62 protein-coding genes (2 of these 62 cut by a window edge) are annotated in these 57,671 nt (G+C 33.2%); 36 read left to right on the top strand and 26 right to left on the bottom strand.

Annotated elements, in window-relative coordinates; genetic code table 11:
• Positions 1-647: the final stretch of a primosomal protein N' gene (locus ABZA65_RS08085; protein WP_373072483.1), read on the top strand. Its footprint begins 1,204 nt before the window's first position; the window shows 647 of its 1,851 coding nt (coding positions 1,205-1,851); the start codon falls outside the window, past its left edge; it ends in the stop codon at positions 645-647.
• A 6-nt stretch (positions 648-653) separates the two neighbouring features.
• The gene (locus ABZA65_RS08080; RefSeq protein WP_373072481.1) at positions 654-1,496 is read left to right on the top strand and encodes an esterase-like activity of phytase family protein; all 843 of its coding nucleotides are present in this window, start codon (positions 654-656) and stop codon (positions 1,494-1,496) included.
• Here ABZA65_RS08080 and trpA read toward each other — a convergent pair.
• Positions 1,493-2,233: a tryptophan synthase subunit alpha gene (gene trpA / locus ABZA65_RS08075; RefSeq protein ID WP_373072479.1), complete on the bottom strand. Its 741-nt coding sequence runs from the start codon at positions 2,231-2,233 to the stop codon at positions 1,493-1,495. The two genes, ABZA65_RS08080 and trpA, sit on opposite strands and share 4 nt — an antisense overlap.
• On the bottom strand, positions 2,230-2,634 hold the full coding sequence (locus ABZA65_RS08070; RefSeq protein ID WP_373072477.1) for an Hpt domain-containing protein: 405 nt from the start codon (positions 2,632-2,634) through the stop codon (positions 2,230-2,232). Before ABZA65_RS08070 ends, trpA begins: the two co-directional genes overlap by 4 nt.
• 54 nt (positions 2,635-2,688) lie before the next feature.
• Here ABZA65_RS08070 and panB point away from each other — a divergent pair, with 54 nt between their 5' ends.
• The 3 genes from panB to ABZA65_RS08055 are packed head-to-tail and all read left to right on the top strand — an operon-like array spanning position 2,689 to position 5,527.
• Entirely contained in the window at positions 2,689-3,480 is a 792-nt protein-coding gene (panB, locus tag ABZA65_RS08065; RefSeq protein WP_373072475.1) for a 3-methyl-2-oxobutanoate hydroxymethyltransferase, read from the top strand.
• Complete coding sequence (gene ruvB / locus ABZA65_RS08060; RefSeq protein WP_373072473.1) at positions 3,480-4,490, top strand: Holliday junction branch migration DNA helicase RuvB; 1,011 nt, start codon at positions 3,480-3,482, stop codon at positions 4,488-4,490. The genes panB and ruvB overlap by 1 nt, the downstream gene beginning before the upstream one ends.
• The gene (locus ABZA65_RS08055; protein WP_373072471.1) at positions 4,487-5,527 is read left to right on the top strand and encodes an AI-2E family transporter; all 1,041 of its coding nucleotides are present in this window, start codon (positions 4,487-4,489) and stop codon (positions 5,525-5,527) included. Before ruvB ends, ABZA65_RS08055 begins: the two co-directional genes overlap by 4 nt.
• A 99-nt stretch (positions 5,528-5,626) precedes the next feature.
• On the opposite strand, the gene ABZA65_RS08050 is transcribed toward ABZA65_RS08055, so the two are convergent.
• A complete protein-coding gene (locus ABZA65_RS08050) occupies positions 5,627-6,517 on the bottom strand; it encodes a lipid A biosynthesis lauroyl acyltransferase (RefSeq protein ID WP_373072469.1) in 891 nt (296 codons plus the stop codon).
• A 125-nt stretch (positions 6,518-6,642) separates the two neighbouring features.
• Between ABZA65_RS08050 and ABZA65_RS08045 the strand changes: the two genes are divergently transcribed.
• From ABZA65_RS08045 to ABZA65_RS08015, 7 genes are all read left to right on the top strand, one after another.
• Positions 6,643-7,551 carry a PDC sensor domain-containing protein gene (locus ABZA65_RS08045; protein ID WP_373072467.1) on the top strand — a complete coding sequence of 303 codons (909 nt, stop codon included), beginning with the start codon at positions 6,643-6,645 and terminating at the stop codon, positions 7,549-7,551.
• A complete protein-coding gene (hisH, locus tag ABZA65_RS08040) occupies positions 7,548-8,168 on the top strand; it encodes an imidazole glycerol phosphate synthase subunit HisH (RefSeq protein WP_373072465.1) in 621 nt (206 codons plus the stop codon). The genes ABZA65_RS08045 and hisH overlap by 4 nt, the downstream gene beginning before the upstream one ends.
• An 11-nt stretch (positions 8,169-8,179) precedes the next feature.
• Positions 8,180-8,890: a 1-(5-phosphoribosyl)-5-[(5-phosphoribosylamino)methylideneamino]imidazole-4-carboxamide isomerase gene (gene hisA / locus ABZA65_RS08035; RefSeq protein ID WP_373072463.1), complete on the top strand. Its 711-nt coding sequence runs from the start codon at positions 8,180-8,182 to the stop codon at positions 8,888-8,890.
• A 74-nt stretch (positions 8,891-8,964) separates the two neighbouring features.
• Positions 8,965-9,339 carry a response regulator gene (locus ABZA65_RS08030; RefSeq protein ID WP_373072461.1) on the top strand — a complete coding sequence of 125 codons (375 nt, stop codon included), beginning with the start codon at positions 8,965-8,967 and terminating at the stop codon, positions 9,337-9,339.
• Positions 9,339-10,169, top strand: a complete 831-nt coding sequence (locus ABZA65_RS08025) for a 50S ribosomal protein L11 methyltransferase (RefSeq protein WP_373072459.1) — start codon at positions 9,339-9,341, stop codon at positions 10,167-10,169. Before ABZA65_RS08030 ends, ABZA65_RS08025 begins: the two co-directional genes overlap by 1 nt.
• Before the next feature lie 6 nt (positions 10,170-10,175).
• On the top strand, positions 10,176-12,149 hold the full coding sequence (gene ftsH / locus ABZA65_RS08020) for an ATP-dependent zinc metalloprotease FtsH (protein WP_373072457.1): 1,974 nt from the start codon (positions 10,176-10,178) through the stop codon (positions 12,147-12,149).
• On the top strand, positions 12,139-12,762 hold the full coding sequence (locus tag ABZA65_RS08015) for a phosphatidylserine decarboxylase (protein ID WP_373072455.1): 624 nt from the start codon (positions 12,139-12,141) through the stop codon (positions 12,760-12,762). Before ftsH ends, ABZA65_RS08015 begins: the two co-directional genes overlap by 11 nt.
• On the opposite strand, the gene ABZA65_RS08010 is transcribed toward ABZA65_RS08015, so the two are convergent.
• From ABZA65_RS08010 to ABZA65_RS08000, 3 genes are all read right to left on the bottom strand, one after another.
• Complete coding sequence (locus ABZA65_RS08010) at positions 12,743-15,082, bottom strand: tetratricopeptide repeat protein (RefSeq protein WP_373072453.1); 2,340 nt, start codon at positions 15,080-15,082, stop codon at positions 12,743-12,745. The genes ABZA65_RS08015 and ABZA65_RS08010 overlap by 20 nt on opposite strands.
• A gap of 69 nt (positions 15,083-15,151) precedes the next feature.
• Positions 15,152-15,661, bottom strand: a complete 510-nt coding sequence (gene tpx / locus ABZA65_RS08005) for a thiol peroxidase (RefSeq protein WP_373072451.1) — start codon at positions 15,659-15,661, stop codon at positions 15,152-15,154.
• Positions 15,662-15,772: 111 nt separating this feature from the next.
• Positions 15,773-16,213 carry a heme-binding domain-containing protein gene (locus tag ABZA65_RS08000; protein WP_373072449.1) on the bottom strand — a complete coding sequence of 147 codons (441 nt, stop codon included), beginning with the start codon at positions 16,211-16,213 and terminating at the stop codon, positions 15,773-15,775.
• A 94-nt stretch (positions 16,214-16,307) separates the two neighbouring features.
• Here ABZA65_RS08000 and nhaA point away from each other — a divergent pair, with 94 nt between their 5' ends.
• The 4 genes from nhaA (at position 16,308) to ABZA65_RS07980 (ending at position 20,645) form a co-directional block, all read left to right on the top strand.
• Positions 16,308-17,597, top strand: coding sequence for a Na+/H+ antiporter NhaA (nhaA, locus tag ABZA65_RS07995; RefSeq protein WP_373072447.1), 1,290 nt, complete (start codon positions 16,308-16,310; stop codon positions 17,595-17,597).
• 75 nt (positions 17,598-17,672) lie between these two features.
• Positions 17,673-19,310 carry a methyl-accepting chemotaxis protein gene (locus ABZA65_RS07990; protein ID WP_373072445.1) on the top strand — a complete coding sequence of 546 codons (1,638 nt, stop codon included), beginning with the start codon at positions 17,673-17,675 and terminating at the stop codon, positions 19,308-19,310.
• Entirely contained in the window at positions 19,294-19,869 is a 576-nt protein-coding gene (locus tag ABZA65_RS07985) for a CheB methylesterase domain-containing protein (RefSeq protein WP_373072530.1), read from the top strand. Before ABZA65_RS07990 ends, ABZA65_RS07985 begins: the two co-directional genes overlap by 17 nt.
• Positions 19,869-20,645 carry a protein-glutamate O-methyltransferase CheR gene (locus ABZA65_RS07980; RefSeq protein ID WP_373072443.1) on the top strand — a complete coding sequence of 259 codons (777 nt, stop codon included), beginning with the start codon at positions 19,869-19,871 and terminating at the stop codon, positions 20,643-20,645. The genes ABZA65_RS07985 and ABZA65_RS07980 overlap by 1 nt, the downstream gene beginning before the upstream one ends.
• A gap of 10 nt (positions 20,646-20,655) precedes the next feature.
• Here ABZA65_RS07980 and ABZA65_RS07975 read toward each other — a convergent pair whose 3' ends face one another.
• Positions 20,656-21,762 carry a GGDEF domain-containing protein gene (locus ABZA65_RS07975; RefSeq protein WP_373072441.1) on the bottom strand — a complete coding sequence of 369 codons (1,107 nt, stop codon included), beginning with the start codon at positions 21,760-21,762 and terminating at the stop codon, positions 20,656-20,658.
• A gap of 211 nt (positions 21,763-21,973) precedes the next feature.
• Here ABZA65_RS07975 and ABZA65_RS07970 point away from each other — a divergent pair, with 211 nt between their 5' ends.
• From ABZA65_RS07970 to ABZA65_RS07955, 4 genes are all read left to right on the top strand, one after another.
• The gene (locus ABZA65_RS07970) at positions 21,974-22,435 is read left to right on the top strand and encodes a rhodanese-like domain-containing protein (protein WP_373072439.1); all 462 of its coding nucleotides are present in this window, start codon (positions 21,974-21,976) and stop codon (positions 22,433-22,435) included.
• A 27-nt stretch (positions 22,436-22,462) separates the two neighbouring features.
• Entirely contained in the window at positions 22,463-22,897 is a 435-nt protein-coding gene (locus tag ABZA65_RS07965) for a rhodanese-like domain-containing protein (protein WP_373072437.1), read from the top strand.
• A 75-nt stretch (positions 22,898-22,972) separates the two neighbouring features.
• Positions 22,973-24,094 carry a hypothetical protein gene (locus tag ABZA65_RS07960; protein WP_373072435.1) on the top strand — a complete coding sequence of 374 codons (1,122 nt, stop codon included), beginning with the start codon at positions 22,973-22,975 and terminating at the stop codon, positions 24,092-24,094.
• Between the two features lie 12 nt (positions 24,095-24,106).
• Entirely contained in the window at positions 24,107-25,051 is a 945-nt protein-coding gene (locus tag ABZA65_RS07955; RefSeq protein WP_373072433.1) for a YbgA family protein, read from the top strand.
• Between the two features lie 55 nt (positions 25,052-25,106).
• On the opposite strand, the gene serS is transcribed toward ABZA65_RS07955, so the two are convergent.
• A complete protein-coding gene (gene serS / locus ABZA65_RS07950; RefSeq protein WP_373072431.1) occupies positions 25,107-26,357 on the bottom strand; it encodes a serine--tRNA ligase in 1,251 nt (416 codons plus the stop codon).
• Positions 26,358-26,366: 9 nt separating this feature from the next.
• Positions 26,367-27,278, bottom strand: coding sequence for a methylenetetrahydrofolate reductase (locus tag ABZA65_RS07945; RefSeq protein WP_373072429.1), 912 nt, complete (start codon positions 27,276-27,278; stop codon positions 26,367-26,369).
• 54 nt (positions 27,279-27,332) lie between these two features.
• Here ABZA65_RS07945 and serB point away from each other — a divergent pair, with 54 nt between their 5' ends.
• Together serB and ABZA65_RS07935 are read left to right on the top strand one after the other, a co-directional pair.
• On the top strand, positions 27,333-27,956 hold the full coding sequence (gene serB, locus ABZA65_RS07940) for a phosphoserine phosphatase SerB (protein ID WP_373072427.1): 624 nt from the start codon (positions 27,333-27,335) through the stop codon (positions 27,954-27,956).
• On the top strand, positions 27,956-28,285 hold the full coding sequence (locus ABZA65_RS07935; RefSeq protein WP_373072425.1) for a hypothetical protein: 330 nt from the start codon (positions 27,956-27,958) through the stop codon (positions 28,283-28,285). The genes serB and ABZA65_RS07935 overlap by 1 nt, the downstream gene beginning before the upstream one ends.
• On the opposite strand, the gene ABZA65_RS07930 is transcribed toward ABZA65_RS07935, so the two are convergent.
• The gene (locus ABZA65_RS07930; RefSeq protein ID WP_373072423.1) at positions 28,286-30,010 is read right to left on the bottom strand and encodes a hypothetical protein; all 1,725 of its coding nucleotides are present in this window, start codon (positions 30,008-30,010) and stop codon (positions 28,286-28,288) included.
• A gap of 408 nt (positions 30,011-30,418) precedes the next feature.
• On the opposite strand from ABZA65_RS07930, the gene ABZA65_RS07925 reads away from it, so the two are divergent.
• On the top strand, positions 30,419-31,693 hold the full coding sequence (locus ABZA65_RS07925; RefSeq protein WP_373072421.1) for an HD-GYP domain-containing protein: 1,275 nt from the start codon (positions 30,419-30,421) through the stop codon (positions 31,691-31,693).
• A 31-nt stretch (positions 31,694-31,724) separates the two neighbouring features.
• Here ABZA65_RS07925 and rpsR read toward each other — a convergent pair whose 3' ends face one another.
• The 3 genes from rpsR to rpsF are packed head-to-tail and all read right to left on the bottom strand — an operon-like array spanning position 31,725 to position 33,029.
• On the bottom strand, positions 31,725-31,988 hold the full coding sequence (gene rpsR, locus ABZA65_RS07920) for a 30S ribosomal protein S18 (RefSeq protein ID WP_373072419.1): 264 nt from the start codon (positions 31,986-31,988) through the stop codon (positions 31,725-31,727).
• 24 nt (positions 31,989-32,012) lie between these two features.
• Complete coding sequence (locus ABZA65_RS07915) at positions 32,013-32,588, bottom strand: single-stranded DNA-binding protein (protein WP_373072417.1); 576 nt, start codon at positions 32,586-32,588, stop codon at positions 32,013-32,015.
• A gap of 42 nt (positions 32,589-32,630) precedes the next feature.
• Complete coding sequence (rpsF, locus tag ABZA65_RS07910; protein WP_373072415.1) at positions 32,631-33,029, bottom strand: 30S ribosomal protein S6; 399 nt, start codon at positions 33,027-33,029, stop codon at positions 32,631-32,633.
• A 244-nt stretch (positions 33,030-33,273) separates the two neighbouring features.
• Between rpsF and ABZA65_RS07905 the strand changes: the two genes are divergently transcribed.
• Both ABZA65_RS07905 and ABZA65_RS07900 read left to right on the top strand, forming a co-directional pair.
• Entirely contained in the window at positions 33,274-34,284 is a 1,011-nt protein-coding gene (locus tag ABZA65_RS07905) for a divergent polysaccharide deacetylase family protein (protein WP_373072413.1), read from the top strand.
• Complete coding sequence (locus ABZA65_RS07900; RefSeq protein ID WP_373072411.1) at positions 34,284-35,066, top strand: DNA-processing protein DprA; 783 nt, start codon at positions 34,284-34,286, stop codon at positions 35,064-35,066. The genes ABZA65_RS07905 and ABZA65_RS07900 overlap by 1 nt, the downstream gene beginning before the upstream one ends.
• Here the strand turns inward: ABZA65_RS07900 and queA are convergent.
• The 4 genes from queA to hemW form a co-directional block, all read right to left on the bottom strand.
• Positions 35,050-36,072 carry a tRNA preQ1(34) S-adenosylmethionine ribosyltransferase-isomerase QueA gene (gene queA / locus ABZA65_RS07895; protein ID WP_373072528.1) on the bottom strand — a complete coding sequence of 341 codons (1,023 nt, stop codon included), beginning with the start codon at positions 36,070-36,072 and terminating at the stop codon, positions 35,050-35,052. The genes ABZA65_RS07900 and queA overlap by 17 nt on opposite strands.
• A complete protein-coding gene (tatC, locus tag ABZA65_RS07890; RefSeq protein WP_373072409.1) occupies positions 36,069-36,878 on the bottom strand; it encodes a twin-arginine translocase subunit TatC in 810 nt (269 codons plus the stop codon). The genes queA and tatC overlap by 4 nt, the downstream gene beginning before the upstream one ends.
• The gene (gene tatB / locus ABZA65_RS07885; protein ID WP_373072407.1) at positions 36,871-37,272 is read right to left on the bottom strand and encodes a Sec-independent protein translocase protein TatB; all 402 of its coding nucleotides are present in this window, start codon (positions 37,270-37,272) and stop codon (positions 36,871-36,873) included. The genes tatC and tatB overlap by 8 nt, the downstream gene beginning before the upstream one ends.
• A 67-nt stretch (positions 37,273-37,339) precedes the next feature.
• The gene (gene hemW / locus ABZA65_RS07880) at positions 37,340-38,392 is read right to left on the bottom strand and encodes a radical SAM family heme chaperone HemW (RefSeq protein ID WP_373072405.1); all 1,053 of its coding nucleotides are present in this window, start codon (positions 38,390-38,392) and stop codon (positions 37,340-37,342) included.
• A gap of 57 nt (positions 38,393-38,449) precedes the next feature.
• On the opposite strand from hemW, the gene ABZA65_RS07875 reads away from it, so the two are divergent.
• From ABZA65_RS07875 to folP, 6 genes are all read left to right on the top strand, one after another.
• Positions 38,450-40,609 carry an EAL domain-containing protein gene (locus ABZA65_RS07875; protein ID WP_373072403.1) on the top strand — a complete coding sequence of 720 codons (2,160 nt, stop codon included), beginning with the start codon at positions 38,450-38,452 and terminating at the stop codon, positions 40,607-40,609.
• Between the two features lie 70 nt (positions 40,610-40,679).
• Complete coding sequence (locus ABZA65_RS07870) at positions 40,680-41,150, top strand: RNA pyrophosphohydrolase (protein WP_373072401.1); 471 nt, start codon at positions 40,680-40,682, stop codon at positions 41,148-41,150.
• Positions 41,151-42,362 carry an aspartate kinase gene (locus tag ABZA65_RS07865; protein ID WP_373072399.1) on the top strand — a complete coding sequence of 404 codons (1,212 nt, stop codon included), beginning with the start codon at positions 41,151-41,153 and terminating at the stop codon, positions 42,360-42,362. It abuts the gene before it with no gap.
• A gap of 4 nt (positions 42,363-42,366) precedes the next feature.
• Positions 42,367-42,924 (top strand): HobA family DNA replication regulator, encoded by a 558-nt coding sequence (locus ABZA65_RS07860; RefSeq protein WP_373072397.1) that lies wholly within the window; start codon positions 42,367-42,369, stop codon positions 42,922-42,924.
• The gene (locus tag ABZA65_RS07855) at positions 42,911-43,519 is read left to right on the top strand and encodes a DNA polymerase III subunit delta' (RefSeq protein WP_373072395.1); all 609 of its coding nucleotides are present in this window, start codon (positions 42,911-42,913) and stop codon (positions 43,517-43,519) included. The genes ABZA65_RS07860 and ABZA65_RS07855 overlap by 14 nt, the downstream gene beginning before the upstream one ends.
• Positions 43,509-44,648 carry a dihydropteroate synthase gene (gene folP, locus ABZA65_RS07850; protein ID WP_373072393.1) on the top strand — a complete coding sequence of 380 codons (1,140 nt, stop codon included), beginning with the start codon at positions 43,509-43,511 and terminating at the stop codon, positions 44,646-44,648. The genes ABZA65_RS07855 and folP overlap by 11 nt, the downstream gene beginning before the upstream one ends.
• Here folP and ABZA65_RS07845 read toward each other — a convergent pair.
• Positions 44,645-45,658: a cytochrome-c peroxidase gene (locus ABZA65_RS07845; RefSeq protein ID WP_373072391.1), complete on the bottom strand. Its 1,014-nt coding sequence runs from the start codon at positions 45,656-45,658 to the stop codon at positions 44,645-44,647. The two genes, folP and ABZA65_RS07845, sit on opposite strands and share 4 nt — an antisense overlap.
• A 212-nt stretch (positions 45,659-45,870) precedes the next feature.
• Between ABZA65_RS07845 and ABZA65_RS07840 the strand changes: the two genes are divergently transcribed.
• Entirely contained in the window at positions 45,871-46,935 is a 1,065-nt protein-coding gene (locus tag ABZA65_RS07840; RefSeq protein WP_373072389.1) for an HD-GYP domain-containing protein, read from the top strand.
• A 25-nt stretch (positions 46,936-46,960) separates the two neighbouring features.
• On the opposite strand, the gene dnaK is transcribed toward ABZA65_RS07840, so the two are convergent.
• From dnaK to ABZA65_RS07800, 8 genes are all read right to left on the bottom strand, one after another.
• Complete coding sequence (gene dnaK, locus ABZA65_RS07835) at positions 46,961-48,853, bottom strand: molecular chaperone DnaK (RefSeq protein WP_373072387.1); 1,893 nt, start codon at positions 48,851-48,853, stop codon at positions 46,961-46,963.
• A gap of 97 nt (positions 48,854-48,950) precedes the next feature.
• Positions 48,951-49,505, bottom strand: coding sequence for a nucleotide exchange factor GrpE (gene grpE / locus ABZA65_RS07830; protein ID WP_373072385.1), 555 nt, complete (start codon positions 49,503-49,505; stop codon positions 48,951-48,953).
• A gap of 134 nt (positions 49,506-49,639) precedes the next feature.
• On the bottom strand, positions 49,640-51,733 hold the full coding sequence (locus ABZA65_RS07825; protein ID WP_373072383.1) for a hypothetical protein: 2,094 nt from the start codon (positions 51,731-51,733) through the stop codon (positions 49,640-49,642).
• A gap of 10 nt (positions 51,734-51,743) precedes the next feature.
• On the bottom strand, positions 51,744-52,196 hold the full coding sequence (locus tag ABZA65_RS07820; protein WP_373072381.1) for a hypothetical protein: 453 nt from the start codon (positions 52,194-52,196) through the stop codon (positions 51,744-51,746).
• Positions 52,197-52,269: 73 nt separating this feature from the next.
• Positions 52,270-52,836: a ComF family protein gene (locus tag ABZA65_RS07815; protein ID WP_373072379.1), complete on the bottom strand. Its 567-nt coding sequence runs from the start codon at positions 52,834-52,836 to the stop codon at positions 52,270-52,272.
• A gap of 1 nt (position 52,837) precedes the next feature.
• A complete protein-coding gene (gene lepA, locus ABZA65_RS07810) occupies positions 52,838-54,628 on the bottom strand; it encodes a translation elongation factor 4 (RefSeq protein ID WP_373072377.1) in 1,791 nt (596 codons plus the stop codon).
• 10 nt (positions 54,629-54,638) lie between these two features.
• The gene (locus ABZA65_RS07805) at positions 54,639-55,565 is read right to left on the bottom strand and encodes a ribose-phosphate pyrophosphokinase (protein ID WP_373072375.1); all 927 of its coding nucleotides are present in this window, start codon (positions 55,563-55,565) and stop codon (positions 54,639-54,641) included.
• A 63-nt stretch (positions 55,566-55,628) separates the two neighbouring features.
• Positions 55,629-56,489: a hypothetical protein gene (locus ABZA65_RS07800; protein WP_373072373.1), complete on the bottom strand. Its 861-nt coding sequence runs from the start codon at positions 56,487-56,489 to the stop codon at positions 55,629-55,631.
• A gap of 142 nt (positions 56,490-56,631) precedes the next feature.
• On the opposite strand from ABZA65_RS07800, the gene rpmH reads away from it, so the two are divergent.
• The 4 genes in view from rpmH to yidC are tightly spaced (at most 8 nt apart) and all read left to right on the top strand, a layout consistent with a single transcriptional unit that may run on beyond the window.
• On the top strand, positions 56,632-56,766 hold the full coding sequence (rpmH, locus tag ABZA65_RS07795; protein ID WP_152306527.1) for a 50S ribosomal protein L34: 135 nt from the start codon (positions 56,632-56,634) through the stop codon (positions 56,764-56,766).
• The gene (gene rnpA, locus ABZA65_RS07790; RefSeq protein ID WP_373072526.1) at positions 56,754-57,092 is read left to right on the top strand and encodes a ribonuclease P protein component; all 339 of its coding nucleotides are present in this window, start codon (positions 56,754-56,756) and stop codon (positions 57,090-57,092) included. The genes rpmH and rnpA overlap by 13 nt, the downstream gene beginning before the upstream one ends.
• A complete protein-coding gene (yidD, locus tag ABZA65_RS07785; protein WP_373072370.1) occupies positions 57,073-57,399 on the top strand; it encodes a membrane protein insertion efficiency factor YidD in 327 nt (108 codons plus the stop codon). The genes rnpA and yidD overlap by 20 nt, the downstream gene beginning before the upstream one ends.
• Positions 57,400-57,407: 8 nt before the next feature.
• Positions 57,408-57,671 carry the beginning of a membrane protein insertase YidC gene (yidC, locus tag ABZA65_RS07780; protein ID WP_373072368.1) on the top strand. It continues 1,365 nt past the right edge of the window, so the window shows 264 of its 1,629 coding nt (coding positions 1-264); its start codon is at positions 57,408-57,410; its stop codon lies off the right edge, out of view.

Here is a 57,671-nt window from a genome sequence, read left to right as displayed (position 1 = left end):
AAGAGTTTAAAGATGCATACATTGAGCAGTTTGATCGTGACGTTATAACGAGTAACACAAAGTTAAAAAAAGCACTAAAAAGATTTAACGATCATGAGAGCGATATATTGGTTGGAACTCAGATGCTAAGTAAAGGGCATGATTATCACGGTGTAACTTTAGCTATTGTTTTGGGACTTGACAATATTTTAAATATGCCAGATTACCGTTCGCGTGAGCGTGCCCTTTCATCACTGCTTCAAATAGCGGGAAGAAGTGGTAGGAAAGATAAGGCAAAAGTTTTGGTTCAGAGCTTTAACGAGGAATTTTTTAAAGTATATTTGGATTCATATGAGAGCTTTTTGGATGAAGAAAAAATCTATAGAGAGGGACTCTATCCACCGTATAAAAAGCTGGCACGTTTGCTGTTTAGCCATAAAAACGGTGCTAAGACCAGAGAAGCTATGGAAGAAGTACTTGACAGTATAAAGCTGCATAAAAATGTGGAAGTAGTAGGCTCTGGAAAATGCGCGATAGAAAAGATAGCAAACAAATATCGTTTTGAGATACTTCTCCGAGCAGATAAGAGTACAGATCTTATTAAAGCTATACATGCAAGTAAAAACGACCTATGTGAAGTTGATATGGATCCTATAGAATTTGGTTAGGATAATATGAAATTAGTTATTTTATTTTTTCTACTAATAAATAGTTTACATGCATCTAAAATTAGAATACTTGATATATATGAATATAAAAATAAAGATATAAGAGAACTCTCAGCTCTTGCATATGATGGAAAGATACTGTATGCTTTAAGTGACTACGGTGAACTTCATCATTTTAAATTTGAAATAGAAAATAATAAAATAAAAAATTTAAAGCATATAAAAACTTATAAATTAAGAGATAAAAAACAACAACCTTTAAAAAAGAAAAAAAGAGATTCAGAAGGTTTGATTTATAAAGATCAGAAGCTATACATCTCTTTTGAGAGAAAACATCGTATAGAGTCATATACTTTAGACGGCATAAAAATAAAAAAAATTAAGCTAAATAAAAAACTAGATAATAAAGATAATTTTATTGGTAAAAACAAAGGTTTTGAAGCACTAGGCTTTAATAAAAAGTATGGTTTTATAACAGCACCTGAAGCACCTTTTAAAGGTGATGGGCTACATATATTGTATGCTAAGGATAAGATTTATAAAATCAAAAAAAACGGTTATATCACAGCTCTGGAGTTTACAACTAAAAACAAACTTCTGGTACTGGAGAGAGACTTTAACAATCTAACTAGAAGACAGATTATAACAATTAGTTTGGCGAGTTTGAATAAGTGTGATTCAGGTATATGTGAATCTGAAGTTTTGAAAGTGTTAGACAGTTATAAAGATAAAAATGTAGATAATTTTGAGGGTTTGGCAAAGATAGACAAAAATCTTTTTTTAATGGTAAGCGATGATAATGCAAGTGAGTTTCAAAAAACACTTTTCGTGCTTTTTGAAATTAATTAAGAGTTGATCTCACCTTTTATGACTTTTGCCAGTTCAGAACATTCTTTAATTTTTTGAGAGTAGTTAAGATCTTCTTTTAAAAGGATATCTATAAATGCACTACCGACTATAACACCATCAGCACCTTTAACTTTGTCTTTTGCAGTTTTGGCATTTACTCCAAAACCTACATATACAGGTGTTTGAGTGTATTTTTTAATAGACTCTAAAAACGGCTGAAGATCTTCAGCTTTTCCACTTCCGGTAATACCTGCATACGCTACCATATAGATAAACTTTTGTGCATCTTTAACAACTTCTGCGATCCTCTCTTCAGAGTCTGTTGGAGCAACAAAAGATATGTTTGAGAGGTTATTTTGTGCAAAAAGATCTTTATACTTTAGAGCTTCTTCATGAGGAAGGTCTGGAATTATCAAGCCGTTTATTCCAATCTCTCTGGCTTCTGGTAAAAGTTTTGAAAGGTTTTGTTGGTAAAACGAGTTAAAATAACCCATCCACAACGTATCAACTTTTGGTGCTATCTCACAAGATATCTCTTTTAAATGTTTAAATTTAAAACCAAGTTCAAGTGCTTTATGATTAGCCTTTTCTATTAAAGGACCATCAGCTACAGGGTCTGAAAACGGTACACCAAGCTCTAGTGTATCAACTCCGTTTTCACCTAAGGCAAGGCCTAAGTCTATGCTAAAAGATTTTTCAGGGTATCCTGAAGTTATATATGCTACTAAATTTTTCAATCTTCATCCAAATCAGGTATTTTAAGTAGAGAATATTTTACACGTGTAAGTTCATTGTCATTTTTTAAATCATCTTTCCATGCAGCAAAGATATCACAGACTTCTAAAAGCCAATTGATAGTTTTTTCACTTAAGGGTTTATTTTTTTGTCTGAGTTCATCCAAAACCTCTTCAACAAAAGTAGATAACCTTCTCATTGGTTCTATTTTTAGAAATCCTGATGCAGATTTGATATTATGGAATATACGGAATAATTCATTGACACTACGTTGATACGTGTCAGGTTTTGAAAGGTCTATAATCATCACTTCCATACTTTCTACCATCATAGTGTAGTGGTCATAAAACTCGTCAACTACTTCGAAATCAAAGTTAGAATCTAAGTCACTCTTTATTCCCATAAAATATTTCTCCTAATTAATGCAATTGTATCAGTTTTTAGTTAAAATACGATTATGAAGAAAAAAATGACAATAACATCAATTAAAAAAGCAAAAGCCGATAAACCATTGGTGATGATCACTGCATATGACGCTTTGTTTGCAAAGCTGTTTGAAAATAGTGCTGATATGATACTTGTCGGAGACTCACTTAATATGAGTTTTGCAGGTAAAAATGACACACTAAGTGCAAGCCTAGAGCAGATGATCTATCATACAAATGCAGTTTGTGCCGGTGCTAAAAATAGTTTTGTTGTATGTGATATGCCCTTTGGAACTTATGTTAATAAAGATGACGCTTTAAGAAATGCTATAAAAGTTTTTCAAGAGACTCCTGCTGACTGTGTAAAGATTGAGGGTGGTTTGGACAAAGCAGATATTGTTAAACATTTAACTAGTAATGGCATAGCAGTATGTGGTCATATTGGTTTGCTTCCACAAGCTTTTAGAAGCGAAGGCGGATATAAAGTTAAAGGTAAAACCGAAGATGAAAAACGCTCTTTAATTGCTGATGCAAAAGCCATAGAAGAGGCTGGTGCATTTTGTATGGTTATAGAGGGTGTAAAGGCTGATGTGGCTGCAGAGGTTGCAAAAAGTGTTGAGGTTCCAGTTATTGGTATCGGAGCAGGTGTAGATGTAGACGGGCAGGTGTTAGTATTTTCAGATATGCTTGGACTTTTTGAAGAGTTTACTCCAAAGTTTGTCAAAAAGTATCTTGATGGTGCATTACTTGTTAAAGATGCAGTTGCAAACTATGCAGATGAAGTTGTTAAAAGAGAATTTCCAAAAGAGGAACACACTTACTAATGGATAGATTGGTAGAGATTGAGAAGTTTGATTCAGAAGAGTCCAGTGAGCTAAGTCTTCGTCCCGATGCCTGGAATGAATACATAGGTCAGGAGCAGATGAAAAAAAATCTCGGTGTGTTTATAGAGGCTAGTAAAAAACGCCAAGAGGCGCTTGATCATGTGCTTTTTTACGGCCCTCCTGGACTTGGAAAAACGACTTTGGCATTGATTATTGCAAATGAGATGGACTCAAACATTAAAGTAACTGCAGCTCCGATGATTGAAAAAAGCGGAGATTTGGCTGCAATACTTACAAACTTGGAAGAGGGTGACATACTTTTTATAGATGAGATTCACCGCCTTTCACCTGCTGTTGAAGAGATCCTTTACTCATCTATGGAAGACTTTCGTATAGATATTATCATAGGTAGCGGTCCTGCTGCACAAACAGTTAAAATTGACCTTCCAAGATTTACTCTAATTGGTGCTACAACAAGAGCAGGGATGCTTTCAAATCCACTGCGTGATAGATTTGGCATGAACTTTAGGTTACAGTTTTATAGCCATGAAGAGTTAGCTCAGATTATCTCTCAAGCTTCAAAAAAACTTGATCGTGAGATAGTGCACGAAGCTGCGCTTGAGATTGCAAAAAGAAGTCGCGGTACTCCACGTATAGCCTTAAGATTATTACGTCGTGTAAGAGACTTTGCAGATGTAGCTGATGAGATGAATATTGAACATCATAGAACAAAGTTTGCTTTGGATGAGCTAGGAATAAATTCTCATGGGTTTGATGAGATGGACTTAAAACTTTTAAAACTCCTAACAGATGCAAGAGGTAAACCTATGGGACTTAGCACAATTGCGGCAAGTTTAAGTGAGGATGAGGGTACGGTTGAAGATGTACTTGAACCGTATCTTTTAGCAAACGGTTATTTAGAACGCACAGCTAAGGGTCGAAAGGCTACTCGTGCTACCTATGATGTTTTAAATATGGATTGGGTAAATGAAGAGGGGACTTTATTTTGAAACCACAGTATTTTGTAGCTATTTTATTTGCAACAGCACTTTATTGGATGTATTTTTTATATGCACCTTTTTTACTTAGTATGACAATAGCTGCACTTTTAGCTATATCAACATCAAATATTCAAGATTTTTTTGAGAATAAAACAGGTTCAAAATTTACAGCTGCATTTATTTCCAGTGCGCTTTTAGCAGTTTTATTTTTCGTACCGCTTGGTTATTTTTTAGCAACGATCACTATAAAGTTAAATACGCTTGATCAGATGACAATTAAAGGAATGGAAGTTTTTATAAGAGGCTTTATAGAAAACCCACCAGCTTATTTAGAATTTTTAAAGCCATACATTGAGGGAAAACTAAACGATATAGACGTAAAAGCAATTGCTTCAGATGCTATATCATTAGCTGGAAATATTACAGCACTTTCAGCCGGTTTTATAAAAAATGCATTTTTGGTTATAGTTTTTTATTTCTTTGCTCAATACAACGGAGCTACAATTGTAGAGTTTTTAAAAAGGGTAGTTCAGGTTTCTGTAGAAGAAGCAGATACATTGGCAAAAGAGCTCTCAAGTGTTATGAGTGTTGTTTTTTACTCAATAATTGTTAATGCTATGTTTCAAGGTATTTTGTTTGGTGTAGCTATTTCGTTCTTTGGATATGATGGTATTTTATTTGGAATCATGTATGGATTTGCATCGTTAATTCCAATAGTAGGTGGAGCATTGATGTGGCTTCCGTTTATGATGTATGAATTCTATCTTGGAAATGTTTTTAATGCATTTTTTATAGCACTATATTCAATTATAATGATATCGATCATTGCAGATACGTTTATTAAACCTATTATTATAAAAGAGATAAACAATAGGCTTCTAGAGGAGGATGATGCAAAACTAAATGAGCTTGTTATATTTTTTGCGATCATAGCAGGGCTTGCTACGTTCGGTTTTTGGGGGATGATACTTGGACCTGCGATTACTGCATTTTTCCTAACAATTTTAAAGATATTTGAAGCACGTACTGCAGATTGTGCCGCTTAGTCTAATTAAGTTTATAAAAGCAAGGACAAAACACCTAAAGGTGTACACCTAGCCTTAGTATAAGCTCCCGTGAGCATTTTCACAAAATGCTCCATACGCTTATGGCTTAGGTGCATAGATCTCCGGATAATCTGTTTTAAAACGTCTGTGTACCCAAAACCAGAATTTAGGTTCTTTCTCTATTAAAGAACCTAGCCAATCAGCTTGTGCTTGTGTGGCTTTTTGTATATCGTGAGATTCATCATCAGTTTTTTCAACTTTTATCTCATCAAACAACATAAGTGTATAGTTTTCTTCATCATCTGTTCTGATAGTTACAGGTATTATGGCTGCATCAAATTTTCTGGCTAAGTAAGCAGGTGTAGGTGTTTGAGAGATTTTTTTACCCATAAAATCAACTTCAACACCCTCTCTTTTGTTTAAATTAGTATCTATTAATATACCACTCCCTTTTTTCTCTTTTATGTATCGGATTAGCGGCTTTATAACTTTTGACTTTTCAAGATTTATATTTCCAAATTTAGCACGTCCCTCTAACAACCAGTCTTGCATAGTCGGGTTTTTCATTTTTCTATAAACAGCTACAATAGGTTCTATAAATGCTCCTATACTAGCCCCACCTAGCTCCCAAGAAGAATAGTGTGTGGTAACGTAGATTACTGCACGACCTTCTTTATGAACTTTCTCTACAGCTTCAATATTTTCTATAGTTATGATTTTTTTCAGATCATCTTTAGACATATGTCTTAACTCCATAATATGGTGGAAGTTAAGTAAAAGGTTTTTAAAGCTGTATTTTGTAATCTCGACTTTTTCTTTTTGGCTTAGTTTGTCTCCAAATATAAAATCTAAGTTATTAAAAGATACTTTTCTATACTTTGCTGAAACATAATATGCAAGAGTCCCTAATGATGTAAATAAAAATCTTCTAAAACTTCTTGGAAAAATCATTAAGAACTTTTCAAATAGTAAAAATAGTTTATAAGCCATTTGTAATTAACCTGTTTTTATTGGAATTATAACATTAAAAATTTGCGTTAAATTTACAACTAGCAAGATTTAATAACCATTTTGCTATACTTCCAAATATATTTAAGATACAGGATAAAAGCATTATGGTTGCATCTGATATTCAAAATTTCTCAATAAATAGAACAAAAGCTAGAGCATATTTTTGTTACCTTTTTTCTAAAAATATACCAAATCGCTTGCCGTCACTTAGTATTGACATGATCGTACCTCGTCTTTTAAAGATCAAAGATGATTTGGGCAGTTGTGATGGAGCATATCTACTTGATTACAAAGGTGTTCAAGTTACACCTACATACACAAATAAAAAATCTGATGATGAAGATATAGGTAGAATAAGGGCAGATCGTGCATATTATTATCGTGCAGTTCGTGAAGGACGTTGTACTATAACCGATCCATATCCATCACTTATTACAGGTGAATTGGCTGTTACTGCATCTCAACCAATTTATGATGAAGCTGGTGATATAAAATATGTAGCTTGTTTAGATATGTCTTTAGATGAGGTATTAAAAATATCTCATCTAAATTCTAATGATATTTTCTTTGCAAAGTTGTTTAAATACTCATATGCAACTTTTGCTTTTGCTCTTGTAGCAATATCAATGCTTTTATTTTTTAAAGGTTTGACAAGTTTCTTTATAAATGAGATTACTCCTTTTCATTTTAAAATAAAGGATGTTTTTGAAGCTACTATTCTTTTAACTTTGGCATTGGCAATATTTGATCTGGCCAAGACCATTTTTGAAGAAGAAGTATTAGGTAGAATAAAAGATACCAGTACATCAGGTACACATAAAACTATGGTTAAGTTTATAGGTTCCATTATCATAGCTTTATCGATAGAAGCGTTGATGCTTGTATTTAAATTTGCCATAACAGATCCAAGTCAGCTTTTATACTCAATGTATATTGTAGGCGGTGTTGGAATATTACTGTTTGGTTTGGCATTTTATATTAAATTTACAAAAGAAAAAGAGACTCATATATGAAACAAAATATAGCTATAGTTGACTATAACATGGGAAACTTGGCAAGTGTAAAAAACGCATTTGAAAAGTTGGGACAACATACTATTGTTGAGAGCGATCCTGAAAAGTTTAAAGAGTATGACAAGTTAATACTACCTGGTGTTGGTGCATTTGGCGATGCTATGGAACATCTTGGGGAGCGTAATATGGTAGATGCTATAAAAGAGTATGCTGAGAGTGGAAACTATATGTTTGGTATCTGCTTGGGAATGCAGCTTTTATTTGAATCTTCTCAGGAATTTGGTAGTAATGAAGGACTTGGCCTGATCAAGGGTCATGTGGAAGCTTTTGATACATCAAAATTTAGTGAGTCTCTGAAGGTTCCACATATGGGATGGAATAGAATGTTTACAAAAGAGCATCCTCTTTTTAAAGGTTTAGATGAGATGCATTATCTTTATTTTGTTCACTCATTTCATGCTGTATGTGATGATGAAAAAGATATTATAGGACGTACTGAATATGGATACGAGTTTACATCAAGTGTTGCAAAAGACAATATTTTAGGTATTCAGCCACACCCTGAAAAAAGCCATGAGAATGGTTTGAAAATTTTAGAAAACTTTATTAATTTATAGGAAAAACATATATGACACTTTACCCGGCAATAGATTTAAAAGATGGAAAAGCAGTTCGCCTTACAAAAGGGCTTATGGATAGTGCTAAAATATACTCAAACGAGCCATATGAGTTAGTAAAAAAATTTGAAGATATGGGTGCTGAGTGGGTACATTTAGTTGATCTAAACGGTGCATTTGCAGGTGAGCCTAAAAATCTGGAGCAGATTATTAAAATTCGTCAAAACTGTAATGTAAAGCTTGAGTTAGGCGGTGGAATTAGAGATGAAGCTACAATTCAAAAGATGCTTGAAATAGGGATAGATAGAATAATACTAGGCTCAATAGCAGTTAAAGATCCACAGTTTGTAAAAGATATGGCTGCAAAATATCCTATAGCTGTAGGTATTGATGCAATTGACGGATTTGTGGCTGTTGAGGGCTGGGGTGAAGTTAGTGAGATGAAGGCAACTGACTTGGCAAAAGAGTTTGCAAATGCAGGTGTAGAAGCTATTATATGTACAGATGTGGGTAAAGATGGTACTTTAAGTGGTGTAAATGTTAAGTTTACCGTTGATATTGCCGATGCTAGTGGTGTAAGTACTATCGCAAGCGGCGGTGTTAAAGATGAAGATGATATTAAAGCTTTAATAGAGACCAAAAAGGTCGATGGTGTTATCATTGGAAAGGCTTATTATGAGGGTACATTGGACTTGGAGAAAATGTTCAAACTACTTGATTAATAGAAAAAAAATAAAAATTTTGTTATTATACAGTAATAAATTTTGCAAAATATATATATAAAAAAGGATTTTAGTTGAAAATACTTGTTGTTGATGACAGTTCTACAATGCGTCGTATTATTAAAAACACTTTAGCTAGACTTAACTATAAAGATGTACTAGAAGGTGCTGATGGTGTTGAAGGTTGGGATGCGATAAATGCTAATCCTGATGTAGAGATGCTGATTACAGACTGGAATATGCCTGAAATGAATGGTCTTGAACTTGTTAAAAAAGTTCGTGCAGATGATCGTTTTACAGATCTTCCGATCATCATGGTTACAACAGAGGGTGGTAAAGCAGAAGTTATAACTGCACTTAAAGCAGGTGTTAACAACTACATAGTAAAACCATTTACACCACAAGTTTTAAAAGAGAAGCTTGCTGCTGTGATGGGCGTAACCGAGTAATGCAAGAGAGCTATTATGAGCTCACAATCTCTGTATCTTCTCATCATGAGCTTTTTGCAGATTTCTTAGCCGACACTATACCTGTCGGATTTGAAGAGACTGAAAACGGTTTTATTGTAAGAAGTGAGGATGATCTTCAAACTATAGCTTGGGGTGTTGAGCAATTCGCACAGGCACTCTCTAAAGCACTGTCTTCAAACATTGAATGTGAATGTAATCAAAAAAAACTTAAAGCGAGTGATTGGATAAAAGAATACCAGCAAAGTATTCAACCAATAGAAATAGAGAAGTTTTATATCCATCCTACATGGGATGAACCGAGTGATAAGCTTATAAATATTGAGATTGATCCAGCACTTGCTTTTGGAACAGGGCATCATCCAACTACTGCTTCATCACTTCGTGCTATTTCTGAATATGTAAAAGATGGTGACAGAGTTATTGATGTTGGAAGCGGAAGCGGTATTTTAGGTGTTGGAGCTTTAAAACTTGGTGCAAAAGTAGATGCGTGTGATACGGATCCGGTTTCAGTTGAAAATACACTTCAAAATGCAGAATTAAATAATGTAGAATTTAATAAAGTATGGGAAGGTTCGTGTTCATTAGCAGATGATAAATATGATGTAGTAGTTGCAAACATCGTAGCAGATGTTTTGACTTTTATAGCTAAAGATTTAAAATCTGCCTTAAAAGATTCAGGTGTAATGATTTTATCAGGTATTTTAGATAAGTATGAAGATAAAGTTTTAAAGTTTTACAAAGATATGAAAATAGAACAAAGAATAGCCCAAGAGGAATGGGTAACATTAGTATTAAAGAAGGAAAACTAAACAAAGATGCAGAAAAAGCCAAACAAGCAAAACAACCAAAATAATAATCCAAATAATTTTTTTAATCAAAATCCATTAATAACATTTGCAATATTTTCAGTTGTAGTTATCCTGCTGTTTAAAGCATTAGTAGGTGAAAATTCTACTATGGATGGGCAAACTGGAACAAAAAGAACACAGCAAGTATCTTATTCGGAATTAAAATCTTTAGTTGCGCAAAAAGCTTTAAACAAAGTAGAGATTGGTCAGACGTTTATCCGTGCTAAATCATCAGATGGTACTGTGTATACAACTAGAATTGTAAAAAATGACACTGAACTAGTAAAAGAGTTAGATAAACAAGGGATCGAATACAGCGGTTTTAGTGAAACTAACTGGTTTACAGAGATGTTTGGATGGTTATTCCCATTTTTAATTATTATGGCTTTATGGATGTTTTTTGCAGGTCGTATGCAGAAAAATATGGGTAACGGTATACTTGGTATGGGTGGAAGTAAGAATATGGTTAATTCTGAAAAACCTAAAACTAAATTTGACGACGTAGCAGGCGTAGAAGAAGCTAAAGAGGAAGTTCAAGAGATAGTTGACTTTTTAAAGCATCCTGGACGTTATGTAGAGATTGGTGCAAAGATTCCAAAAGGTGTATTATTAGTTGGATCACCTGGTACTGGTAAGACGCTTTTAGCTAAAGCTGTTGCAGGCGAAGCTGATGTACCGTTTTTCTCAGTTACAGGTTCTAGCTTTATAGAGATGTTTGTCGGTGTAGGTGCTGCGCGTGTAAGAGATCTATTTGAGCAAGCTAAAAAAGACAGCCCAAGTATTATATTTATAGATGAGATCGATGCAATCGGTAAAAGCCGTGCAGCTGGTGGTATGATGGGTGGTAACGATGAACGTGAACAAACTCTAAATCAGCTATTATCTGAGATGGATGGTTTTGGAACTGATACTCCTGTAATTATTTTAGCTGCTACAAATAGACCTGAAACACTGGACCAAGCTCTTATGAGACCTGGTCGTTTTGATAGACAAGTATTAGTGGATAAGCCTGATTTTGAAGGTCGTATTAAAATACTTAAAGTTCACACAAAAGGTGTGAAGATGGATGACGACGTAGAACTTGAAGAGGTAGCTCGTCTTACGGCAGGACTAGCTGGAGCTGATCTGGCAAATGTTGTAAATGAAGCTGCTCTTTTAGCGGGTCGTAAAAACCAAAAAACAGTTAAGCAGCAAGATCTGTTTGAATCAGTTGAGCGTGCGCTTGCTGGTTTAGCGAAAAAATCTCGCCGTATCAATCCAAAAGAGAAAAAAATAGTAGCTTATCATGAGAGTGGTCATGCTCTTTTAGCAGAGACTACAAAAGGTGCTAAACAAGTGTCTAAAGTATCTATTGTACCACGTGGACTTGCAGCTTTAGGATATACACTAAATAAACCTGAAGAAGACAAGTTTATGATGCAACGCCATGAACTATGGGCTGAAGTAGATGTACTTCTTGGTGGTCGTGCGGCTGAGCAGGTTTTCATCGGTGAGATCTCAACAGGTGCTGGGAATGACTTAGAACGTGCAACAGATATAATCAAGTCTATGGTTCAAACATACGGTATGACAGATGTTGCAGGGCTAATGGTAATGGAAAAATCACGCCAGTCTTTCTTAGGACCTCAAGGTGGTGCAGCTCGTGAATACAGTGATAAACTGGCTCAAGAAGCGGACGAGTTTATCAAAGCTTCGTTAGATGAACATTACAGTGCTGTTGTAGCTAGACTTGAAGAGTATAAAGGCGCAATAGAAGATATGGTTAAACTTCTTTACAAAAAAGAGAATATTACAGGTGAAGAAGTTAGAGAGATCATATTAAATTTTGAAAAAGAAAACGGCATCGAATCTAAAGTTCAGGAACATATCAATGAGATAAAAGATGAACTTGAACAAGATGCTACAATGAGCGAAAAAGAGAATAAAGATGATGAAAAATAATCTATTCCCTATATCTAAAGAGGGTTGGAACTATATAGCATACGCAGTTGTACTTTTTTTAGTATTAGGTTTTTTAGATTTAGAGTTTTTACAGTTTTTCGCATTTGTAGGTATTATGTTTTTTATATATATCTACAGAAATCCTGAGCGTCAGATAATGGCCTTGGAAAAGGGTGGAGTTGTTAGCCCCGTAGATGGAAATGTTTCAGATCTGCAAGAGGATAAAAACTCTACAATTTTAACTATAGAGAGCTCTTACCACGATGTTTCTGTTCTTAGAGTACCTATCTCTTGTGTTGTAAAAAACATTAAAGCTATTAGAGGTTCATCTTTGGGAAAAAACTCTTCAAAGTCAGAGATACTAAATGAAAAGCTTACTATAGATTTTGAAGATGAACAAAAAAGAGTTATTAGTATTTCACATCTAAGCACATTAAACTTTGCAAATATCTCACATGATTTAAGTGAGTCTCAAAAACTTATTCAAGGTTTTAGATATGGTGTTATGCCAAAAGGTATAACAAAAATTATTCTGCCAAAAGGCTCAAAAGTTAATGTTAATATTGGAGATGAGCTTAAAGGATGTGAGTCTATTATTGCTTATCTTTCTTAGCTAAAACTTTTTGTGTGTAGAGTTTGTCTGCATCTATATCAAATGTAAAGTATTTGGATTTAAATCCAGAATCACCAATCGTCTTTAACTGAATCGATGCTCCCTCATTATTTTGGGTCTGCAGGTATAATAAACCAAGTGCATAACGGCTCTCTTTAAACGTTTTATTTTTCATTTTAGAAAGCTCTAGTAGTGCTATTGCATTGGCACTGTGATCTGCTGCTGTAGAAGCTACTGCACCTAGATACAGAGTATATGAATCTGTTACTTTTAATCCATCTATAAGATTGTTGTAAAGTACATAAGACTCTTCGTATGCTTTATCATATAAAGATGTAAGAGCTAAAGCACTTGTAAGCTCATGTGTATATTTCTGTGTAGTTTCTAACTCATCTCTTAGCAGTTTTCTTACAAAGTATAAATTTCCTGTAATTAATGCTTGCTGAGCATAAAGATGTCTTGTTATAAAAGGACCGTAAAAGAGATCTTTATAATCAAATTTTTGCTCTCTGTAATAGTTTTGTACCTCAAAAGAATATTTTTTAGTTTTTAAATCACTATAGTAAGCATCTGTATACATAATATGTGGAAGTATATCATTTGGAAATAGTGCAACCAAGTTTGTTACAGCTTGTTTCAACAGTCTTTCATTACCGACATCTGATGCTATAATAGCCTGTAATGCTATATAAATAGGTCTTTGTTTGTAATTATTATACAACCATTCAGCAGCGCTTATAGAGTTGTTTTCAGAAATAAACATAAGAGTTCTGTAAAATTGCATATCTTCAGAATCGTTTTCTAAAATCATAGATTCCTTTAAAACATTTACAAGTTTTTTATCATCTATATCAAGTAATTGCGCACACATAGACGCATATATACCGGATGCATAGTTTTTAGCATCTAAATGGAAAGATTTTTTAAAGTGCTCATACGCATTTTTGATATCACCCATTTGAGCATATGTAAGAGCTAAATTATAATGAAGTATTGAGTGTTTAGGTTGAAGTTTTACTAGCTGTTTTAGCTTGCTGTTAGCATCTCTTATATCAAACGATAATGCTAATTTTATTGCCTGGATTATACCTTTGTTTACGCTAGATGTCGATTTACTTTTTTGAAGGTATTTTTTAGCACTATCAACATTGTCAATGTATATGTTTGTATTCCCTTTTCTAATATAGTCGATCGTAGCATTGGCATTAAATATTTTATATGGAGAGAAATAAAATATTTTGCTATATTTAACAAGAAGGCTATTTTTTAGATCATCAATATAACTTATTTGAGCCTTTTGCGGATCAAATAGTTCATCTTTTAGTTTAACTTTTAGAGGGTATGGTTTATAAACTTCTGCTGGAAACATATCTGTAGTGTTTTGAATCATTTTTCCAGCAGATGTTATTTTCCCTGTTTTTAAATATATATAGCTAAGTGCAACTGCAGATTTAACAGGCTCTATATTGTTACTCATAGCTTCTTGCAGATATTTTTGAGCAAGTGGTAGATCACCGATTCTTGCATATAACAAACCAAGTGATAGAGAATCTTTTTTATTGTATTTGTTTTCTAATTTTTCAATTGCAACATAATTATTGTCATACAGTGCATTTATTTTCGCAGATAGGTGTTTTTGAATATTCGGGTATTCTTTTGTTGTCGGATTATTTAATGCACTTAGAGCTTCTAAATAGTTTTGTTTGTAATACTGTACTAAAGAGTAATAGTAAGAGTATAAAGGCGAAGAACTTTCATTTGGTAAAAATGCGTATGCTAGATCAATGTAGTAATTGAAACGTTTTTCATCTTTTAAATGTAGGGAACATACGGCGGCATTAATTGCACTAACACATCTTTTTTCCCCATTTTCAATAGCTTTTGCAAAAGTTTGCAGTGCAGTGTCGTATTGTTTGTTTTTTAGTTGGGCTACGCCAAGGTTGTATTGTGAAATAGACTCACTGTACTGCGCAATTTTTTCGTATAGATGAAGAGCTTTAGCTTGTGAACCGTTTTCATATAAATATGCAGCTTTTGCAATCATATTTTCAAGTTTTGTAATTTCAGCGGATTGTTTTTTTTGTTTATCTTTATCCAGTCTGGTTTCTATAGAATCAAGATTGTATTGTGTTATATCCTTTTTTTCAGATGATAAAGCTACAACCAAAGAGAGTATGATTATTACAATTAAAACTGCACTTATTGCAGAGAAGATAATTATCTTTTTTTTCTTATCTGAATCATCAGGTGTACTAAGTTCATCTTCCTTAGCTACATCATCATCCTCAATGATAATTATCTCTTCTAGTTCCTCAGCCATTACATACCTTATATTTTATAATGAGATGTAAGCAAATAAAGTGCCAAAATAAGGTATGCCTTATTAAAATTATCTTGCTTGTTTAATAGCTTCTAATGCCGCTTCGTAATCTGGTTCGCTTGTAACTTCAGGTACTATCTCTTTATATACGATTTTCCCCTCTCTATCTACTACGAAAACAGCTCTTGCACTTAAACCTTTTAGTTTGTTATCAGCCATTAAAACACCGTATGCTTTACTAACTTCTTTATCTATATAATCAGATGCTACGCTTAGGTTTTCTATCCCCTGAGTTGAACAAAATCTGTCAGATGCAAAAGGTAAGTCCATAGAGATTACAGTAGTTTCACAAATGTCTAGATTATTTACATCTACATTAAATCTTCTTGTCTCAGCTGCACAAGTATCAGTATCTAATGACGGTAGAGTAATGATCAGTTGGATTTTGTCTTTTGCTCCTCCAACCTCAATGTCACTTAAATCTGTACCTACGGCTATAGCTTTTGGTGCATCATCACCAACATTTAGCTCATTTCCTGCTAGTTTAACTTCTGTTCCTTTAAACATAGTAGTTTGCATATATATCCCTTAATAAAATTTTGATTATATTAACATTTTTTTTATATTAATTTATTAAGTTGTACAAAAGTAAAAAAAAAATCTTTGAAAGTGGGTAGATAATAATCTGATTTATTGATCTAAAATTTCCAGCTCTTTTTCAAACCATTTTATAAGGGTACTTTTTTCATCTTTACTAAGCTCGGCATTATCATGTACAGATACATAACTCGGTAGTGCCATCATTCCGTTATTAACAGTCATTATAGCGCGCTTTAATCTTGCTTTTTTAATATCTTTGTCTATATTTTTCCACTCAGAAAAATTCAGAGCCTTACGCCCTTTTTTAACATGTGATGCTACAAAAAACGATACAGGTGCAATCTCTGAGTAATAAGGCCATTTTGTTTCATAAGAGTGGCAGTCGAAACAGCTGTTTTTCAATATATTCATTACATCTTTTGATGAGTTTAGCGCTATAGCCTTATCGATAGGTGGATTTGTTTTATCCGGTCTTATAAATTGAATTGCAATCAATATGAATAGCGTAATTAGCAGTGTTTTCTTAAGCAATTTTTATCTCCTAAAAATTTTTGTGATTCTAACAAATAAATAATAATAAATTGCTACAATATTGAATCTATAAAATGTTAAAAAAGGATAGGACTTGACTGAGCATCTTCATGCAATTGAAAGATTTATAAAAGACGAATCATTTAGTGGTATTTTACTTTTTGCAGCCACATTGGCAGCCGTAATCGTTGCAAACAGCGCATTAAGCGAGAGTTATTTTGCTTTGTGGAATATGGCTTTAGGTGTGACAATAGGTGAACATACGATATCTATGAGTTTAATGCACTGGATAAATGATGGACTTATGGCCCTATTTTTTCTTATGGTAGGTTTGGAGATCAAAAGAGAGTTGCTTATCGGTGAGTTGTCATCGATTCAAAAAGCGAGTTTTCCAATTGTAGCAGCAATCGGAGGTATGATAATTCCTGCGCTTATATATGTTTCTTTAAATATGGATGATCCTAAAGGTTTCGGAATTCCAATGGCTACAGATATAGCATTTGCATTAGGTATTTTAATGCTTCTTGGTAAAAAAGTAAATCCTGCACTAAAGCTTTTTTTAGTAGCACTTGCAGTTGTTGATGATCTTGGTGCAGTTATAGTAGTTGCAACTGTTTATACGAGTGAAATTCATGCACAGTATTTTTTACATGCAGCAGTAGTATATGGTCTTATCTGGGCTTTAAATATTAAAAAAGTGACTATGCTTATGCCTTATCTGCTTCTTGGAATAGCTTTATGGATCTTTATCCATTCTATAGGTATTCACGCAACAATAGCTGGTGTTCTTTTAGCATTTGCAATACCTATAAGATCAAAAGTTAATGAGCAGGATTTTATACAAAGTACAAATGAGTCTGTAAAAGAGTTTGAAAAAAATATAGATGAGATCCCTATTTTAAATCATCATCAAATAGATGCTCTAGAAGATATAGCTTATAACTACGACAAGGTTCAAAACCCTTTGGTAAAGTTAGAACACCAACTTCACGGTTTTTCTGCTTTTGTGATCATGCCTTTGTTTGCTTTTTCAAATGCCGGTGTTATACTTGACTTCTCAGCCGTTTCACAGAATATGCTGATCGTTCTTGGGGTAGTTTTAGGATTAATTTTAGGTAAACCTATGGGTATTTATGGTTTTACTTATCTTGCGCAAAAGATGAAAATAGTTAAAAAACCAGATGACCTTGGATGGGATGAGATAATAGCTGTTGGCTTCTTAGGTGGAATCGGTTTTACTATGTCGATTTTTATAACACAACTGGCATTTTTAGACCAAAACACGATAGCGGCTGTCAAAATAGGTATCTTTATAGCATCATTTATAGCAGGAATCATAGGTGTTGCGTTGATCTTAAAAGCTTATAAAAAACGTGTTTTATAATGTTTAATTATATATTTAAGCTTTAGTATATTTTATTACTAATACAATATAACAAAAATATAACAAAGGGAAAAAATGAACTTTTTCAACACTGTCTCAATTAAAGCAAAAGTATTTATGCTTGTTTTGATACCAATAGCTCTGTTTATTATGTATATAATTTTCAGTCATTCAGAAACTAAAACTCTTATATCTACCGGTCATGAACAGGCAGAACGCTTTGAGCAAATTATGTTATCAAAAGATTTAGATCATCTAAATACTGCCATTACACTAATGGCTATGGATATTATTATAGATAAGGAAGAGGGGTCTGTTTCTGACGAAAGAGTCAAAGAGCTAGACGAGCTTTTCTCAAATTTTCATAGTATTAAAGGTAAGTTTTTAAATTCTGCAGATACTGAAGTTGAGCGTGCAAAAGCAAAAGCTGTAGTGAGTGCACTTGAAAAACTTGAACCTGTAATAAAAGTAAAACTAAAAAATATGGTTGAATCCCGTGCTTCAGATGAACAATGGGCTGCACTGGACAATGAGATAGATTCGATAGCCGGAAATATTGGAACTGATCTTAGTACTGTTATTGATTCAATTAAAGAGGAAGTTGTAGAAGCAACGGAAAATATGACACTTCAAGAGAGCTCAATAGTTACTAATTCAATTGTTGCACTAGTAGTTTTAATAGTGGCATCTATTTCACTTGGAATATTAATCTCATCTAATATACTTAATTCTCTTTCAAATATGCTTCAAGTTACAAAGGAACTATCGATTGGTGACGGTGATCTTACAAAAAGGGTTGTTGTAAAAGCAAAAGATGAAATTAGCGATGTAGCAGATAATATAAATTTATTTATTGAAAAAGTTCAAACTACTATAAACTCTGTAAAACAAACAAGTCATGAAAATGCATCAATTTCACATGAGTTGTCTAGTACCTCTTTAGGTGTAGGACAAAACGTTGAGAACTCTGTTACAGTTGTAAATGAAGCATCTACTCAGGCTAAAGATGTTCAAAGTGAGATCATTATCGCTATTAAAGATGCGCAAGAGTCTAAGAAAGATATTGTAAAAGCTAATGAGAATCTTAATGCTGCAAGAGACGACATTATATCTCTTACATCAAAAGTTCAAGAGACTGCCCAAGTTGAAGTTGAACTATCTCATAGCATGGAAACACTTTCTAAAGATGCTGATGAGGTTAAAACAGTACTTACTATTATCTCAGATATAGCTGATCAGACAAACTTGTTAGCGTTAAATGCCGCTATTGAAGCTGCTCGTGCAGGTGAACACGGACGTGGTTTTGCCGTAGTTGCGGACGAGGTTAGAAAACTGGCTGAGCGTACTCAAAAAACACTTTCAGAGATAAATGCAACGATCAATGTCGTAGTTCAGTCAATAGGTGATGCTTCAACTCAGATGATTAATAATTCAGATGAGATTCAAGAGCTTGCAAATGTAGCTCAAAGTGTAGAAGAGAAAATAAACTCTACGGTTGAGTTGGTTAATGAAGCAGTTCGCGCAAGTGATAAAACAGTAGCAGACTTTGAAAAAACTGGAGAAGATATTGAAGTTATAGTTGGTAAAGTTGCAGAGATAAATGAAATATCTGCTGTAAATGCAAGAAGTGTTGAAGAGATATCTGCGGCTAGTGATCATCTAAACTCTATGACTAACGAGCTTAACTCAAAACTTGATGCATTCCGTACCTGATAAAATAGTGCTTATTGGTGCCTCCACAGGAGGGCCTAGTCAAATAGAAAAAATAATCAAGTCTCTACCTAAGCTGGAAAATACCAGTTTTATAATTGCTCAGCATATGGTGGATGGTTTTATCCCAAGTTTTGCACAAAGACTTCAAGATAAACACATAAATATAATAAGCGTAGTAGAGAATAATAATATATTAAAAAAAGCACATATATATTTATGCACAGGTTTTACACATATAGAAAAACAAAACTCCGAACTTGTTTTTAAAAACAAAGCTTGTGATCACAACTCATATAATCCTGATATAGATACCTTGTTTAACTCTTTCGTATCTTTGGCAAAAGATATTAAAATACTATGTGTGATTTTAACGGGCATTGGGGAAGATGGTGTCAGTAGTTCAAAGGAGCTTAGTTTAAATGGTGCCAGATGTATAACAGAAAATGAGAGTAGTGCAATAGTGGACGGAATGCCTGCTCGTGCAAGAGCAATTGTACCAAACATAGAAGTTTATGATATCGATGAGATAGCAAAAATAATATACGAGTTTTGTGAATAATGTTTAGTTTTTTTAAAAAGAAAGATAAAAATGAGCCTGTTGTTGTAATCAAACCTACAGAGGAATTTGATGATGTTATGCCGATAGCCGATTATTTTCATAATGAAACTGGCGTTACGTTTGACAGGCAAGAGAGCATATTAAAAAATAAAGTTGTATCTTTTTGCAGACGAAGGGAGATATACTCTTTTTCAAACTTGTTAGAGCGTGTAAAATCAGATTCACAGCTTAAACAGGAACTGATTGATCATCTAACTACAAACGAGACTTTTTTTTACAGAGAAGTAAAGCAGATAGAACAGCTTACTAAACTTGTAAAAGAAAAAAATTCAAGTGTAGATATATTATGTGCACCTTCAGCTACAGGTGAAGAACCTTACTCAATAGCTATAAGTTTGCTTGAGGCAGGTGTTGCTCCGAGTAAAATTAGTATATTGGGGATCGATATCAATTCAGATGCGATAAGTAAAGCTAAAGTGGCACAGTACGGTGAGAGAAACGTCAGAAACTTATCTAGTGATATTTTAAATAATTACTTTGTTAAAGAGGATGATAAATATGCTTTAAAAGATAGTGTAAAATCACTTGTGTCTTTTAAAATAATAAATATTTTTGATGAGTCTTTTAGAAATTTGGGAAAATTTGATTTTATATTTTCGAGAAATATGCTTATCTATTTTAACAAAGAGACAAAACTAAAAGCAAAGGGTATTTTAGAGAGTATGAGAAAAACAGATGAATATGATGTGTTTTTCGGGCACGCTGATCTATATTAGTTAAAGAGTGTTATATATATTTAACACAGTCACGACCGCTGTTTTTTGCTAAATACAGTGCTTCATCGGCACGTTTTATGATTGATGTTACATCATCATCTTCATTATTTGTAGTAACACCGATACTTACCGTTTTATGTCCGACTAAATCAAATTCTGCTTCTTTTATATAGTTATTGATTTTGTGAGCTATAGTCATTGCCTCTTCTTTATGTGTCTCAAGTGATAGGACTATAAACTCCTCACCACCCCATCTAAAAAGAGTATCAGTTGAACGTAGATTGTTCTTTATAAGTTTTGAAATATCAATTATAACTTGGTCACCGACAAGATGTCCATACATATCATTAACAGATTTAAAATAATCTATATCTATTATAAAAAGTCCTATTGATTCTTTATATCTCGAAGCTCTTTGTAGTTCATGTGTTAAGACTTCATCAAGTTTTGTACGATTATAAAGACCTGTAAGCTTGTCTTCTATAGCCATCTTTTCGAGTTCAAGCTGTTTGATGAAGTTTTCTTTTTGAGATTTTTTTATTAAATATGCACCAAATAAGCCAAATATCATAGATATACTCATCCACATAGTGTGTAATATAAAAGGGTGCATCTGATCACTATACATTGTATATGGCAATGATATTCCCAAAATATATATTATAGTGGAGCTAACAATTGCATGATAATAACTCATACCTGATAAAGTATAGATCCATATGATCATAAGATATAATTCAACTTGATAAGAGTTATATACTTCTAGTTTTGAAATTATGTAAAGGTGTAAAGAAGCGGCTACAATGGGTGAGATAAACAGCATTAGCTCTACATATAAAAAATCTTTTTTTCTATAACTTATATAGGAGATAAAATATAACATAGGTGCTATAACAAACATCTCTAATATAACAGCGTCAGGTAACATTTCTTTAGGTGAGATATATATATTTATAGTTGCTAAAAGTACATACATAGTAGCGGTTACGGCAGCTAAATATGTTATTTGGGTATAAGAGTGATCCCTTCTCCACTTCATAAACTGCTGATTTGTTTTTTCATTATCAAATCCAAATATAGTTCTACATAAAAATTTATCTTTTAATTTTTTAAACAAAAAATCCCCTTTTGCATACGGGAATAATAACATTTATATGATTGAATTTGGTTAATATTAAAATTTAATTTGATGAAAAATATTATATTTTTTTCGGTGTGTATTTTTGAAAACATTTCTTTTATAAGAAGCTATAAATAACTATTTATGATATACTGAAATATTTAGATATAAGTGTAACAGAGTAATAATAATTAAAAAGGAGAGAATTTTGAACTATACAATGTTAAAAGTTTTATTTATAATACTCATGAGTTTTAGTACATATCTTTTGGCAGAACATCCACAAACACAAAAGTTGATTGATCAGGCTAAAAAGGAAACTGGCGAGATAACACCTCAAAGTCTTAAAAAAATGCTCGATGATGGTAAGTATGTAATACTCCTTGATGTTAGAGAAGTTGAACAACGAGCAGAGGGAGAAATATATGCAGATGATCATTATGCCATAACAAGAGGAAGTTTGGAGTTTAGGGTCCTTAATAAAATAAAAGACAAAAATGCATTAATAGTTACTTACTGTCGTGGAGGTTACCGTAGTGCGCTCGCAGCACAGACATTAAGAAAGTTAGGCTATAAAAATGCTATTAACCTTCAAGGTGGACTCAAGGCCTGGACAAAAGCAGGATATGGTATAGACACAGGTCTGGGTGTAATGAAACTTTATAAATAGTAAGTTTATCTACTAAATTGGAGTAATATGAAAAAAATAATTTTAATTTTTTGTATATGTTTGACAGGAGTTTTGGCAGATACAAAACATGACGAGTATCTTAAAAGTTTTAGCTATGAAGAACGTAAAGCTATGAAAATCGGTAAGGTAGAACTTTCAGTCTTACTTGAAGAGAAAAAGGCTCAACTGGTAGATATAAGATTCAAAGAAGAGTATGAAGCATGGCATATGCCTGCATCTATAAATATACCGCTTAATGAACTGCCGATGCGTTTAAATGAACTTGATAAAAGTAAAACTATAGTTACTGCATGTCCACACAAAGACAGAGCAATCATGGCTCGTACTTTTTTAAAATTAAAAGGTTACGATGCACGTTATCTTAAAGACGGTCTGATAGGTTTAGCTGAGTATTGGCGTGGTGACAATGCTCGTGAATTTATAGAAGAATATAAAAAGTAGAAATAGATATATTCTACATTAATTCTTATATTATTATTGGATATAATATTCAATACTTTTACTTATAGGCTCTAGATGAAAATACAAGGTAGAATAATTTTTTACAATCCGCAAACCGGTAAGGGTAAGATAATTCTTCATACAAAAGAAAAAATGAATTTCTCTATAGAAGAGTGGGATGAGTTTGAACTTGCACCGGAAGTAAATTTGCTAGTTGATTGTGAGATGGATAAAGATATATTAATAGGTATAACCGTCTCATCGGAGAATCAAACTGTTTCAAGACCTGCTTATGAGAGAGATCTTTCAACAGATGAAGAGTATATAGATGATGAAACGGAAGTAGAAGCCTCAACTTATACTGTTGATGAAGCCCTAAAAATTCACTTTAGTCCTATAGAACAGGCAATAGGCAAACCCCCTTCAGTTATAAATACAAAAGAGCAATTAGATTATTTTTTAGCAAAACGTTTTTTATTTACGGCATATAATAACCTTAGAAGTCTGGATCCTAAAATATATGAACATGGTGAAATGAAAGAGAAGATCAATACAATAGATACTCTTCATAAAGCATACAATAGTTTAAGCGAACAAGTTGATATACCACAATATGCTTTTGAAATGATTTTTTTACGAATACAACCCGAGTATATAAAAAATCAGGAACAAAGAGAAAAATATGTAAGTGCTATTCCATCGTTAACAGAACTTATTAACTCACTAGAAGCAGATCTAAAAAGTGGAGAAGAAAATCTTAAAACAACGACAAATAAAAAGATAAGATTGAGTATAGGTGCAAAGCTTAAAAAGATCCGCGGTGTATATGTTGATGCTATACATGAAAGGGCATGTATAAAAGAAGAGTTGGAAGATATGGTAAATATCAAGCAAATATATACAAAAAAATATTTTAGAGAGTTTGATAAAAAGCTATCTATACTTCAAGTTAAATATAAAGATATGATAGAAAGAATTCTAAATTATAAAGCTTATGATTTTGATTCATATATGTGGAAAAATGCGGTTAAATCTAAGTCTATAAAAGAGTATTTCAAGACTTCCGGCATCAAAGGGACTTACTCAACCGAGACATTTTTAAGATACTATCTAAAAACACTAGATCAAGATAAACTAAAGTATGAACAAGAGGAACTTTTTAGACTTCTAAACTATTTTGAAAGTAAGAATTCATAAAAAGGAGTTTTAATGAATATAGCTGTATCAGCTTGCTTACTTGGAGAAAAAGTACGTTTTGACAAGGGACATAAGAGAGATAGTTTCATAGTTGATGAACTCTCAAAGTTTGCCAAGTTCATTCGTTTTTGTCCTGAAGATTTAGCTTTTGGTTCACCAAGACCAACGCTGAGATTAGTAAGTAAAGAAAACTCCATGATAGTGGAATCAAATAAAACAGGAGAAGACCTGAGTGATCCACTTTTAAAAGCATCTATGGAGAATTTAGATGAAATTAGCTCATATAGACTAAGTGCAATTATCTTTAAGTCAAAATCACCTAGCTGTGGTTTAAGCAGTGCAAAGTTATATTCTGAAAATGGATTTACTGAAGGTAAAACAGATGGACTTTTTGCGAAGATATGTAAGGAAAGGTTCCCACTTTTACCTATGGAGGAAGAAGGCAGATTAAATGATCCATGGCTAAGAGAGAATTTTGTAATGCAGGTTTTTGCTTATGATGCTTTTGAAAAATTTAAAATAAATGCTCAAATGAAAGACTTAGTACTTTTTCATCAAAAAGCAAAATTTTTACTTCAGTCTAAAGCTGAAGTTCACTACAGATCACTTGGTAAGATCGTTGGTAATCATGATAAAAAACCTTTTGATTTGATATTAGAAGAGTATGAACATCTTTTTAAAACAACAATAGCTAAAAAAAGCAGTATTAAAAAAACAAGAAATGTACTTGAACATATGGCAGGCTTTATAAAAAAGTCAATTGACCAACATGAGAAAAAAATGTTGCATGAACAAATAGAAGACTATGCTAAAAAGATTGTTCCTTTGATTGTACCTCTTAGTACACTCAAGATATATGCTACTAAATATGAATCTATCTATTTATTAGAGCAGATGTTTTTAGAACCATATCCAAAAGAACTGGCTTTACGTTCAGATATAAAAAGTGGAAAGTAAGAGTTTGTTATGAAATAAATTTCAAATAGGTAGCAGTTTCTACCTATTTAATAAGTTACATACCTAAGTAAGGTTTTAGAACTTTAGGAATATCTATGCTTCCATCTTCATTTTGGAAGTTCTCCATAATAGCTACAAGTGTACGACCAACAGCTAATGAACTACCGTTTAGTGTATGTACAAAAGAGTTTTTCTTACCGTCTTTAAAACGGATTTTTGCGCGTCTAGCTTGGAACTCTCTTGTGTTTGATATAGAGCTAATTTCACGGTAAGTGTTCTGTCCAGGCAGCCATACTTCGATGTCTGTAGTGTGAGCAGCTCCAAAACCGAGATCTCCTGTACATAAGTTTACTAATCGGTGTGGAAGTTCAAGTGCAGTCAATATATCAGATGCACAAGCTACCATTTCATCAAATACTTTCTCGCTTGTCTCAGGATGTGTAACAGCTACAAGCTCAACTTTATGAAACTGGTGCTGTCTGATCATACCGCGAGTGTCACGTCCTGCAGCACCTGCTTCTTTTCTAAAACATGATGTATATGCAGTCATCTTTTTAGGAAGTTCATCTTCGCGTAAGATCTCATCTTGGTAAAGATTTGTTACTGGAACTTCTGCTGTTGGAATCAGGAAAAGATCTTGCTTGTCCATTTTGTAAAGATCATCTTCAAATTTTGGAAGCTGTCCAGTACCCTCTAATGCTGTACGGTTTACAAGTGCAGGTACACTTACTTCATCAAATCCACGCTCACGGTTAAAATCAAGCATAAAGTTTATAAGTGCGCGCTCTAATCTTGCACCCATTCCAAACTGAACAGAGAAACGGCTAGTTGCAAGTTTAACACCGCGCTCGAAATCGATCCAGCCATTTTGCTCAGCCAGTTCCCAGTGCTCTTTTGGAGTGAAGCTAAACTCTCTTGGAGTAAGAACTTTTTTAAGCTCAACATTATCCTCTTCATCCTCACCATCAGGTACATTATCATCAGGCATATTAGGAATAGCCATAGCGATTTTTTCAAGCTCTTCTTGACGCTCTCTTTGGATCTCTAAAGCATCTGCTATTTTTAGCTTGTTTTCATCTAGTCTGGCTTTAAGTTCAGAAATGTCTTTTCCCTCTTTTTTATAGATAGGGAACTCTTTACTCATAGCATTCTGATCTGCTTGAAGTGTTTCATAAGCTTGTTTAGCAGCTTTTAGGTGCTCGTTTTTTGCTTTTAAATCCTTAAGTAGAGCAGTATCTACACCTTTACGAATTAATTTTTTACTAACTGTTTCAAAATCTTTTTGTAATAGTTTTAAATCTATCAATTTTTACCCTTATATTAATATATCTTTAGCAATTTTAAATTGGTTTGCAGTCATCAAATGCATCTTTGGATGAAGTGCTTTTAGATCCTCAAACAGCTCTTTACTAAGTTCAAATCCGACCTTATACTCTTCTGCTTCTCCGCCTTTTGAAGCGATGCGGAGTTTATCTATCCAGTAATCCGGAACATTTATACCAGGCACATGAGCAGATAAAAACTGTGCAGTTCTTAGTTTTGTAATAGGGAAAAGTCCTAGTATCAATTCGGCACGTTTATGATCTCCGCAACACTCGTTATTTGCACTCTCAATAAGATCAAGTAGAAGCTTTGCACTCTCAACATCATATACAGGCTGAGTTATTATTCCAAGTGCACCGTGTTTTATCTTTTTTTGCATCTTCTTCTGAAGAGTTTTAGGGTTTCTTGCATAAGAATTTACAACTGCAAAAGGATAGATCTCTTTAGGTCTTACAGCAAATGGTTTACCTGTATAGTTCATACCGGAATTAAAAGCAGAAATCATCTCTAAAAGAAGTGTTGAATCACCCTCAAATACACCTTTTACATGTGGCTGATCAGACAAGTTCGCAGGATCGCCTGTTAGTGCAAGTATTGCGCGAACATCAACTTCGTTTGCACCTAGCAGATCAGACTGAAGCGCAATTTTATTACGATCACGCATACTCATAGTCGCAATTACTGGTTTGTTAAATCTGTCTTGTAGCATCTTAGCTGCAAATAACGAGTTATATTTTAGTTTTGCTAATGGGTTGTCAGTAGTACTAAATCCGTCTACATATTTATCAAGCTCAAGCTCTGCTATTTTTTCTATAGTCGGAGTAAACTGCGCAGAATGACCAGGCGTAGTTTCAAGAGTTATGTATGTTGAATTTTTTAGTTTATCTATTAGTGTATCAAACAAAAACAAGTCCTAAATGGTATAATTCCGTAATTATAACTAAAGAGAGAAAAATATATGTTAAAACTAGCGGTTTTTGATTTTGATTCTACACTTATGGATGGTGAGACAATAGATTTTTTTGCAGAAGAGTTAGGACTTGGCGAGCAAGTTGCTGCTATTACTGAAGAAGCAATGAGCGGAAGACTTGATTTTTTTGAATCACTGCAGCAAAGGGTATCTCTTTTAAAAGGACTCGATTTTTCCGTAGTTGAGAAAATCTCTCATAACCTTCCTTATATGAAAGGTGCGAAGGAAACAATAGCTGAACTTAAAAGAAGAGGTATGACAGTTGTATGTTTTTCAGGCGGATTCAGAACGGCAACAAGCTATGCAAAAGATATACTTGGTTACGATGCAGACTTTTCAAATGCCCTGCATGAAAAAGACGGAAAACTTACAGGACTTGTGGGCGGAGATATGATGTTTAACTTCTCAAAAGGTGATATGCTTGTTCGTCTTCAAAACATTTTAGGCGTTAGTGAAGAAGAAACTCTAGTATGCGGCGATGGTGCAAACGATCTTTCAATGTTTGCTCACGCAGGAACGCGCGTAGCTTTTTGTGCAAGAGAGATCCTAGAGAAAGAAGCAAACGTGATAATAAAAGAAAAAGATCTTACTTTAATTTTGGAGAAAATATAATGAGTGAATCAGTTTTAGAGAGCTCTGTATGGAGACAATACAACGAAGATAACAGTTTTAGAGAAAAACTTGCAGAGTTTTGTGTAATGGATGAATTAGAATTTATAGCCGATGATAAAGATCTATATGCTGTTATGAAATCAAAACTTACAAAAAAAGAGTTAAAACTTTTTGCTATGGATAGTGCAGATATATCTGATGATGAACTATGCGAAGCTTTTTCATACACTAAAGAGGAACTTGAAAAAGCAAAGTTCAAACTATATAAAAAACTAAAGCAAGACAAAACACGTCTTAGTTTTAGAGCTACTGCTTACGAAGAAGAGTAACTATTTTTTCTCATTTAAAATGATTTTAAATGAGACTCTTCTTGAGTTCTTTCTATCTTCCTTATCATCAATTATTATTCTTTTAGAAAAACCGTAACCGCTTCCTTTAAATATTTCGCTTAGATATTTTTTTAGTCTCTCTTTTTGATTATTAAACACATAACTCATAGTAGAGTAAGCCCTGTTCATAGATAGCTTTTCATTTTTTAGATAGTTTTGTGTAAAACTTACATCTCCCCATTCGCTTGATGTATGACCGTTTACTTCTAATGTTTTTACAATATCTTGATATTTATTAATAAAGGGAATTAGTTTGTTTGAGAATTTATCGATGAAGATCTTCTGTGTTTTATTTAATTCATATTCAGATACTTTAAAAAGCAGTCTTTCATCTAAAAATTCAATAGATAGATCTCTTTTTACTCTGATCTGATTTGAATTAATCTCTTCTGCAAACAGTTGTAAGAGCTTTTGATAAAAGTCAACAGCATTAGAAGAGATTTGAGCTAAAGTCCCGTCTCTGTTCAGCTTTACGATCCACATATTTGACTCTTGAGATTTGTTTTGAGTATGGATACCGGCTGCTGCTACTTGCGAGTTATTTAAAATAGTAAGAGAATTAAAAAGATCATAATTGTCCTCTCCGTAATGATCTTGATAAAGCATTTTAAGTTGAGGATCCAAAACCATCACAAGAGCATCTGTATTGTATGTGTCTTTAACATATCCTGCTCCTATTATTCCGCCGTCTGAAAACTCTTTTATATCAAGTATTGCAGAAGCATACTTTGTAAAGATCTGTTTGTCGTAGATCTCATTTCCTCTTAGGTCAAACTTTATAAATCTGATTTGATCTTTAAAAAGTTCATCTTGCTGAGTGATTGAGAGCAAAAAGTTGTCATCACGAAGTTTGATCATTTTTCTCGGGAATAGACCTCTTTCATATTCATATTTTTTTAACCAAATTTTATTTCCGTTTTCATCTATACGCATTAAACTCATACTTTTGTCACTACCGTTAAGCGTTTGGCTAACAACCATAATAGAGCCGTCTCTTGCTTCAACAGCATCTATACCTTCATCGTCATATTCTGTACCGTATTTTTTACTCCATAGCTCGTACCCGTTTTTATTAAATCTAGTCACAAAAACATCGTTTAGTCCAAGACCGCTTTTAAATACTGGATCACTTGTATCTCTAGATGTAGCAGATGAACCGATTGCTAATATACCACCATCACTTAATTGCACTATATTTTTTAATCTGTCAAAGTTTTTAGTTCCAAACTTTTTTTTGAAAACTATATTTGCATTTGAGTCAAGTTTTAAAAGTAAAAGTTGACCATCCATTGTATGACCACCGATAAAATAACCGTTGTTTGGAGTTTTTACCAACGATACTGCTTTTGAAAAACTAGGGAGTGTGATGGCTTTGTCTATAACAACATTGGCACCATGGTCTGCTTTGATCAGTTGCATATGTGTGCCGTTTTTACTGTTTACGCTTGCGAGGTAGTCAAAAGCATTTGTATATGAGTTTTTTTCATTAGAACTTGTTTTATAATTGTTTATAAACCCAACTGCACTAATATCTCTGTCATAATCTTGTGTAATAGAGATAAGTTCATTGTTAAATGGTTTGTCAATTATTAGTGAATAATCGGAATCTTTGGCGAATAGTAAGTTTGATAGAATCAGAGTAATTAGAATTATGTATGGTTTCATATATCTACTTTTTAGTATAAAAAAGCAAATTATATTCCATATAAATTCTATTTTTATGAAGTTTAAAAACAGATCTCTAAAAGTTAAATAATTCGTATGACATTAACCCAACATAGGTAATATTAACACAACTAACAGTACATATCATAAACCAATCTACAAAACCCAACTTTGTTTTAGAAACAATCATTTCATTCTTTTCTGTCTTAATCATAACCACTCCCTTTTTTTATTTAGTGGATGAATAATACAAAAGTATTATTTCATATATGATACCAAAAAGAAACAAATAAGTTACAAAAAATGATTAAAAAAGAACAAATACTTAATTTAAAAGTTATAAATGGTTTAAGTTTATAAATGTATGATTAAAATATTATATTTACAAGTTCTATTGAAGGTATTAAAGTGAACAAGCAAATAGAGTTAAATATAGATCTTAGACAGATGGTTTTAGCAATTGAAACAGCTGTAGATTTAGTAGGTATGAATGATACCAACCATGGAAAAAGAGTTGGTTTTATAGCAACCCAGTTAGCTAATAAATTAGGATATAGTGATAAAGATATACACTATATATTTGAACTTGGTTTATTACATGATTGCGGTGTATCAACTGAACAGATGCATAGTAACTTGGTAAATCACTTTGATTGGGAAGATGCACATATACATTGTGAAATAGGTTATAAACTTTTAAAAAATTTCGAGCCATTATCAAAATTTGCTACGCCCATACTATATCATCACACACCGTTTGAAGAACTTAAGAACTTAGACATAGACCCAAAAGATGCAAAAATGGCAAATCTTATTTTCTTAGCAGATAGAATAGATGTAACTGCAGCCAGTCATTATGGTTCAGATATATTACTTGCTAGAGACACAATCTTAAAATCTATAAAAGATTACAGCGAAAAATATTTTGACCCTGCGTTTATTGATGCATTTATAGAGGTAGAAAAATCAGAAGCTTTTTGGATAGCACTTGAAGATAGACATATTACAAGATATACATGGGATATGGGATTATTCGATACGGAAAGTTCACTAAGTTTAAAACAATTAAAACAGTTGTCTCTCATAATGGCTTATATAGTGGATCAGAAAAGTCCTTTTACAGCACAACATTCCTCAAGAGTAGGCTGCTTGTCAAAATATATAGCTAAGTGTTACGGTCTTAATTCTGAGCAATGTGAAAAAATTGAAATAGCAGGTTTTTTACACGACATAGGAAAACTTAGAACACCTGATAACATTTTAGAAAAACCTGGAAAACTTACAAATGCAGAACGATCAATTATGGATCAGCATAGTTATGAAACATTTGAGATACTACGTCATATAAAAGGTTTAGATGATATAGCTAGCTGGGCAGCATTCCACCATGAGGGCTTAAATGGAAACGGGTATCCTTTTCATCCAAGTAAAAAAGATTTAAGTATAGAAGCAAGAGTTATAGCAGTAGCAGATATATTTCAGGCACTCGCGCAAAACAGGCCATATAGAGATGGTATGGATTTAGATAAAATTATTTCTATTTTAGATGAATTTGTTGATAGTGGGAAACTTGATAAAGATGTTGTATCTATAGCTAAGCAAAATAGTAAAAAATGTTTCGATATAGCTATTGGTAATGCTGTTGAAAATAAAGAGAGTGAAATACCACTCTTTTCTTTTTAGAATCTTCCCCAGAAAGGGAAGGGGTAAAAACCTATTTTAGGTTTTCGAAAGGTGCAGTTACAACTGCTTTACGAGTTACAGTATATGGAACTAATGCTGCAGCACGAGCTCTTTTGATTACTGTAGATACCATGTCTTGGTGACGTTTACAGTTACCTGTTAAACGACGAGGCATGATTTTATATCTCTCAGATAGTGAAAAACGTAGACCTGCTACATCTTTATAATCGATGAAGTCAACTTTTGCTTCACAGTATTTACAATATCTTTTTTTGTACTTTCTTCTTTCTGCCATGATTTATCCTTAATTTATATTTTTCTAAAACGGAATCTCATCTTCGTCGATGTCGATCTCAGGAACTTGGTTAGCATTTGGTATTTGTTGGTGCTGTTGCTGTCCATAGTTTTGTTGCTGAGCAGGTTGACCATAGCTTTGTTGTTGCTGTGGCTGACCGTAACTTTGCTGTTGTTGCTGAGGTGCTTGATAGCTTTGAGCTTGTTGCTGCTGAGGTGCTTGATAAGCTTGGCTAGGTGCATTATCTTGAGGATATGCATTAGCACTTGGATTATCACCTTTGCTATCTAACATCTGCATAGTTTCAACTACAACAGAGTGCTTGCTTCTTTTTTGTCCGTTTTGATCTACCCATTGGTCAAAGTTAAGTCTACCTTCAACTAGGATTTTACTCCCTTTACGAAGATATTGATTAGCTATTTCAGCTGAACGTGCAAAAAAAGTGATGTCTACAAAACATACTTCCTCTTTTTTTTCACCGTTGCTTGTATACTTACGGCTAGTAGCTATTGCAGTGTTTGCAATACCCATACCGCCTTGTGAGTATCTAAGCTCAATATCGCGTGTTAAGTTTCCGACTAAAATAACTTTGTTAAACATGAGTTTCCTTTTTAATTAATGCTTTATAAATAAAGCTACTTATTACTCTGCTGCTGCTTCAGTTTCTTCAGCTTTTGGTGCTTCTTCTACTTTTGGTGCAGAAGCTTTACCTTGAGCTTTTTTTACCATTTCATTCCATGCAGTAACTTCACGGTTAGTATCATATTTGATAGTAACAAAACGAAGTAGTTCTTCATTTAAACGGAATCTTCTCTCGATTTCAGAGATTGCTGAAGGCTCTGCTGAATAATAAATAACTTGGAAAAATCCACGTTCTTGTTTTTCAATTGGGTATGCTAATTTTCTCATTCCCATATCATCAGTTGTAGCTATTTCGCCACCGTTAGAAGTGATTACTTCTTGGATAGCTTTTAGGCTTTCTTGAATCTCTTCTGCTGTTAATGTTGGTTTTACGATTACTAAGTTTTCGTAATTTCTCATAGACTATAGTCTCCTCTTGGAATCTGCCTTTATAAGGCTTTTTAGTTTCCCTTTCGGTTATAAAATATATCACAAATTTTTATGATACAAAGAGAAAGGAACTCGCAATTATATCTAACTATACTTAAAGAACTATGATGATAACAATCTAGCTTATGCTTGAATATGTCAATTTGCAATATTTATATAAATGTTGGTGCAATTTTGATATAGTTTTAAAATACTAAAAAATAGATAGAGATAAATGACAAAAAGAAAACAGAAAAAAAGTAAAACAAGTTCACATTTGCTGACTTATATTGCTTGGACATTAGCATTTGTGACGGTAATTTTGGCATCACTTGCTATAGGCTATTATTTAGGTTTTAATGATGCACAAAGCCAAGCAAAAGAGCAGATGAGTTCAAAAGAGAAAAAGCGTTTGGCGGTTTTAAAAAAACTTGAAGATGCAAGTAAAGAAGATAAGAAAAGTGTAAATACAAGGTTAAAAGAGGTTTTAAAAGAAGCTCCACAAAAAAAAGAAGAAGATCTCGATGCCAGACATGAATATGATCCTAATAAACTTGCAAAACCACCTGTAAGAGAAAAGATAAAAATAGTTAGTCCAGATCAAAAACCAAAGTTAGCAATTATTTTAGATGATGTGTCTGTTAGAAGTCAGGTTGAAGCTATTAAAAATTTAAATTTGCCTTTAACAATGAGTTTTTTACCACCTTCAAAACATAGACCAAATTCCGCAAAATTAGCTCAAAATGAGAGTTTTTATATGGTGCATTTGCCGATGGAAGCTATGAGTTTTACAAAGGAAGAACCCTTTACCCTAAGAGTAGATGATTCTCAAGATAAAATATCTAACAGAATTCAAAAACTAAAAGAGCTATTTCCAAAAGTAAGATATATAAATAACCACACAGGAAGTAAATTTACATCAAATGAGCGTGCTGTAAATAAATTAATATATGAGTTGAAAAAAAACAATATAAACTTTATAGATTCACGTACTATTGCAGATACAAAAGTTCCTAAAGTTATGAAAAATTACGGTATGAAATATATAGGGCGCGATGTATTTTTGGATCACCATTCTGACAAAAATTATGTAAAATCACAAATAAAAAGAGCTATAAAAATAGCAAAAGAACACGGCACTGCAATAGCAATTGGACATCCTCATAAAAACACTCTGCTTGCCATAAAAGAATCAAAAGAACTACTGCGTGAAGTAGATTTGGTAAGAGTCAACAGGATATACTAATGCCGATTTTAGATACCAAAATAAAAGAGCTAGAGGATATGAAAAAATATCCAGAGAAGCTTTTTTATGATGGGAATCTTGAACTTTTAAAAAGACCGAAAATCTCCATTGTGGGTAGCAGACGCCCTTTAAAATATTCCAAAACACAAATTTCAAACTTGGCTTCAAAACTATCAAATGCAGGTATATGCGTAGTTAGCGGTGGTGCAATGGGAATTGATGCTATAGCACATCAAGGTGCTGGTGCAAATAACACAATATCTGTACTACCGTGTGGTATAGATCTGCGTTATCCAAGTGTAAATAAAAACCTTTTAAATGATATAGCTGAAAATGGATTACTATTGTCACAATTTGATGTAGGTGAAAAATCTCGTCCATATAGTTTTGTTTTAAGAAACGAAGTCGTTGTAGCTTTAGGTGATGCTCTGATCGTCGGTGAGGCAGATGAAGGAAGCGGAACTATGAGAAGTGTAGAGTTTGCTTTAGAGATGGGTAAAGATATATATGTACTTCCACATAGAATAGGGGAGAGTAATGCTACAAATAAACTGCTTCAAAACTCTAAGGCTAAGCTTATTACAGATATAGACAGTTTTATATATTCTTTATATCCAGATGCTAAATCTGCCAAAGAGATAGTAAGTGATGATTTTTTAAAATATTGTTCAACAAATCCTAGTTATGAAGATGCAGTTGCAAAATATCCCGTGCGTATTTTTGAAGCTGAACTTTCAGGTGAGATAGTTATAAAAGATGGAAGTGTTAGAGTATTAACATAGCATCGCCGTAAGAGTAAAAGCGATACTTGTTTTTAATAGCTTCTTCATAAAGTTCTAATGTTTTTTCAACACCTACAAAAGAGGCTACAAGCATTAAAAGTGTTGATTTTGGTAAGTGAAAATTCGTCAGCAAATGATTTACACGGCTTGGTTTATTGTTTGGATGTAAAAACAGGTTTGCTTCCCCGCGTTGAACTTTTCCGTGTTTAGCATAGTACTCGATAGTCCTTGTTGAAGTAGTACCAACACTCAAAACTTCTATATCAGAGTCTAGTATCTCTTTGGCCTCATCTGAGATATCATAGTATTCTGAGTGCATTGGATGATCAGTTATTATTTCTGCATCTACAGGCTTAAAAGTTCCGCTTCCTACATGAAGAGTTACATAAGCATGTTTATGATTTTCACATACACGTTTATGCTGCTGGGGAGTGAAGTGAAGAGATGCTGTTGGAGCTGCTACAGCACCTTCGTTTGAAGCAAAAACACTTTGGTATTCATCTTCATCACTCTTATCATCTTCGCGGTTTATATATGGTGGAAGTGGAACATGACCTATTGTGTCAATGATTGGAAGCAAGTCTTCAAAACGCAGTTTTTCAGAATTTTGATAAAACTCTACTATACGGCTTCCATCATCTTCAAGTTTTACAACCTTCGCAATTAAAGCATCATCAAATAATATCTCAGTATCTGGCTTGACTTTTCCGCGAATATATACATTTACACTGTATGCATCAAGCGGACGGTTTATAAGAAGCTCTATTTTGCCTCCACTCGGTTTATGGCCATATAGTCTTGCTTTTATTACTTTTGTGTCGTTAAATATTAAAGCGCAGTTTTTCGGTATATACTTTTCAAGATCATAAAAATGTGCATGAGTTATTTTGTCGGTTTTTCTATCATACACTAAAAGTTTAGCATGATCCCTTGGGCTTGCAGGGTGGGTTGCTATGAGCTCATCCGGAAGATGAAAGTCATAGCTGGAAGTTAGAAGCGGGTCTATTTTTTATCCTCTAAACCAAGTATTTCACTTAATGATTCAACCTCTTCATCATCATCCTCTTCTTCCTCTTTTGGAGCAGGGTTTACAAGTTTAACTATTAAGATGGAAAAACCGTAAAGAACAATTAACGGTCCTGCCATTAGAAGCTGGGTTAAAACATCAGGAGGCGTTAAAAGTGCTGCAACTATAAAAATAATGATAATTGCGTATTTGAAAAATTCCGACATCTGACGGTCATTTACCATACCAAGAAGTGCTAAAAAGTATGCAAAGATTGGAAGCTCAAACGCTATACCAAAACCAAACATGATCTTTGTAAAAAAGCCAATATAGTCTTCTATGTTGATAAGCGGGGTAAATTTAAATGAACCAAATGTGATCAAAAAGTCAAAACCAAAAGGTGTAACTATATAGTAGGCAAACAATACACCAACACCGAACATAATAGACCCACCTAAAATAAACGGGATCAACATTTTTTTCTCGTTTGCATAAAGCCCTGGTGCTATGAACATCCAGATTTGAGCAAGTATGATAGGCAGTGCACCTAAGATCCCTGCAAAAAATGCTACTTTTAGTGCTACGAAGAATGCCCCACCAACCTGAGTCGTTGTAACCATACCATCAGCAGCATGTACAGATTTCTTACCAACCTCTATAAGGGCTTGGTTTAGAGGTTCAATCATCCATTCTAATATTGGTTCGTGAAAGTAAAACATCACGAAAAACATAACTATTAAGCTACCTACAGATATTCCAAGTCTTTTTCTAAGCTCTACTAAGTGTGGTTTTAAATCTTCAAACATCGCTATCTTCTTCTATTGTCTTTTTCTTTTTTTTCTCAAAGGTAACTTTTTCAGCTTTTACGCTTTCTTTCTTTTTCTTTTTTTCTTTTGGCTCGTCATCTAGTATGTCATTTCCAAGATCTGCAAATTTTGCACCTATTTGAGATGTGTCCGTAGCTTTTTCTAACTGGTGTGATGCATCCATTAGTTCTTTCTTGTATGAAAGTGCTTCCTCTTTTAGATCTTTTACATTCATCTCTTCTTCTAATGAATCTTTAACACTGCCTATAGTTCTTTTTGCATTTCTAAAAAACTTTGCAACTTCTACCATAGCTGATGGAAGTTTATCTGGACCTAAAAAGAGTATTGCTATAACAGCTATTATGAGTATCTCTGTAAAACCCATTCCAAACATATAAAACCTTCAAAAAAAATTTAAAATTAATAATTTGAGATTTTATCTAAAGAATGATTAAATTTATCTATGAAGTTAGAAAAAGCGCGATCTCATCACTCAAAAGATAGTCATGGTTATAAAATATGTCATTTTTAAGTATAAGTTTTTTTTCATCTACTAGTATTTTTGCACGTGAGAGTTCATGTTCATCTAAAATATTTTTATTTACACCCACAATCGATCTTAAACCTAAAAATATTTTCTCTATTTTTATATCATCTTCACTCAAAGTTTCTGTTTGGATATCTAGCGGATTTTTTATGTATGATTCTATATCGCTTGAAGGATAAAATCTTTTGTTGTCTTTTTTTCCCACAGCTCCACAACCAAGACCTATATAATCTTTGTATTCCCAATAACCCAAATTATGTTTGCTTTTATAAGTTCCGAAATTACTGATCTCGTATTGATCAAAGCCGTATTTTTTAATCTCATTAAACAGCCAAGATGTCAGTTCAAGATCCTCTTTTGACATTTGCGGTTTAGTCTCAAAAGCAGTACCTTCTTCAATAGTCAGTGCATAAGCACTAAGATGATCAATTGGTAGCTTAAAAGCTTCATCTATATCGTTTTGTAAAAGCTCTTTTGAATCACCATCGGTTGCATAGATTAGATCAAGTGAGATATGCTCAAAGCCTATCTCTTTTGCCATTATGATAGCTTCTTTGGCTTGCTTTGAATTATGTGCACGGTTTAGAAGTTTTAGTTTTTCATCACTAAAACTCTGAACTCCAAAACTAAGTCTATTAACACCAAGAAACATCATTCCCTCAAGCCACTCATATGTTGCTGAATTTGGATTGGCTTCACTTGTTATTTCAGCATCTTTAGCAAGATATGGTTTTATTTTTTCAAATAGTGGTGTATAAAGTTTAGGACTTATAGTTGAAGGTGTACCGCCACCTATAAAAAGTGTTTTTATAGAGTTCTTTTTGGTATTAAATCTTTTAAATTCATATTCAAGTTGTACCAAAAGTGCATCCATATATTCCTTTTTTAAATAGTACTTGTCAACATAGGAATTAAAGGCGCAGTAAGAGCATTTTGAATCGCAAAACGGGATATGTATATAGAGCATAGATAGCATTATATCTTGTTTTTATGATAAAATATGAATAAAAAGTTAAGGGGATTGATGTCTGTAAGTAGTTTACATAAAAGTCTTGCTATGCAGGACCAAAAAAATTCTCTTATTGATAAGAATGTGTTTACTTGTATATTAGACGCAAAGGGAAATATAATTGATATTTCAAAAGCTTTTTTGGATTTTTTAGACTATAAAGATAAAGAGATAAGAAATCAAAAATATAGTTTTTTAATAAGTAAATATGATAATGATGAGCTTATTAATGAAATAAAAACTACACTAAAAAGCGGTTTTACTTTTAATGGGGAAATAAAAAGTAAAAAGAAAAATAGCGAAGTTTTTTGGGCAAAAATAGTTATTAGCCCTCTTTATGATGAGCAAAGAAGAAAAGTTGCTTATATGTGTATTTTAAATGACACTACACCGCAGAAGAAGCTTCAAGAGTTGTCTATTACAGATCAGCTAACAGGATTTTATAACAGAAATTATTTTGACGTATATATCAAAAAAGAGTTGTTTCGTGCGATAAAATCAAAACAGATTTTTTCTATAGTTTTATTTGATATTGACTGCTTAGAACTATATAACACTACATATGGTGTTATGGCAGGTGATAAAGCTATAAAAAGAGTTGCTTATGCTTTAAAAAACAACAAGTACGTTAAGACAAACCCTGTTTTTAGGTTTAGGGGTGAAGAGTTTGCAATAATAGTGACAAATCAAAATGCAGGTTATCTAAGGGCACTTGTAGATAGCGTTTATGAGTCTATAAAAATATTAAACATAGAACACGATTCTAGTGACGTGTCTGATGTTTTAACTATATCTGGTGGTGCTGTAAGCATAGATACAGTGCTTCAAAATGTTAGCTCTTCAGAGGTAGTAGATATAGCAGAATACAACCTTGAAAAAGCTAAGAAAAATGGAAAAAATCAAGTTGTTTTTGATGTAGAGAATTTAGACAACAAAAAGAAAAACAAGTCTGATAATTCGATATCTATACTTCCAAACCGTGAGGTGTTGATCAACGATCTTATAAAAATTGAAAAACGTTCTATGATCATACTTCTTAGATTAAATCATATAAATTTATTAAAAACCGTATATGGAATTAACGGAGTAAGTGAGATAGTAGCATCAAAAGTGGACGAACTTCAAAGTATTTTGCTTGATCGTGATGCCACTCTTTATAGTCTGAATCTTCAAGAATTCGCAATAGTAGTTACAAATGAGAAGCTTTTTGATAAGTATCTTTCTTTAATTAGATATTCTGTTTTAGAAGATACGATGATTATATCATCTTCATTTGATGAGAGCGATGCGCCTATAGTTACTTTTACTGCAGGCATTGCGTATGGTATAAAAAATATTTTACATAATGCAGATGTAGTTTTACAAGAAGCACTTCTTAGAAAAGTAAGCTTTTTAGAATATATAGATACTCTTGATGCCGTATCTAAAGAGGTAGATTCTATAAATAGAATGAAGGTTTATAAAAAAGCTTTAATAGACGGTTCTATAGAGCCTTATTTTCAACCAATAGTAGATAGTGAAACTGGTGGAATCATAAAGTATGAAGCGCTGGCTAGAATTATAAGTGATGATGAGGTTATATCTCCGTACTATTTTTTAGAATCATCTCGTGAAGATAAATCTTTTGAAGCATTCTCCCGTCAGATGATGCAAAAAGTGTTTAACATTTATTCTAAAAATAATATAAATGTTACTATAAATGTAACCTATGAAAACCTGGTATCTAAAGATATGATAAAGTATATAAAAAACAGACTTGACAAATACGGCGGAAGCGGTGTAACTTTTGAAATATTAGAGTCTGAAGAGATTAAAGACTATAAAGTTGTAGAAGAGTTTATTTTAATGGTAAAAGAATATGGATGTAATATATCTATTGATGACTTTGGCTCCGGATATTCGAACTTTACAAATGTACTTTTATTAAATATAGACTATATAAAGCTTGATGGTTCTTTGATAGAAAAACTAAATACAGATGAAAATGTTTTGAATGTCGTAAAATCAATTCTTAATTTTGCAAAAGGTGCAAAAATGAAAACGATAGCGGAATTTGTAAGTACAAAAGATATAGCAGACAAAGTTAAAGAACTTGGTATAGATTTTTCTCAAGGTTACTATTATTCTGAGCCAAAAAGTCCGGCAGAACTTGGTTTATTATATGACCAAATATAGTATATAAATTTTATAATATAGTTTTAATTGCTTTTTTTGTATAATCCCCTAAAAAATAAAGCGCATATATATGAGTAAAAAAGATTTATATCGTCCCAATGTAGCTATGATAGTTGTATCTAATAACTATCCTGACAAAAAAGAGATTTTTATAGCTCAAAGAAATGACTTGTCTGATGTTTGGCAGTTCCCTCAAGGTGGAATTGATGAAGGTGAAGAGGTAAAAGAAGCACTTTTTCGTGAACTAGAAGAAGAGATCGGAACTGACGAGGTGAAGATCATAGCTGAATATCCTGAGTGGTTAAGATACGATTTCCCTGAAAAGATTGCCAAAAACATGAAGCCATGGATAGGGCAGAAACAAAGATATTTTTTAGTCAAGCTAAAGAAAAAAGCTCGTATCGATATAAATACAAAGCACCCTGAATTTAGCGACTATAAATTCGTAGGTGTTGATGATGTACTTGGTCTTAGTGCATCATTTAAAAAAGATGTATATGAGAAAGTTATTAAATATTTTAAAGATGAGGACTATTTGTAGATGTTAATAGTACAAAAATTTGGCGGAACTAGTGTTGGTGACTTAGACAGAATCCAAAACGTAGCCAACCGTGTTGCAAAAACTAAAGATGAGGGTCATGACGTAGTAGTTGTAGTTTCAGCTATGAGTGGTGAGACAAATAAACTTGTAGGTTATGCAGAACATTTCTCACAAAACCCTAGTAAACCGGAAATGGATATGCTTTTAAGTTCAGGTGAGCGTGTAACTGCATCACTACTTTCAATTGCACTTCAAGAGATGGGTTATAAAGCGTGTGCGATGACTGGTAGAAAAGCTGGGATTTTAACAGATAACCTACATACAAAAGCACGTATTGAAGAGATAGATCCTGCTGTAATGAATACAAGTCTTAAAGAAGGAAAAATTGTAGTTGTTGCAGGTTTTCAGGGTGTAAATGAAAACGGTGATGTAACTACACTGGGACGTGGTGGAAGTGATCTTTCAGCCGTAGCAATAGCAGGTGCACTTGAAGCTGATCTTTGTGAAATTTATACCGATGTAAGCGGTATTTTTACAACTGATCCAAGAATTGAACCAAAAGCTAAAAAGCTTGAAAAGATATCTTATGATGAGATGTTGGAACTTGCATCACTTGGTGCAAAAGTTCTTCAAAACCGTTCAGTTGAACTAGCAAAAAAATTAAATGTAAATCTTGTAACAAGAACAAGCTTCTCAGATGAAGAGGGAACTTTAATAACTAAGGAAGAAAATATTATGGAAAAACCATTAGTAAGTGGAATAGCTTTAGATAAAAATCAAGCTCGTATATCTTTAATAGGTGTAAGTGACAGACCAGGTATCGCTTCAGATATATTTACAAAACTAGCTAAGGCTGAAGTAAATGTAGATATGATTATTCAAAACCGTGCACACGGTGAGATAACAAACATTGACTTTACAGTTCCAAAAGGTGATCTTTTAGATGCAAAAGAGGTAGTAGCAGAGTTTTTAAAAGAGGGTGACTTAGAAAATGATGTTTATAATGAAAATATCTGTAAAGTTTCAGTTGTAGGTGTTGGTATGAAATCTCACGCTGGTGTGGCTGCAAAAGCATTTCAAACTATGGCTGCTAACAATATAAACATCAACATGATCTCAACTTCAGAGATTAAAATATCTATGGTTATAGATGAAAAATATGCAGAACTTGCTGTTCGTGGTCTTCACGAAGCATATGAGTTAGATAAGTAATCAAATGGAAGAAATCGCAGACTTTGCTCAATGGAGTTTAGATACTATCCGCGCAGAAGGTGCAACTTTTTCGTGGTTAGAAGAGCTTAGATTTGAGTGGACACCTGCTACTGCTTTAGCATTAGAGCAGATCTTAAACGGGAAAACAATAGTTCTTATAACTGATGAAAAAAGAAAGTGGTTACAAGAATATATTTTAAGCTCTATCAATCCGGATAGACTTGAACGTCCGCCTGTACCAATTGTAAGTATAGATTCACTTTATCCTCACTTTAACAATATTAGCGGTGGAGATATGATAGATATCATAGAAGATATGGTAAACATCTCATTAAAAAGGGAGTATTTCTTTTGGTATATAGGAGCTGGAAATAATAAGCGTTCCGATATTGCTAAAAGAAAAGACAATAGCTACTTTTGGATTTTTGATGAAGATTATGCAAACAGTTTTAATCTAAAAAGTTATGACGCACACCTCGATATTAAACTACTTCAAGTTTATCGATTATTTGATCTCTCTTTAAACGGTGCAATGTTTGGAGAGGTAGATGTCACAAGTTAACTCTCATATATTAATATCTACGGATATTAATAAAGAATTTGAAAAGTTTAAACAAGAACTTCAACCAAATAGAGTAATAGGCTTTGTTGAAGATGCTTTTAAACTTGAACATGCAAAAGCAGTTGTAAGAGAAGCTTATATAAGCGAAGAAAAAACTAAGTATTTAATACTAGGTTCAAAGAGTTTTGGAATTGAAGCTCAAAACTCGCTTTTAAAACTTTTAGAAGAACCGCCTAGAAATATAGAATTTATAATTATCTCACCTACAAAATCAAACCTCTTACCTACTGTTCGTTCACGTTTACCTGTAATAAGTGGTGAGATCTCTCATGAGAGTATAAACTTTGATATGAACTTATCCAAATTAGATTACGGAGAAGTATTTACATTTCTAAAAACAAATGCAAGAATCTCCAAAATGGAAGCAAAAGAGCTTGTACAAGCAATATATCACAGAGCTACGGTAATTGATAAGCTTATATTAAATGAATCGCAGCTAAATAATTTTGATAAGGCTTATAGGTTATTAGAGCTTAATTCAAGACCACAAAGTGTTCTTTCACTTTTATTAATGGGATTTATTCATGCATCTTGAGAAACTAAACAGTAATACGAATATAAAAAAACTACTTAGCGAAATAGGTGTTGATTCAGGCGGTGTAAATATATTATCTGCAAAATCACAAATGAATATCATATATATAAAAGATCTTCATGTCGGTGCTGCAAATATATTAAAACAAGATGCTCTAAGTGCAGGGGCTGATCTAGCAGTACCTCGTGGTACTGTTCTAGCAAAAACACCAACAGTTGATTGTCTGCTAATAGCAACAACAAGACAGCTGCAAACACTGGCAAAAAAAGAGTTGGCTCAACCGTTTGGTTTAAAAGAATTGGCAAAAAAATTATCGGATATTATTAATATTAATAAGCCAAAAAATGTAGAGATAATGGGTGTTATCAATGCAAATGATGACAGCTTTTTTAAAAGCAGCCGTTTTAGTGAAAGTGATGCACTTAGTAGAATTGAGAAGATGATAGAAGACGGTGCTTCAAGTATAGATATAGGTGCTGTTAGTTCTGCACCGAATTCTAAGGTAGTAAGTGTAGAAGAGGAACTATCTCGAATAGAAGGAATCTATAAACTCATATATGAGCATAAACTCTATGAACGTGTAAAGTTCAGTGCGGACACTTATGAGCCTGAAGTTGTAAAAAGAGCTTTAGATTCTGGGTTTAAAATAATCAATGATATTACAGGCCTTGCAAATGATGAGGTATGTAGACTTGTTGCTGGTTATGATGCTCAGGCTATAATTATGCATATGCAAGGCAATCCTCAAACTATGCAGGCAAATCCTGTATACGATGATCTTCTAGATGAAGTGTATAATTTTTTCCAAGAGAGAATAGAAAAAGCACAGAGCTTTGGAGTAAAAGATATAGTTTTAGATGTAGGGATAGGTTTTGGAAAAACATTACAGCACAACATATCTTTGATTAAAAACCTCGGTCACTTTTTGAGTTTAGATAAGCCATTGCTAGTTGGAGCTTCAAGAAAATCTATGATCGATAAGATATACCCTTGTGAAATAGCAGAGCGTTTACCTGGTACTTTAGAGATTCATATGGAGTCAGTTAGAAACGGAGCCGAAGTTATAAGAGTTCACGATGTAAAAGAGCATGCACAGGCTTTAGCTGTGCATAAGGCTCTAAACGCTTAGTCAGCGCTTGGTTTAGGAGTGCTTGCAGTACGTGCTGGAAGCTCAGGGTATAAAACGTTTGGTTTTTTACCAGTTAAAGATTTTAAGAAAGTTACAATTGATTCTGCCTCAGCATCAGTAATGTCTAATCCAAGTTGGATTCTACCCATCTCAATTACCGCTTCTTTTAGATCCCAGATAGCACCGTTATGAAAATATGGAGCTGTTTCTACGATGTTTCTTAAAGTAGGTACTTTTACCATGCCGTTTGCATCACCTTTAAAATCACCTAGGTTACGGTGTTTGTATTGTGCAGTAACTTCAAAAGCATTCATATCTTGTCCGATTCCTACACCGTTGTGACAAGTTGTACAACCTTTGTCAATAAATGTCTTAAGACCATCTTTTTCAGCTTGACTTAGTGCCGATGCATTACCGTTTAAAAATGCATCAAATCTTGATGGAGTAACAAGTGTACGCTCAAACGTAGCGATAGTGTCAGTTACTTTTTCAAAGTCGATTTTTACATCATCACCGTAAGCTGCTTTGAATTCACCTACATATTGAGGCATAGATGTAACTGTATTTACAACATGCTCTTTTGTAGCTGCCATTTCCGGATGAGCCTGGATAGGTCCCTGCGCTTGTTTTTCTAAGTCAGGATCACGACCATCCCAGAACTGTGCAGAGAAAAATACTGCATTGTAAACAGTTGGAGAGTTTAGGTGATGAGGATTAGCTGTCCATTTATGACCAATTGCAGCACTTACACCATCAGTTCCACCCGTTGCAAGGTTATGACATGTGTTACAGCTGATTAGATTACTTTTTGATAAACGAGGATCGAAATATAGTTTTTTACCAAGTTCAACTTTCATAGCAGTGATTGGATTTTTTGGATTATCAATAAGCTTTTGTAACTCATTTTTATCATTAGGGATTGGTTTTAAACCAGCATCTGTAGCTTGTTTAGCTAATGGAGAGGCCATTAAAAGTGATGCACTAACAACTGTTAAAGCTAATATTTTCATTTTTCTACCTTATGTGTTTTATTTTATTGAATTATAAGGTATCTAGTCTTAAAGGATAATAATTATTTTTTACTAGAATTTACCACTAATCTCTAATAATATGTTATTAAAAAATCTTTGTAATTTAATTTATTTTAATATATCTTTGTAATTTAATTTATTTTAATATATCTTTTTATAATATTAAAAAAATTAATATTTAAAAAAGTTAAATGAAAAACGAAAATTATAAAATTTTAATTGTTGATGATGTGCAGCAAAATGTTTTAATAGTTAAATCTATGCTTGAAAAAGAGGGGTTTAGAACAGAATATGTACATGATGGTATAAGTGCATTAAAACTGGTGGAAAAAGAAAAGTTTGATCTGATACTTTTAGATGTCATGATGCCTAAGATAAATGGTATAGATACATGCAGATATTTAAAAATAGAACCTAACACTGCTTCTATTCCCGTCATATTTATCACAGGAAGTGACGATAAAGAAAGTTTAAAAATAGCCTACGATGCAGGTGGTGTGGATTATATAAAAAAGCCTTTTTTTAAAGAAGAACTCATTGCCAGAGTAAAAACACATTTAAAACTAAAAGATTATGAAAAAAATCTTGAACAAAAAGTTGTGCAAAAAACAAAAGAGAGTATGGAAACTCAGGTAAAGCTTATGTATACGCTTGGTGGAATTGCCGAGGGGCATTCAATTGAAACACAAAAACATGTAAGAAGAGTCGGTGAATTTGCATACAAACTTGGACTATTATACGGTCTAAAAAAGTATGAAGCTATAAGATTAAAACATGCTGCTTATATGCATGACATAGGTAAGCTGAGCATTAGTGATTCAATACTTCATAAAAATGGCATCTTAAATAAAAAAGAACGCAAAGAGATGAACAAGCATGCAAAAGCTGGTGCTGATATGCTTGGAAAAAGTGAACTTCCTTTATTTAAAACAGCATCTATTGTATGTGAGCAGCATCATGAAAAATATGATGGAACAGGATATCCTCATGGTTTAAAAGCTAGTGATATACATATATACGGTCGTATTGTAGCTATTGCAGATGTATTTGATGCACTATTATTTAGACGCTCTTACAAAGAGAGTTGGCATATACAAAAAGTTTTAGATCATTTAAAGGATATGAGAGGGAAACATTTTGATCCTAAATTGATTGATCTGTTTTTTAATAATTTGGAAGATTTTTTGGAAATTTATCAGATTGAATTGGAAAAAGTAAATTTAAAAAGGAAAAAGAAGTTTTTTGGATTGTTTTAATATGGGGAGTTGAGAGAGAGTAAAATTACTCTATCTCAGCGTCGATAACATCATCGTCATCTTTCTTTTTAGCTTGATCAGCAGCACCTTGAGCTTGCTCACCACCAGCTTGTTGTTTGTACATCTCTTCAGTTACTTTGTGGCTAGCTTCTGTAAGTGCTTTAACTTTCTCTTCGATTTGCTCTTTAGTAGCATTTTCATCTTTTAGAACATCTTTAAGTTCAGTTATTGCAGTCTCAATTTTAGCTTTCTCTTCAGCATCAACTTTGTCACCCATATCAGTCATAGTTTTTTCAACTTGAGCGATAAGTGCATCTGCTTGGTTTTTAAGATCAACTAATGCTTTTCTCTCTTCATCAGCAGCTTTATTCTCTTCTGCATCTTGAACCATTTTGTTGATCTCTTCTTCACTTAATCCAGATGAACCGCTGATTGTGATAGACTGAGATTTTCCAGTACCTTTATCAGTTGAACTTACAGTTAAGATACCATTTGCATCGATATCAAATGTAACTTCGATCTGTGGAACACCACGTGGAGCTGCAGGGATATCACCAAGTTCAAATAAACCTAATGATTTATTGTCTTTTGCAAACTCACGCTCACCTTGAACAACTGAGATTGAAACAGCTGGTTGGTTGTCTTCAGCAGTTGAGAAAACTTGAGATTTTTTAACTGGGATAGTTGTACCTTTTTCAATAATTTTAGTAGCAACACCACCTAAAGTCTCAATACCAAGTGATAATGGAGTAACGTCTAGTAAAAGAACGTCTTTAACATCACCACGTAAAACACCACCTTGAATAGCAGCACCAGCAGCAACAACTTCGTCAGGGTTTACACCTTTGTTAAGTTTTTTACCACCGAAGAATTTAGATACAGCTTCTTGAGCAGCAGGTACACGAGTAGAACCACCAACCATGATGATCTCTTTGATCTCATCGTTACTTAGATCAGCTTCACTCATAGCAGTTTTAATATGAGAGATAGTCTCATCAATTAAAGATGCAATCATACCTTCAAACTTAGCACGAGTTAGTTTTACAACTAAGTGTTGTGGACCAGCTTCTGTCATAGTGATAAACGGTAAGTTGATCTCAGTTTCAGTAGAAGAACTTAACTCTTTTTTAGCATTTTCAGCAGCGTCTTTTAGACGTTGAAGTGCCATTTTGTCATTTTTAAGCTCAATACCGTGAGAGTTTTTGAACTCAGCATTTAAGAAGTCAACGATTTTATTATCGAAGTCGTCACCACCTAGGAATGCGTTACCATCAGTTGAAAGAACTTCAAAAGTTCCATCAGAGATCTCTAATGTTGTAACGTCGAATGTACCACCACCAAGGTCGTATACTAATACGTTTTCTTCACTTTTAGATTCTAAACCATAAGCTAGTGCAGATGCAGTTGGCTCATTGATAATACGTAGTACGTTAAGACCAGCGATAGTACCTGCATCTTTAGTAGCTTTACGTTGTGCATCATTGAAATATGCAGGAACTGTAATAACTGCATCAGTTACAGTTGAACCGATATAGTTTTCAGCATCTTCTTTTAGTTTAGAAAGAATTTTAGCCGAGATCTCTTGAGGAGTGTAAACTGTACCAGCAACGTCAACTGCAGCCATACCGTCTTTATCTACGATGTTGTATGTTACTTTATCATGTGCCTCTTTAGCATTTTCCTCATTCATCATAAGACCCATAATTCTTTTAATAGAAGTGATAGTCTTCTCAGGGTTTGTGATAGCTTGACGTTTTGCAGGATCACCAACTAGTGTTTCACCTTTATCTGTAAATGCTACAACTGAAGGAGTTGTGTTTTTACCCTCTGCATTTGGGATAACTTTAGCTTCACCACCTTCATAAACAGCTACACAAGAGTTTGTTGTTCCTAAATCTATACCTATTACTTTACTCATTTTATATCCTTTTAGTTTTTATTTTTAAAATTTGTTTATATAACGGAGAAATTTTACCGTTATATGAAAATCAGTTCTGCCACTTAAGTGGCACATCTTAATTTGCTACTACAACCATCGCTTCACGAAGCGGACGATTTTTATACTTGTAACCTGTTTGGAAAGTTTGAACAATTTGTCCACTTTCAACTTCATCAGAATCCATACTCTGGATTGCATTATGGATGTTAGGATCAAACGGTTCATCATGAGCAACAATTGTCACACCATGTTTTTCAAGTTGAGTCAAAAATTGTTTATGTGTTAACTCGATACCCTCTTTTAATTTATCAAAAAGTTCAGCTTTATCGGCATCGCTCTCAACTGATTTCATAGCACCGTCAAGTGCATCCATAACAGGAATCATATCTTTTGCAAATTTTTCGTTTGCATATTCCACAGCTGTATATTTTTCACGCTCAAGTCTTTTTTTGATATTTTCAAAATCGGCATGAACACGTGCATAAGTGTCTTTAAGTTCTGCTAGTTCTTTTTGAACAGCTTCAAGTTCACTCATTGGAGCATCTTCAGAAGCCTCTAGCTCTTCAGATGTTTCTTCATTTTCTTGAGATTCTTGTTGAATCTCTTCTTCTTTTATTTCTTCTTTAGACATAATTGTTAAATTGCTCCTTATTCAAAAGATAACAACATTATGACATATGAGTGTAACAATGTCAAGTTCAATCTAAATAAGATAATTCAATCTAATTGAGTCTATATGACTAAAGTATCTAAAACCCTCATATTTTAAGGACTTTGTTCCTTCGTATCAAACTTATCTACAAATAAAAGCATTACAGGAAGTATCAGTAGATCTGTAACTAAGGAGATACTAATAAGTATAGCACTATAGAGTCCGATGAGTTGTAATGATTGTATTTGAGAGAAGTATAGTGATGCAAAAACACTTATTAAAACTACAGAACCTATAAATACAGGTACTGCTGCATAAAAGAAGAGTTTGTCTAAAGTGTGTTTTAGACTTCTTCCAAAGTATCGCAAACGAAAATACTTGTAAGCAAAATGTATAGTTGCATCTGAAGCAAGTCCAACTGATATAGTCATTGCTATAAGCATCTCCAAACTTAATGGAATATTGAAAAGAGTTATAAATAACCCAAACCAAATGATAGGAATAGCATTTGTGGTAAAAGCAACAAATGCCATTTTATAAGAGCGGAAAATCCAAGCTATAATAGTTCCTATAATTAAAAGGGCAAAGAGCAGTGACGAGGCAAGTAATATGGCCTGGTCGTATTTAGCAATACTAAGCAAGGAGTTTTTATCTAAAAAATAAAGCTCCATATTTTTATAATTTTTTAGCCACTCAAGTAATTCGAGTTTATTAATATCAAAAAGATCAACAGTGATATTCAGTGCATTTTCATCAAAATATTTTTCATTAAGATCATATAAGTCCATGTAAAATAAAGCTTGCAAAATAGCCTCTTCATTTATATCTTCAGCTTTAGAAGAAGCTTCATTAAGTTCTTCTATAAGTGAAACTATAGAGTACACTTCACTTACTTCATCTTCAAATTTATTTTGAAGCTCATCAGTAAATTTTTTGACTGAAAGTATAAATTCAGGATCTATTTTTTCGTAAGGTATCTTTAGTTCAATCTGTTCATTTTGTACTTGAAGTGAGAAAAAGTTGTGTGATTTTGATAAAATTGAAAAAACCCCGATTGCAGCAAGCAGATAAGTCCCGGCTAAAAAAATGTATAGAAAATTTTTATTATAATGGAGTTCACTTGATGTTAGCATATAACTTAGTTTTGCATATTGCACATGTGTATGCTCAAGCTTAAAAAAACTTAGAAGTGCAGGTAAAAGTGTAAGGTTAAGTATATAACTGGTAAAAGAAGATATTATTAGACTCAGACTTAAAAGCTTGATTATGTCCGAATCTATAAAAACTAAACTTCCAAGTCCAAGTAGAGTTAAAATAGAGGTCCAAATGGCCGGTGTCATATTTCTGTTTACCATTTTTCTAAGTGCAGTCAGTTTATTTGTACTATATTGAGATACATGCCATCTGTAATAAAAATATAAAAATTCAACAAGTCCAATAGTAACTGTAATAAACGGCATTGTAATATGAATAGTGTATATGTCTGTTAGTAAAATGATCGTTGTAAATGTCAAAATTGTAGATATAGTTAAAAAAATTATAGCGCTTATTGCAGCGATATAATTTCTAAATAGGATTCTAAATAATATAGTTATAATAACTACGAATATTAAAGCAAATATAAACAGTCCATTCCAGTCTATGTCACTTATTTTGTCTAGATAAACAAATTCTCCTGGAATCTTAATACTGGAGAGATCTAATTTTTGCGTTGCATTTATATAGTAGTAAAATGTTTTGAAGTCTTTATCAACAATGTTAGAGTAGCTATTGTGTTCTAGTTTGACCAGCTTTTTTAATTTTAGTGTATCTATTTGATTTGAATTTAATACAACTACCAGACCTGAGGGGTTTTCATTGTTTTTATTACAAACAAAATCGTTGCTAAATAAAGAAGAAACCTTTTGTACACCTTCTACTTCAAGAAGGTTTTTGTGTAACTTTCGCAACTCGCTTAAAGCATTCTCATCAAAGTTTTTTATGCTGACAATAAGTTTAGACTGTCTGTATGTTTGGTAGTTTTGATTTTTCGTCCTTTGGAACTCTGAGGAATCGTTAAGCCAAAAAAGCTCGTCTGAGCTTAGAAATTTTGGTTGTACAAATATTGCACCGGTAATTGCTAATAGTGAAAACATCAAAATGATTAGTTTTCTAAACCTAATGATTGTGTTAATGTATCTGTTGACATTTGGTATATTGTAGTACATATTTATATTCCTATTTTTCTACAATTATAAATGGACGTTTTTTGATATGAAGTTTTTGAGCAACATTTGTTATAGCATTTACTGTAGTTTCTGTTTTTTTAGTTGGTTCAATTAATGTTTTTTTGTCTTTAAGCATAACTTCTAAAAGCAAGTTAATCGGCTCTTTTGCATTATAAATAGAGGCTATTGTATCTGTTGAATGAAGACGAGGTATCTCATAAAGATAGATTGTATATTTATATTTTTCTAACATCTTTGGTTTAGAACTTATCATCGAGATAAATTTTCTAGAGTAAGGACAGAGAGGATCAACAAACACATATACGTTTTGTTTCCCTTCACCATATTCTATACCATATGATTGTATGGAATGTACTAAATTAATACTGTCTTTGTAAGTAAGTTTAGCACTAGCATTGGTATAAGTGAAAATCATAATAAGAAATATAAATAATTTAACCATTCGTAATTATAACTAAAAATTATTACTTGCTAATTACAGGTTTGTCTACTATTTCATCAACTATTTAATTGAATTATTTTTTAGAAATATCAACAAGACACATGCAAAAAGCTATGTTTTCATTTCCTACAAGTTTGATAGCTTCATTTATAGTTGTTCCTGTTGTTACTATATCATCTACTAGAATAATATTATTTAGATTATTGTTTTTATAGCGAAAATCTCTTGGGTTGTTTAAACGAAAAGCTTTTGTTTTACCTGAGTATGTAACTTTGTTTTGAGCGAGCAGTTTATTATGATGAGGTTTAATATTATTAGAACTTAATGCATTATTCAATATTGATGTATGGGAGTAACCGTTTCGTGTGTGATCATCAATTGCTATAGAGTTATACTTCTCTTTTGTATAAAACTCATCTGCAAATTTTTTAAATGAGTTTCGCGCCAGTATATTATATATATGGTATCCCAAATCAGTATGTTTAGTATGTAAAAGATCTTTAATCTCTTCATATTTATAAAAAGATATTACTTCTGTGTTGTTGATTTTTCTTTTGTAGATTCGTGGTTTTAGAAAGTTATTTTGGCAGGAGTTACATATGTGTGTGAAAGATAAGCTCTCACACAACATACATCTCATGTTAGTCCATTTTTAAAACAGACATAAACGCTTCCTGAGGAAGCTGTACTTTACCGATAGACTTCATACGTTTCTTACCGGCTTTTTGTTTCTCTAAAAGTTTACGCTTACGTGTAATATCACCACCGTAACATTTTGCGGTAACATTTTTACCCATAGATTTTACAGTCTCACGAGCAATTACTTGGTTACCTAAAGAAGCCTGAACAGCAACTTCAAACAGTTGACGTGGAATAAGCTCTTTCATGTTTTTAACAAGTACACGTCCGCGAGAAAGTGCAGATGAGCGAGGTACGATTACACTTAATGCATCTACAACATCACCTGCAACTTTAACATCTAGTTTTACAAGGTCACCCTCTTTAAAATCAGTAGGCTCATAATCAAAAGACGCATAACCTTTTGAGATAGATTTTAGAGTATCGTAAAAATCAACTACTATCTCATTCATAGGTATAGAGTATTCAAGCATTACACGCTCTTCATTTAGATAAGTCATCTTATCTTGGATACCGCGCTTGTTGATAAGAAGCGTCATAATATTTCCAAGGTATTCTGCAGGTGTAATTACTGTGGCTTTTACATAAGGCTCTTCAATACGCTCTATCTTTTGAACTTCAGGAAGCTCAGATGGGTTTTGAACATATACCATCTCACCGTTTGTAAGATATACATGGTATATAACCGATGGTGCAGTAGCTATTAGATCAATATGAAACTCACGTTCTAGTCTCTCTTTGATAACTTCCATATGAAGCATCCCTAAGAAACCTACACGGAAACCAAACCCAAGTGCAATAGACGTCTCTGGCTCGTAAGATAGTGATGAATCGTTTAGTCTAAGCTTGTCTAGTGCATCACGTAACTCTTCAAATCTGTCTGTATCTATTGGATATAATCCGGCAAATACGAAAGGTTTTGCAGGTTCGTAATTACCTACAGGTTCAGCACATGGATTTTTTGCATCTGTAATAGTATCACCTACATTTACGGCACCAACATCCTTAAGACCAAGTACTACTATACCGATTTCACCGCTTTTTATAGAATCAGTTTTTATCTTATGAAGTGGGTGAGGGTACATCAAGTCAAGTACTTGGTGTTGCTCGTTGTTACTCATAAGCTTAACCATCTGACCTTTTTTTATCTCACCGTCAAACACACGTACAAGTGCTAAGGCACCAAGATATGCATCAAACCAGCTATCATATATAATAGCTTTTGTAGTATCATCAGGGTTACCAACAGGTGCAGGGATTCTATCTACGATAGCATCTAAAAGCTCACGAATTCCAATCCCTGCTTTTGCAGAAGTTAAAACTGCATCTGTAGCATCAATACCAATAGCTTCCTCTATCTCTTCAGCTACTTTCTCAGGCTCAGCAGCAGGTAGATCGATCTTGTTTATAACAGGGATAAGTTCTAAGTTGTTATCAAGTGCCAAATAAACATTAGCTATAGTTTGAGCTTCAACACCTTGAGCAGCATCGACAATTAAAAGAGCACCGTCACTTGAAGCTAACGATTTACTAACCTCATAAGAGAAATCAACGTGGCCCGGAGTGTCTATAAGATTAAGTATATAAGGCTCGCCGTCTTTTACATAGTTTAGGCGAACTGATTGAGCCTTAATTGTAATTCCACGCTCTTGTTCAATATCCATTGTGTCCATCATCTGACTTCCAAGCTCACGCTCGGTTACAGATCCACACTCTTGGATAATTCTATCTGCTAGTGTCGATTTACCGTGATCGATATGTGCAATGATTGAAAAGTTTCTAATATTTTTCAAGTATGTCCTCTTATGAAAAAAGTGAATTTACACTTTCATTATGGTATACACGGCGAATAACTTCAGCAAATAGTGGAGCTACTGTTAGTACATTTATTTTATCGTGTGGTTTAGTTGTTAATGTGTTAGTAATTATAAGCTCGTCTAACTCACCGTTTTCTAGATTCTGATAAGCTTTACCGCTTAGCACACCGTGAGTAGCACATGCCATAACAGAAGTTGCACCTTTGTTTTTAAGTGCAGAAGCAGCTTTTACCATAGTCCCCGCAGTATCAACCATATCATCGATCATGATTACATCGTAACCTTCTACATTACCGATGATATTCATAACTTCACTTTCATTTGCTTTTTCACGACGCTTATCAACAATAACCATATCTAAACCAAGACGTTTAGCAAAGTATCTAGCCCTAGCTACGCCACCGATGTCTGGAGAAGCGATGATCGGATTTTTAAGATTTTTGCTTTTTATATATTGCTCAAATGTGATTGAACCGTATAGATTATCAACAGGGATATCAAAAAATCCTTGAATTTGACCTGCGTGTAGATCGATTGTTACAACTCTGTCAATTCCAGCTGTTTCATACATATCTGCTACAAGTTTAGCAGTGATTGGAACTCTTGGAGCTGCTTTACGATCTTGTCTTGCATAACCGTAGTAAGGAACAACAGCAGTAATGCTTGAAGCTGATGAGCGACGAAGAGCATCAGTCATAATTAGTAATTCCATTAAGTTGTCATTTGATGGCGCACCTGTTGATTGAACAATAAATACATCACGACCACGAACACTTTCAGCAATTTGAACGGAGATCTCACCATCACTAAATTTTTTAACATCAGCATTTGCCAAAGGTACATCTAAAATTTGACAAATCTCTTTCGCAAAATCTACACTGGCACTACCAGCAAAAATCTTATAACCACGCATTGGTTTTTCCTTTTTATGGATAAATAATTTCGCAATTATATAAAAAAAGTGCTGATTGTTTTGTTAAAATCTAAAATAAGTTGATATCAGGTAACTTTTCAAAGTGGAGTTTTCCGTCTCACCGCTGGCTATATATGATCTTTTTAAATAAGATAATTTAACAGATACAGAATCTGAAATTTTATATTTTGTAGAAACTATAAGAGCATCTTTATAAAGATCTTTTAAAAAGTGATTTGTTAAACCGTAATTTCTAAGAGCATATATACTTTCTCCAAACCATAGCTCTATAGTCGTGTCAAAATTTCCATTTGAATTTTTTAAGCTTAAAGAATGAGCAGAGTATTCCTCTTTAAGACTACTGTCTCCAGAGTGGAGTGTTATAAAGTCATATGTTACTTTAGCCAAGAAAGTTCCCATCAGAGAGTTATAATCACCAAAGTAAAAACCTAAATATGGAGTAAATTGGTTTGTAAATTTAGCCAGAGATGCACTGTTATATTTAGAATAAGATATATTGGCACCAAGTTGAAAAATATCCGTGTTTTTTTCTAAACCTGCTAATACGGCAAAGATTTGATCATAATCACTTTTTGAACTAAACAGATAATTAATCGAACTATTTATAGTTAAAGTGTCATCTAATTTATATCTGTATAAAACAGCTAAATCTAAATTTTTAATATTTGAATTATCGTAATATTTGATATTTCCGTAATCTAGTAAAAGATCAAAAGAATGTTTATTATTTTTTATTTTAGAATATAAACCTAAGTTGTATTCAGATCTTTTATTAGTAGTTGTTTGTTCATCATTATAGTGTTTCGTATAACTCATAAACGGAGCAGTTAGAGTATTTGTAGTTTGCGCTTGTAAAGATATCCAGTTTACAATCAAAATAAATGATAAAATGATTTTTTTCATATAATTAAACCTTTAATTTAGTAAATTTGTAGCATAAAGCATGCCATATTTTATAGCTATAAATAACTTAATTTTTATATTAACCGCTGTTTAAGTAATTTTTATGTATTATTTCGGACTTAATTTTAAATAAGGATATGGCATGAAAAGAACATACCAACCTCATAATACGCCAAGAAAGCGTACACACGGTTTCAGAAGTCGTATGGCAACTAAAAATGGTCGTAACGTATTAAGCCGTCGTCGTGCTAAAGGTCGTAAAAGATTGTCAGTTTAGGCGGATTTAACTTACTGAAGCAACATCGTGAGTTTCAGTTTGTTTATAGAAAATCAAAAGGTACACACTCGGATTCTGTTGTACTTTTTTACCTCAAAAAAGAGGGCGAAAAAAAGATAGGCTTTACAGCTACCAAAAAAATTGGTAATGCTGTAGTGCGAAATCGCAGCAAAAGAAGACTTAGGTCTCTTTTTGTTAAATACTCATCTACACTTAAAGATGGCTACTATGTTTTTGTAGCTAAATCATCTACATCTCAAATTCAAGCCCAAAATCTAGAAAAAGATTTCGAAAAAGTATTGTCTCGTGCGAAGTGTTTTACTTAAGATTTTATGGATTTACCAGAAGTTTTTTACCCTAATTGGGTATGGAAGTTGTCGGTATTATCCAAGCTGTAGCGAATATGCGAGAATAAATTTCGAAAATAATTCAATTTTAAGTGCTTTTTATAACACTTTTACTAGAATACTAAGGTGTAATCAACTTTTTGAGGGCGGCATCGAATACCCAGAGTTAAACAAGCTGCATTTAAAGCCCAAAAAAATGGGGATTGAATCTATAAAATATTGGTTGGTTCCAAATAAAAAGAACCGTCGTTTTTACATTATAAAAAATTTTTCATATAAGGGATAAGATAAATTATGTTCGACAACATGACTCCAAATCAAAGACTGATGAGTGCTGTACTGTTATCAGTTATTTTTTTCGTAGGGTATACAGCAATATTTCCACCAAAAAATCCAGATTCGCTTGAAGCTAATGCAACAGTAAAATCAGCAGCAGGGCAACAAGTTAGTTCTAGTAAAGAAGTTTCTACAATTCAAACAAGCCAAAATCCGGCAGGGCATGAAATAAGTAAGCAAGATAAAATGGCATCGGCTGAGTCTAGTAATATACTTACAGTT

Source organism: Sulfurimonas sp., assembly GCF_041583195.1.
Classification (GTDB): domain Bacteria; phylum Campylobacterota; class Campylobacteria; order Campylobacterales; family Sulfurimonadaceae; genus Sulfurimonas.
Note: the sequence above shows the minus strand (reverse complement) of the source record. Positions and strands in the feature narration are given on the sequence as shown.

Coding starts and splice junctions, on each gene's coding strand:
- ABZA65_RS08080 (WP_373072481.1), top strand. CDS start 654: ATGAAATTAGTTATTTTATTTTTTCTACTAATAAATAGTTTACATGCA.
- ABZA65_RS08070 (WP_373072477.1), bottom strand. CDS start 2,634: ATGGGAATAAAGAGTGACTTAGATTCTAACTTTGATTTCGAAGTAGTT.
- panB (WP_373072475.1), top strand. CDS start 2,689: ATGAAGAAAAAAATGACAATAACATCAATTAAAAAAGCAAAAGCCGAT.
- ruvB (WP_373072473.1), top strand. CDS start 3,480: ATGGATAGATTGGTAGAGATTGAGAAGTTTGATTCAGAAGAGTCCAGT.
- ABZA65_RS08050 (WP_373072469.1), bottom strand. CDS start 6,517: ATGGCTTATAAACTATTTTTACTATTTGAAAAGTTCTTAATGATTTTT.
- ABZA65_RS08045 (WP_373072467.1), top strand. CDS start 6,643: ATGGTTGCATCTGATATTCAAAATTTCTCAATAAATAGAACAAAAGCT.
- hisH (WP_373072465.1), top strand. CDS start 7,548: ATGAAACAAAATATAGCTATAGTTGACTATAACATGGGAAACTTGGCA.
- hisA (WP_373072463.1), top strand. CDS start 8,180: ATGACACTTTACCCGGCAATAGATTTAAAAGATGGAAAAGCAGTTCGC.
- ABZA65_RS08025 (WP_373072459.1), top strand. CDS start 9,339: ATGCAAGAGAGCTATTATGAGCTCACAATCTCTGTATCTTCTCATCAT.
- ftsH (WP_373072457.1), top strand. CDS start 10,176: ATGCAGAAAAAGCCAAACAAGCAAAACAACCAAAATAATAATCCAAAT.
- ABZA65_RS08015 (WP_373072455.1), top strand. CDS start 12,139: ATGAAAAATAATCTATTCCCTATATCTAAAGAGGGTTGGAACTATATA.
- ABZA65_RS08010 (WP_373072453.1), bottom strand. CDS start 15,082: ATGGCTGAGGAACTAGAAGAGATAATTATCATTGAGGATGATGATGTA.
- tpx (WP_373072451.1), bottom strand. CDS start 15,661: ATGCAAACTACTATGTTTAAAGGAACAGAAGTTAAACTAGCAGGAAAT.
- ABZA65_RS07990 (WP_373072445.1), top strand. CDS start 17,673: ATGAACTTTTTCAACACTGTCTCAATTAAAGCAAAAGTATTTATGCTT.
- ABZA65_RS07985 (WP_373072530.1), top strand. CDS start 19,294: ATGCATTCCGTACCTGATAAAATAGTGCTTATTGGTGCCTCCACAGGA.
- ABZA65_RS07980 (WP_373072443.1), top strand. CDS start 19,869: ATGTTTAGTTTTTTTAAAAAGAAAGATAAAAATGAGCCTGTTGTTGTA.
- ABZA65_RS07965 (WP_373072437.1), top strand. CDS start 22,463: ATGAAAAAAATAATTTTAATTTTTTGTATATGTTTGACAGGAGTTTTG.
- ABZA65_RS07960 (WP_373072435.1), top strand. CDS start 22,973: ATGAAAATACAAGGTAGAATAATTTTTTACAATCCGCAAACCGGTAAG.
- ABZA65_RS07955 (WP_373072433.1), top strand. CDS start 24,107: ATGAATATAGCTGTATCAGCTTGCTTACTTGGAGAAAAAGTACGTTTT.
- serB (WP_373072427.1), top strand. CDS start 27,333: ATGTTAAAACTAGCGGTTTTTGATTTTGATTCTACACTTATGGATGGT.
- ABZA65_RS07935 (WP_373072425.1), top strand. CDS start 27,956: ATGAGTGAATCAGTTTTAGAGAGCTCTGTATGGAGACAATACAACGAA.
- ABZA65_RS07930 (WP_373072423.1), bottom strand. CDS start 30,010: ATGAAACCATACATAATTCTAATTACTCTGATTCTATCAAACTTACTA.
- rpsR (WP_373072419.1), bottom strand. CDS start 31,988: ATGGCAGAAAGAAGAAAGTACAAAAAAAGATATTGTAAATACTGTGAA.
- ABZA65_RS07915 (WP_373072417.1), bottom strand. CDS start 32,588: ATGTTTAACAAAGTTATTTTAGTCGGAAACTTAACACGCGATATTGAG.
- rpsF (WP_373072415.1), bottom strand. CDS start 33,029: ATGAGAAATTACGAAAACTTAGTAATCGTAAAACCAACATTAACAGCA.
- ABZA65_RS07905 (WP_373072413.1), top strand. CDS start 33,274: ATGACAAAAAGAAAACAGAAAAAAAGTAAAACAAGTTCACATTTGCTG.
- ABZA65_RS07900 (WP_373072411.1), top strand. CDS start 34,284: ATGCCGATTTTAGATACCAAAATAAAAGAGCTAGAGGATATGAAAAAA.
- tatC (WP_373072409.1), bottom strand. CDS start 36,878: ATGTTTGAAGATTTAAAACCACACTTAGTAGAGCTTAGAAAAAGACTT.
- tatB (WP_373072407.1), bottom strand. CDS start 37,272: ATGTTTGGAATGGGTTTTACAGAGATACTCATAATAGCTGTTATAGCA.
- hemW (WP_373072405.1), bottom strand. CDS start 38,392: ATGCTCTATATACATATCCCGTTTTGCGATTCAAAATGCTCTTACTGC.
- ABZA65_RS07875 (WP_373072403.1), top strand. CDS start 38,450: ATGTCTGTAAGTAGTTTACATAAAAGTCTTGCTATGCAGGACCAAAAA.
- ABZA65_RS07870 (WP_373072401.1), top strand. CDS start 40,680: ATGAGTAAAAAAGATTTATATCGTCCCAATGTAGCTATGATAGTTGTA.
- ABZA65_RS07865 (WP_373072399.1), top strand. CDS start 41,151: ATGTTAATAGTACAAAAATTTGGCGGAACTAGTGTTGGTGACTTAGAC.
- ABZA65_RS07860 (WP_373072397.1), top strand. CDS start 42,367: ATGGAAGAAATCGCAGACTTTGCTCAATGGAGTTTAGATACTATCCGC.
- ABZA65_RS07855 (WP_373072395.1), top strand. CDS start 42,911: ATGTCACAAGTTAACTCTCATATATTAATATCTACGGATATTAATAAA.
- folP (WP_373072393.1), top strand. CDS start 43,509: ATGCATCTTGAGAAACTAAACAGTAATACGAATATAAAAAAACTACTT.
- ABZA65_RS07845 (WP_373072391.1), bottom strand. CDS start 45,658: ATGAAAATATTAGCTTTAACAGTTGTTAGTGCATCACTTTTAATGGCC.
- ABZA65_RS07840 (WP_373072389.1), top strand. CDS start 45,871: ATGAAAAACGAAAATTATAAAATTTTAATTGTTGATGATGTGCAGCAA.
- dnaK (WP_373072387.1), bottom strand. CDS start 48,853: ATGAGTAAAGTAATAGGTATAGATTTAGGAACAACAAACTCTTGTGTA.
- grpE (WP_373072385.1), bottom strand. CDS start 49,505: ATGTCTAAAGAAGAAATAAAAGAAGAAGAGATTCAACAAGAATCTCAA.
- ABZA65_RS07825 (WP_373072383.1), bottom strand. CDS start 51,733: ATGTACTACAATATACCAAATGTCAACAGATACATTAACACAATCATT.
- ABZA65_RS07820 (WP_373072381.1), bottom strand. CDS start 52,196: ATGGTTAAATTATTTATATTTCTTATTATGATTTTCACTTATACCAAT.
- ABZA65_RS07815 (WP_373072379.1), bottom strand. CDS start 52,836: ATGAGATGTATGTTGTGTGAGAGCTTATCTTTCACACACATATGTAAC.
- ABZA65_RS07805 (WP_373072375.1), bottom strand. CDS start 55,565: ATGCGTGGTTATAAGATTTTTGCTGGTAGTGCCAGTGTAGATTTTGCG.
- ABZA65_RS07800 (WP_373072373.1), bottom strand. CDS start 56,489: ATGAAAAAAATCATTTTATCATTTATTTTGATTGTAAACTGGATATCT.
- rpmH (WP_152306527.1), top strand. CDS start 56,632: ATGAAAAGAACATACCAACCTCATAATACGCCAAGAAAGCGTACACAC.